The 57,671-nt window shown below is 40.3% G+C and carries 27 protein-coding genes and 1 pseudogene; 15 read left to right on the top strand and 13 right to left on the bottom strand.

Annotated elements, in window-relative coordinates; genetic code table 11:
- The first annotated feature begins 43 nt into the window (after positions 1-43).
- Positions 44-586: a peroxiredoxin gene (locus tag O9323_RS12600; RefSeq protein ID WP_288125220.1), complete on the top strand. Its 543-nt coding sequence runs from the start codon at positions 44-46 to the stop codon at positions 584-586.
- Positions 587-619: 33 nt separating this feature from the next.
- Here the strand turns inward: O9323_RS12600 and O9323_RS12595 are convergent, their stop codons facing one another.
- Positions 620-1,477: a glycosyltransferase family protein gene (locus O9323_RS12595; protein ID WP_288125219.1), complete on the bottom strand. Its 858-nt coding sequence runs from the start codon at positions 1,475-1,477 to the stop codon at positions 620-622.
- Positions 1,478-1,684: 207 nt separating this feature from the next.
- On the opposite strand from O9323_RS12595, the pseudogene O9323_RS22670 reads away from it, so the two are divergent.
- A pseudogene (locus tag O9323_RS22670) lies at positions 1,685-1,876 on the top strand (D-alanine--D-alanine ligase); the annotation flags it as partial.
- 389 nt (positions 1,877-2,265) lie between these two features.
- Positions 2,266-3,579: an AAA-like domain-containing protein gene (locus O9323_RS12590; protein ID WP_288125218.1), complete on the top strand. Its 1,314-nt coding sequence runs from the start codon at positions 2,266-2,268 to the stop codon at positions 3,577-3,579.
- A gap of 409 nt (positions 3,580-3,988) precedes the next feature.
- Here the strand turns inward: O9323_RS12590 and O9323_RS12585 are convergent, their stop codons facing one another.
- Entirely contained in the window at positions 3,989-5,083 is a 1,095-nt protein-coding gene (locus O9323_RS12585) for a WD40 repeat domain-containing protein (RefSeq protein WP_002750748.1), read from the bottom strand.
- A 419-nt stretch (positions 5,084-5,502) separates the two neighbouring features.
- Here O9323_RS12585 and O9323_RS12580 point away from each other — a divergent pair, with 419 nt between their 5' ends.
- Both O9323_RS12580 and O9323_RS12575 read left to right on the top strand, forming a co-directional pair.
- Positions 5,503-6,633 carry a glycosyltransferase family 4 protein gene (locus O9323_RS12580; protein ID WP_288125217.1) on the top strand — a complete coding sequence of 377 codons (1,131 nt, stop codon included), beginning with the start codon at positions 5,503-5,505 and terminating at the stop codon, positions 6,631-6,633.
- 146 nt (positions 6,634-6,779) lie between these two features.
- Complete coding sequence (locus O9323_RS12575; protein ID WP_002750752.1) at positions 6,780-7,850, top strand: glycosyltransferase family 4 protein; 1,071 nt, start codon at positions 6,780-6,782, stop codon at positions 7,848-7,850.
- A 119-nt stretch (positions 7,851-7,969) separates the two neighbouring features.
- Here the strand turns inward: O9323_RS12575 and O9323_RS12570 are convergent, their stop codons facing one another.
- Together O9323_RS12570 and O9323_RS12565 are read right to left on the bottom strand one after the other, a co-directional pair.
- Positions 7,970-8,923, bottom strand: a complete 954-nt coding sequence (locus tag O9323_RS12570; protein ID WP_002750755.1) for a DNA-methyltransferase — start codon at positions 8,921-8,923, stop codon at positions 7,970-7,972.
- Between the two features lie 307 nt (positions 8,924-9,230).
- Positions 9,231-10,013, bottom strand: a complete 783-nt coding sequence (locus tag O9323_RS12565; RefSeq protein WP_288125216.1) for an MBL fold metallo-hydrolase — start codon at positions 10,011-10,013, stop codon at positions 9,231-9,233.
- A gap of 415 nt (positions 10,014-10,428) precedes the next feature.
- Between O9323_RS12565 and gnd the strand changes: the two genes are divergently transcribed.
- Positions 10,429-11,856 carry a decarboxylating NADP(+)-dependent phosphogluconate dehydrogenase gene (gene gnd / locus O9323_RS12560; RefSeq protein ID WP_004268664.1) on the top strand — a complete coding sequence of 476 codons (1,428 nt, stop codon included), beginning with the start codon at positions 10,429-10,431 and terminating at the stop codon, positions 11,854-11,856.
- A 137-nt stretch (positions 11,857-11,993) separates the two neighbouring features.
- On the opposite strand, the gene O9323_RS12555 is transcribed toward gnd, so the two are convergent.
- The 5 genes from O9323_RS12555 to O9323_RS12535 form a co-directional block, all read right to left on the bottom strand.
- Entirely contained in the window at positions 11,994-13,655 is a 1,662-nt protein-coding gene (locus tag O9323_RS12555; protein WP_288125215.1) for a GUN4 domain-containing protein, read from the bottom strand.
- A gap of 111 nt (positions 13,656-13,766) precedes the next feature.
- Entirely contained in the window at positions 13,767-14,234 is a 468-nt protein-coding gene (locus tag O9323_RS12550) for a hypothetical protein (RefSeq protein WP_288125214.1), read from the bottom strand.
- A gap of 51 nt (positions 14,235-14,285) precedes the next feature.
- Entirely contained in the window at positions 14,286-16,292 is a 2,007-nt protein-coding gene (locus O9323_RS12545) for a phospholipase effector Tle1 domain-containing protein (RefSeq protein ID WP_288125213.1), read from the bottom strand.
- A 428-nt stretch (positions 16,293-16,720) separates the two neighbouring features.
- Positions 16,721-17,890 (bottom strand): DUF6014 family protein, encoded by a 1,170-nt coding sequence (locus tag O9323_RS12540; RefSeq protein WP_288125212.1) that lies wholly within the window; start codon positions 17,888-17,890, stop codon positions 16,721-16,723.
- A 61-nt stretch (positions 17,891-17,951) separates the two neighbouring features.
- Entirely contained in the window at positions 17,952-20,021 is a 2,070-nt protein-coding gene (locus O9323_RS12535) for an ABC transporter ATP-binding protein/permease (RefSeq protein WP_288125211.1), read from the bottom strand.
- A gap of 671 nt (positions 20,022-20,692) precedes the next feature.
- On the opposite strand from O9323_RS12535, the gene O9323_RS12530 reads away from it, so the two are divergent.
- The 6 genes from O9323_RS12530 to O9323_RS12505 all read left to right on the top strand — a co-directional run bounded on the left by O9323_RS12530 (position 20,693) and on the right by O9323_RS12505 (position 48,349).
- Positions 20,693-24,004: a non-ribosomal peptide synthetase gene (locus tag O9323_RS12530; protein WP_288125210.1), complete on the top strand. Its 3,312-nt coding sequence runs from the start codon at positions 20,693-20,695 to the stop codon at positions 24,002-24,004.
- A gap of 14 nt (positions 24,005-24,018) precedes the next feature.
- Positions 24,019-27,312 (top strand): non-ribosomal peptide synthetase, encoded by a 3,294-nt coding sequence (locus O9323_RS12525; RefSeq protein ID WP_288125209.1) that lies wholly within the window; start codon positions 24,019-24,021, stop codon positions 27,310-27,312.
- The gene (locus O9323_RS12520; protein WP_288125208.1) at positions 27,309-41,465 is read left to right on the top strand and encodes a non-ribosomal peptide synthetase; all 14,157 of its coding nucleotides are present in this window, start codon (positions 27,309-27,311) and stop codon (positions 41,463-41,465) included. The genes O9323_RS12525 and O9323_RS12520 overlap by 4 nt, the downstream gene beginning before the upstream one ends.
- Positions 41,462-43,339, top strand: coding sequence for a TubC N-terminal docking domain-related protein (locus tag O9323_RS12515; RefSeq protein ID WP_002777035.1), 1,878 nt, complete (start codon positions 41,462-41,464; stop codon positions 43,337-43,339). Before O9323_RS12520 ends, O9323_RS12515 begins: the two co-directional genes overlap by 4 nt.
- Entirely contained in the window at positions 43,336-47,592 is a 4,257-nt protein-coding gene (locus tag O9323_RS12510; protein ID WP_288125207.1) for a non-ribosomal peptide synthetase, read from the top strand. The genes O9323_RS12515 and O9323_RS12510 overlap by 4 nt, the downstream gene beginning before the upstream one ends.
- 277 nt (positions 47,593-47,869) lie before the next feature.
- Entirely contained in the window at positions 47,870-48,349 is a 480-nt protein-coding gene (locus O9323_RS12505) for a hypothetical protein (RefSeq protein ID WP_002750783.1), read from the top strand.
- Between the two features lie 164 nt (positions 48,350-48,513).
- Here O9323_RS12505 and O9323_RS12500 read toward each other — a convergent pair whose 3' ends face one another.
- A complete protein-coding gene (locus O9323_RS12500) occupies positions 48,514-48,672 on the bottom strand; it encodes a microviridin/marinostatin family tricyclic proteinase inhibitor (RefSeq protein WP_002750786.1) in 159 nt (52 codons plus the stop codon).
- A 501-nt stretch (positions 48,673-49,173) separates the two neighbouring features.
- Between O9323_RS12500 and O9323_RS12495 the strand changes: the two genes are divergently transcribed.
- Both O9323_RS12495 and O9323_RS12490 read left to right on the top strand, forming a co-directional pair.
- Positions 49,174-49,962, top strand: a complete 789-nt coding sequence (locus O9323_RS12495; RefSeq protein ID WP_002750788.1) for a class I SAM-dependent methyltransferase — start codon at positions 49,174-49,176, stop codon at positions 49,960-49,962.
- A gap of 157 nt (positions 49,963-50,119) precedes the next feature.
- Positions 50,120-50,854 (top strand): SDR family oxidoreductase, encoded by a 735-nt coding sequence (locus O9323_RS12490; protein ID WP_149107458.1) that lies wholly within the window; start codon positions 50,120-50,122, stop codon positions 50,852-50,854.
- A 773-nt stretch (positions 50,855-51,627) separates the two neighbouring features.
- Here O9323_RS12490 and O9323_RS12485 read toward each other — a convergent pair.
- A complete protein-coding gene (locus O9323_RS12485) occupies positions 51,628-52,410 on the bottom strand; it encodes an aldolase/citrate lyase family protein (protein WP_288125206.1) in 783 nt (260 codons plus the stop codon).
- A gap of 220 nt (positions 52,411-52,630) precedes the next feature.
- On the opposite strand from O9323_RS12485, the gene aspS reads away from it, so the two are divergent.
- Positions 52,631-54,418 (top strand): aspartate--tRNA ligase, encoded by a 1,788-nt coding sequence (gene aspS, locus O9323_RS12480; RefSeq protein ID WP_288125205.1) that lies wholly within the window; start codon positions 52,631-52,633, stop codon positions 54,416-54,418.
- A 66-nt stretch (positions 54,419-54,484) separates the two neighbouring features.
- On the opposite strand, the gene O9323_RS12475 is transcribed toward aspS, so the two are convergent.
- Positions 54,485-56,878 carry an SUMF1/EgtB/PvdO family nonheme iron enzyme gene (locus O9323_RS12475; protein WP_149107164.1) on the bottom strand — a complete coding sequence of 798 codons (2,394 nt, stop codon included), beginning with the start codon at positions 56,876-56,878 and terminating at the stop codon, positions 54,485-54,487.
- Positions 56,879-56,906: 28 nt separating this feature from the next.
- A complete protein-coding gene (locus O9323_RS12470; protein WP_288125204.1) occupies positions 56,907-57,545 on the bottom strand; it encodes a hypothetical protein in 639 nt (212 codons plus the stop codon).
- Between the last annotated feature and the right edge of the window lie 126 nt (positions 57,546-57,671).

Below are 57,671 nucleotides of genomic sequence, written 5' to 3'. Positions count from 1 at the left end.
AACTGATAACTGATAACTGATAACTGATAACTGATAACTGATTATGTCTCGTCGTCAACTGTTGAGTTTTTTAAGCGTAGTAATTCTGGCATTTTTTGCCCTTATTCCCGATGCTAACGCCTTAGGAGGCCCCCAACCCCCTTTAAATCAACCGGCACCCGATTTTACCCTACCGACTAACACGGGAGAAGGGAATATTTCCCTATCGGATTATCGGGGTAAGTGGGTAGTTTTATATTTTTATCCCAAGGATTTTACCCCGGGCTGTACCCTAGAAGCGCGGCGTTTTCAGCAGGATTTGCCGAAATATATGGCTAAAAATACGCAAGTTTTAGGGGTAAGTGCCGATGATGTCGATTCTCATGCGGAATTTTGCGACTCGGAGGGTTTAAAATTTCCCTTGCTGGCAGATACTACCGGAGATGTTAGTAAAGCTTATGGTTCTTGGATGGGTTATGTTTCCCTGCGTCATACCTATCTTATCGATCCGCAGGGGATTTTAAAAGAGATTTATTTAGGGGTAAATCCTGCCATTCACAGTGCCGAAGTTTTAGCACGTTTAGAGGAATTACAGGCGACTTCTTGATTTTGACAAGCAGGAATGATTTGGCATAATTTTTCATAAGCGCCATGTTAAATGTCTAAAAATAGCGAAACCGAGAAAACGGAATGAGTAGTTATTGCGGTGAAGTGTAGCCAGACGCAGATATTTACCCGCAAGTAATCTCCCAATGCCTTTAATTCTTGCTTGTAAACGTTCCCACCAAAAAGCCAGCCAAGGACTCTTTTTTCCTTGAGTATAAATTGGTAAAAAAGCTAAGGAACCATAAAGTACATCTGCTCTATGAGCTTTGCTTAAATTATTGCGGTAATGTTCCAGATTGGGCAAACCACCATGTTCTCCGTAACAGCGAAAGGGCAGATAATTTTTAAGCTTTTGCTCTCTTAATAGAGCATCAATAGTTGAATCCCAAGAAGAATAGGATTTCGGACCTGGATTTTGCCTAATTTTTTCTTCTAATGTTATGATAATTTTTGCTGCTTCTGGGGTAACGATATAGGCAACAGCAGAGGTAGAAAATCCAGTGGCAAAACCTTCGGGTGATACATAATAAACTTGAGGAGCGCAAGTATATAGCCAAGCAATACCCACATTTTTTTTATTAGGATTAAATGGTAAAGGAAGTTGACTGATGCCCACCACGGGAACAAAATCAGCTTCGATAATTAAAGTCGGTTTATTTTCCTGAATAATACGTTGCCATGCTTGGCAATGATTAAGAAGACAAAGGTAGCTATTGGAATAACCCTTATATTCTTCTAGGTGTTTTTGTCTAAGAACTTCGCAATTAAATCCCCCTTCCCGAAAACAGGATTCTAGTGCCTCTGTTGGCTCTTTATAGGCGATGATAAAAACCTGATCGATATAATCACTTAAGGTAGTAGATTGTTTTTCTTCTTGGGTGAGAGTAACCATAATTTTATCTAAGATACTTGACTTTACATTTTATATTCACTAATTTCGGACATCTAGGCTGCCAAAGCGAGAGGATTTTTGCACAAGCCGTTAATTTAACTAGACTTAACATCATTTTGAACTATTGTCAACCCCGCCCATAGTATATATGAAGGTCGAAAGCTGATCTAGTCTCTAGATTACTCCTGGTAAAAACAGGAGCTATCTATCAATTCGGCTCGATGGATTCTGCAAGCTTTTAATTTTCCCGAAAATCTTGACAAATATGCGGTTATACCCTTCTGTATCGATAAAAATGGCTGTTGACATTCAGAAGCCACCCCTAGACAAATTTTAACCTCTGGACAATCCCTGGCCATTGAGAGCAAGATAAAAGTCAATCTTTGGCAATTTCCTCCCATTGACTGGGTTTAAAAAAAATCCCGACCACGATTTTTTCATCGGTGGGGGATTAACAACCTTAACCGAGATAATCAGGACTAATTGCAATCATCGTCCTTATCACCCTTACAGTCACGGTTTTGTAAAATTAGCGGCCAAGAGGAACGGTCAAAATGGTTATCTTGACTATTAACCGCTAAAGTGTGAGGAATTGAACCTAACAGCAAGGAGACCACAACAAACAAGGTTAACGAGATTTTCATGGTTTTACTCCCTTAAACACCATCAGGTAATTGACCTATTTTTAGCATAGGGCTTTCCTTCTAGGATGTCAGTCCCATTGCCAAGAGGGAAAAAGGGGTTAACATGGAAAAAAAGGGAATATAAGTAGAATAAAGTAGAACGGGATGAAACCACAGGGATGGGACGAGTTTCTCAAACATCTAGCTAGAGAATACGGTGTTCAAGGCAAATTAAAGGAGATTTTTTTAGTTCGTTTTGCCTACGAAAATTGGCGCAAACCCGATGAGGAAATTTGGGAAATGGCCGAGGCCGCCAGCCATGAAACCTATAAAAAACAAATGACTAAAATCTATAGCTATTTCTCGGCAGATAAAGATAATGGCTGTCCGGAACTAGAATTAGGTAGTAAAGGGCCGGGTAAGTTCCAAATCCTCCGAGAATGGTTCAAAGATATCAAATATCCTCAATGGAGAAATCAACCCACCCCGATACTAGCAGAAAAATCGGTTATAGATAGTTATATTAGCCGCCCTCCCGTCGAAAGCGACTGTTATCAAGAAATTAATCGTCCGGGGTCACTTATTCGCATTAAAGCTCCCGAAAAAACCGGTAAAACTTCTCTCCTTAAACATCTGCTCGCTCAGGCAGATAGTTGGGGACATAGCACAGTTTATATTAATTGTCAAGTGGCAGAAAAGGCGATGTTTGCCAGTTTAGACCGATTTTGTCGCTGGTTTTCGGCAAATGTCAGCCGAGAATTGGGTTTAAAGCCTCAATTAGATGAATATTGGGATGAGGAACTATTTGGCAGTTTAATCAGTTGTCAAACCTATTTTCAGTCCTATCTTTTGGAACAGATTAACGGGCCTCTTGTTTTGGCCCTAGATAATTTAGACAGAATTTTCGAGTATCCGGACATCGCTAGGGATTTTCTGCCGCTTTTGCGCTGTTGGCACGAAGAAGCTAATAATTTGGAAATCTGGCAGAATTTGCGGTTAGCGATTGCTAATTCCACGGAAATCTATATTCAATTGGACGCTAATCAATCTCCCTTTAATGTCGGTCGTGCGATTAAATTACCCGGTTTTAACATTGAACAACTGGAAAACTTGGCCAGTAGCTACGGATTGCCTAAAAATGACGATAATCAGCGTTTTATCGGGGATTTAATCGCTCTAGTCGCTGGTCATCCCTATCTTAGCCGTTTGGCCCTGGAAGCGCGGGTGCGCGGGGAAAAAAATATTCTCCCTAATGCTGCTACCCAAGGGGGAATTTATGCGGCACACCTGCGTCATCACTGGGATAGTCTGCAAAAACAGCCGGAATTATTGACAGCGATGGGGGAAGTGGTTAATTCTTCCGATAAGGGAGTGCGATTAGAACCGATTACTGCCTATAAACTGGAAAGTATGGGTTTAATTCAGTTAAAAGGCGATCTAGCCCAGCCTAGCTGTCAATTATATCAGCTTTACTTCTGAGAGGAACAGACCAGCAGCGATCTCTAGTAGATAATTATACTAAATCCGTTGAGTACAGGCTACATATCAGGACAGGCACTCATGCAAAGGGGAATAAATAATCAGTTTTTAATAACCGGATTTAGTATCACATTTGCAGAAATATCGACAATCAGCAATTATCAGTGACTCTTAAATTATTACAAATATATCAGCAGCCGCGTGTAAGCATCCCACCGAAAAGCTCATGCGCAGGGGGTTCGGGGGAGGCGCTTCGTCCCCCGACGGGGGGTTTGGGGGGTAGAACCCCCCAAAAGCTTGGATTGAGTAATAAAATCGGAAGTAACGATCAATTTTGGCAGATAGTTTCCCTTTAAAAATTCCAACTTAGTAGATTTACAAAAATGAGATGCACCCGCTCAAAGATTGCTCAACTTGCTAAAGATTGTAGTTCGGAAGTGCCATAAACTCTCACGATTTTATCTTGGCAGGCCGTGGCGATATAATTACCATCGGGACTAAAACAAACGGAATAGATTTTCTGGGGATGGGGAATAGAAATAATCGCTTTTCCTGCTTTTAAATCCCATAATTTTAAGCTTTTATCATCACCACCACTGGCTAATAGTTGATTATTAGGACTAACACTAACTGAATTGATATGATCACTATGTTCGCTGAGAGTTTTTACCTCTGTACCTCTTTTAATATCCCAGATTTTAATAGTTTTGTCTTTGCTGCCACTGGCTAAAAATTTGTTATTACTGCCGAAATCTACCGATAAAATACCTCCAAACCAATCGGAATGACCTTTTAAGGTAATACTGCTCTTTTCTCCCAGATTCCAAATAATTACCGTTTTGTCATTTTCGCCGCCACCACTGGCTAAAAGTTGACCATTTTGACTAAATTTAACTGTTAGGACTTTATCGCTATGACCTTGTAAAGTGGCTAGAATTTCTCCAGTTTTTACTGACCATATTTTCACCGTTTTATCTTCACTACCACTAGCAATAATTTCCCCATCGGGATGAACAGCTACTGCTGTAACTTTGTCTTGGTGTCCTGTTAAGGTAGAGATTAATTTTTTAGTTTCCAGTGACCAAATTCTTAGGGTTTGATCATCTCCTCCACTGACCAAAAATCCTTGACAGGGACTAAAAGCAACAGAGTTGATTCTTTTATGTCTATGTCTTGGAAATATATCATCAATCTCCAAAACCTTTACTTGAGGTGGTTTTGAGAACATATCATTAATTTTAGGTATAGCGATTCCACCCTTATTTCCAAATATATTGCTAATCCCCTCCTCTAGATCTCCAAATATTTTATTGATATCATCTTCAAAAACTTCATCAATTTTTTTAGTTAAAGAAAACTTCTGATTTTTTCTCCATTCCCAGATTAGAATATTCCCATCATCTCCGGCACTAGCCAAAAGTTTACCATCTTGGGAAAAAGTTAGACATTTAACCTCACCTTCATGGCCTTCTAAGAATTTAAAAGATACTAAGCGATTAAACATAGTGAAAACATTAGTTAATCAAGATTTTTCGGCATTACCAGATATTAGTTTTTCTCTGGGGGACTACTTCATCCCTGAGATAACTTTTGAGAAATCTCCGATCACCACAAGTACGAGGAAGCCATTCTTCCATGATTATAACTAATTACAGTGTTTTTCGTCAAGGAGAGTCATAGCTGATAAGTACCCGTTGACAATCCTAGTCGTAGGGTGGGACAATAATCGAAAAAATTGCCCGATAAATTAAGTATTGACCGTAACCTAGCCCAAAAAGGCTGCTATTTAGGGGCGCTATAGGGTAAGATTAACTATTAGGGTGGAGTTTATTGCCGATTTTAATCTTGTCCTAAGCGAGCAAAATTGACAATTGAATCTGTAATTTTTAAAATATCTATCCCGTCAATCTCATCTAAACGCAAATGCTTAAAATTTTAGTTGATGGTACACCGATAAGACAAAATCCTAGTGGAATTGGATTATATGCTTATCACCTGATTGCCGAATTAGCTAAATTACAAAACCAAGAAAACTTTTCCCTGTCCCTCTGTTTTCAACCATCGGTAAAAAACTGGCTGCGGGGTAATCTTTCTATTCCCGAAAAACTGCAATCCTATCCAGAGGTTAAATGTTTACCAATTCCCGTCAGTCTTAGCAATATCTTAACCAGATTTCCTAATCCTCTAATTCCCTATCTAGAAAACTTTCTTGATTCTCCCGATATTCTCCACGGATTGGATCATGTGGTGTATCCTTGTCGTCAGAGTCGCAAAGTTATGACTATTCATGATGTTACTTTTATAAAATATCCTGAGTTTGTCACGGGGATTGTCAAAACCTACACCCAACGGATTAAACAATCTCTACAATGGACAGATTTAGTTATTGCTAACTCCGCAAGTACCAAACGAGATATTATTGAATATTTAGATGTGAACCCAGAGAAAATTTTTGTTACTCCCCTCGCAAGTCGTTATTCTTCCCTCCCCAATCCTCCCTCATTTCTAACTATCACTAAACCCTATTTACTCTTTGTTAGTACCCTAGAACCACGAAAAAATATTATTAATCTTATCGATGCTTTTAACTATCTTAAGGACAGGTATAAATTAGACCATAATCTGATTCTGATTGGCAAAAAAGGATGGAAGTATCAACCAATTTTCGATAAAATATCTCAGTCTCCCTTTCGAGATAGTATTCAACATCTTGATTATCTTGCTGATGACTTAGTTGCGGATTATTATCAAAAAGCTGATGTTTTTATCTATCCTTCCTTTTATGAAGGTTTTGGATTACCAGTTTTAGAAGCGATGACTTTAGGTTGTCCCGTGGTAACTGCTAATACTGCATCCTTACCCGAAGTCACCGGAGACTCGGCAATATTAATTAATCCCGATAATCCCCTAGAAATTGCCGCAGCAATCTATCAAGTTATTAGTGATACCTCTCTCCGTCAAGAATTAATCACTAAAGGAAAAAAACAAGCGGCAAAATTCTCTTGGCAAAAAACCGCACAAGCTACTATAAAAGCTTATCTTTCTCTTTTATAATAAGTAAGTAGTTATAATTAAATTGAAGATGGATCCCCCCTTAATCCCCCCTTGATAAGGGGGGTGCTGATCACCCCTTAATCTTCCCTTGATAAGGGTGGTGTCTGACAACTTTTAACACCTACCTGCTTAACTAGCTAATATCTATGAATAGGAATCATCAATTATTAATCAATCTCGCTTTTCTCGGTACTAAATATACTGGATTGACTACCTATACTAAAAATCTAATTCCCCAATTAGCTAACTTAAATCCTACCCTAATCACTTCTAATAGTTACCCAGATTTTAACACCTATCCTGTGTCGGCAAACCTCACCCAAGAGCAGGGAACTAAAGGCAATATTAGGCGCTTAATTTGGACAGAAACCCAACTCTATCAAACCTATCAACAATTGAAATCCTCTCTGCTATTTACCCCTATTCCCGAAGCACCTATTTATCGAAATTGCCGCTATATTGTCACAGTTCATGATTTAATTCCCCTGCGGTTCCCGAAATTTTCTCCTTTAACTTTTTATAATAAATACTATTTACCTCAAGTCCTGAAAAAAGCCACACATATTATCGCTGTTTCCCAAGCAACTGCCTCGGATATTAATAAGTTTTTTAACATACCTCTTGACAAAATAACCGTGATTCTTTCTGGATATGATTCTCATAATTTTCGTCCTCTAAATCTGGCGACTCGTCCCTATTTTCTCTATCTTGGTCGTTATGATCCTCATAAAAATCTCGCTCGTTTAATTACTGCTTTTTCCCAAATCGATCCCGAATATCAATTATTAATTGTCGGTCAATTTGACCCCCGTTTTACCCCAGCTCTACAGCAACAGGTAGAAGCATTATCAATCTCTCAACGGGTGCAATTTTTAAACTATGTTTCCTATGAAGAATTGCCGCAACTTTTAAACCAAGCAACTGCTTTAGTTTATCCTTCCCTTTGGGAAGGTTTCGGATTACCTGTACTAGAAGCGATCGCCTGTGGAACTCCTGTGATTACTTCTAATCTTTCCTCTCTCCCGGAAGTCACAGGAGATGCGGCAATTTTAATTAATCCCTATAGTATTGATGAGATGAGAGAGGCAATGCAGCAAATCGCTACTGATGAACAATTACGTCTTAAATTAAAATCCTTGAGTCGCCAACGCGCCGAACTTTTTAGTTGGGAAAAAACGGGACAAGAAACTGCAACAATTCTGGAAAGTTTTCTCTAAAAATGGTGACAAAAAAACTTATCAATCATTGTAGGATGGGTTAGACGGCACTAAGCATTAAAACCCAAGTATATGAGAGCAAAAACCTTTACTTTCTTGGGGAGATTCAGTTTTACTTCCTATATATTATTGTGCCATTCTTCGGGAATTTGAGCGACTTTTTCTTGGCCAGTAGGCTGATGAATAGGTTTTCCTAAAGGACGAATTTTGAGATTTCCTTGCAAATAAGCGGCGATTCTTTCCTTGGCAATTTTCACATATTCTGCTTCTTTTTCACTCCCCATCACTCGACGATTGTGCATAATACTAGCAATCAGAGAAGTTCCAACCCCGGCAAAAGGATCAAAAACCCAATCCCCCTCATTTGTCAAGGCTAAAACACATCTTTCTACTAATTCGATTGGATATTGACAAGGATGGATAGTTTTCTCTGGATGATTAGATTTAACGTTAGGAATATCCCACAGTAACTCATCCCATTCTTGTGCTAAAAACTCCCAAACATCGCTGGGATTTTTTCCTAAAGGATTACCAGAGGGTTTACCGATATTTTTACCTTTAAAATGGCGCTTACCAGGGTATTTAGCGGGGATTCTCACTGGATCAAGATTAAAGATATATTTATCGGTTTTTGTCAACCACAAAATAGTTTCATATCTGCCAGAAAATCTTTTAGAGGTATGTAATCCATGACCAAAATGCCAGACAATTCTATTTCTTAAAAAGAAACCCATTTGTTTAAATAGCTGATAATAAAAAATATCTAAAGGATAAACTTCTCCCTCTTGAACGAAATTTCCCACCTGCCAGCAAATACTGCCATTATCTTGCAAGATTCTAGGGAATTCTACCAGAATTTTGGTTTGGGTTTCCAGATAAGTATCCAAAGAGATTTTTTTTTCGTAGTCTTTTCCTAAATTGTAGGGAGGAGAAGTAATAATCAAGCTCACAGAATTATCTGGTATAGTCTTGATAAAATTATTGCTATCTCCTTGATAAAGAATTATTTCGGCATCAGGTTGATAAAAGTCTCGCACTGATTTTGACTGAGAAAATAAGGGCAACTGATTCATAGACAATTTAGCAGAGAAGAGCCACTTTTAATTATATAGTTTTCTGGACTAAAAATCCCAAAGATTTCGGGCTGTGTAAACTGGAAGTTTTACCATCTACCACCGCAGTTATTCAGCAAGCACCAAGTATTCTTACTCATAGTACAATGGGGATGCTCCCTATTTTACATCCAATATGCAAGAGAGCCAGTTTTTTAAAACAATTAATGTTATCTGTAGCCAGCAAAGATATAACAAAAATTCTACTTTTTTAGATAAAAATCGGGAAGAAAGTTTTGACTTTTTTCTATTCTTCCCTTAACTTAGATTAGCTCAAACCAGGAACGCACTCGCCCAATTCCACTGTAAAAGGTTGCCAAGGACGAGGATCAATTACCTTTGTCGGCAAGTCATGGGATGTTAATAATTCTTGAAAAGATTCGGGACTACCCCCAGCACTTAACACCGCCATTAATAATCCTTTAAACTCGATATCACCACCAGCAGCCGTAGAAATAATATATTGAGGCTGCAAGCGTTGACAGACTGCTAAGGCGCTTTCTTGTCCTTTGATTACCGGTCCGAGGAAAGGTATTTTTAAGTCAATCAAAGGGGTAATAATCACGGAGATTTTACCGAGAGAATCGAGGCTAGGAGAATGATAACCGTGGGGTTCGTAGTAGATACTCTGATTTGTCGCTAATTCCTTGATAACATAACCATTTTCCACCAGAGTCGGCCCGATTGGAGAACCGGGGACAGCAGTAATTTCGATCGCATTGTCAAAGATATAACTAGAGCCGTGGGTTAAAGAAATGCGATGGGTATAATTGAGTGCTCGAACGACTTTTTCGGCATTAGGAGAAGCCACCACGGGAATTTGGCGATCGAGTACCTGTAAAGTAGGAGGATGGGCGTGATCTTCCAAACCTTGGGAGAGAAGAATCAGATCGATATTTTGGGGAATGGCATGATTAGAGGTTTTTTTGCCCTCAAATAGCCAAGTTAAATTACCAAAAGTCAGGGAACCTACCAACCAAGGATCGAGAAGCAGGCGTTTTCCCCCGATTTCGATTAACCAAGAATTACTATCAAGCCAAGTTAACTGCATATAAGCCGAGGAATAATGGGGATTTTCTTAATTTAATTTAACATTAGCATTAACTTTTCTGCGCTTGGGGGTTTTTCAGTCATCAGTGAAAACACAGCACTGTTAATGCCATTTATAGCAGTTATCTTAATGGTGAGGTAGGAAGTCTCTGGTTTTAGGGAACGGGCAACAGTAGCCAGTCGTCAGGGGGTGATACCAAATTAGGTTACACTTCATCTTGAGGAGAAACGCTGTCACACTCCTCACTTAATGCCGGTCACTGAAAACCCAAATCTGATCACTGATTACTGATTACTGATTACTGATTACTGATCACTGATTAGTCAAGGCTTAAGAAATAGGGAAAGTTTAGCTATCTTAGGGAAAGTAGGCGCTAAAAGGGGAGGAAGAACGCATCAGCCGAGACTGAATTTCTATGACTAAACGTACCTTCGGTGTTATCGGACTAGCTGTCATGGGAGAAAATCTCGCTCTCAATGTGGAGAGTCGGGGTTTTCCCATCGCTGTTTACAATCGCACCGCCAGCAAAACTCAAGAATTTATGGAAACTCGCGCCGTCGGCAAAGATGTCAAGGCGGCCTATAGTTTAGAAGAATTCGTCCAAATTTTAGAGCGTCCCCGCAAAATTCTGGTCATGGTAAAAGCTGGCCCGCCGGTGGATGCCGTGATTGAACAATTAAAACCCCTTCTCGAAGAAGGAGATATGATTATCGATGGCGGTAACTCCCTCTATGAGGACACGGAAAGACGCACCCGCGACCTAGAATCGACCACTAAACTCGGTTTTGTCGGTATGGGGGTCAGTGGTGGCGAAGAAGGCGCTCTGCACGGTCCTTCCCTGATGCCGGGGGGTACAGAGTTCGCCTATCGGGAATTAGAGCCGATTTTAACCAAAATTGCCGCCCAAGTCGATGATGGTCCCTGTGTAACTTATGTGGGGGCCGGGGGTGCGGGCCATTATGTGAAAATGGTTCACAATGGCATCGAGTACGGCGATATGCAGTTAATTGCCGAAGCCTACGATGTGCTGAAAAATGGTCTAGGACTAAGCAATCAGCAGTTACAGGAAACTTTCGCCGAGTGGAACCGCACCGATGAGCTTAATTCTTATTTAATTGAAATTACCGCCGATATCTTTAAGTGTGTTGACCCAGAAACCGGTCATCATCTAGTAGATTTAATCTTGGATTCGGCGGGACAAAAGGGAACAGGACGCTGGACCGTGTTAAGTTCCTTGGAGTTGGGGGTGCCAATTCCGACCATTTATGCTGCGGTTAATGCTCGCGTGATGTCCGCTTATAAGGATGAACGGGTGGCCGCAGCCAAAGAGTTACCCGGACCAGGGGAAACCTATCCGGGGGATGCGGCACTATTTGTGGATAAGGTGCGTGATGCTCTTTACTGCTCGAAAATGTGTTCCTATGCCCAGGGTATGGCTTTAATCGCTAAAGCTTCTCAGGAGTTTAACTATAATATCAGTCTGCCGGAATCGGCCCGGATATGGAAGGGCGGCTGTATTATTCGGGCCAGTTTCTTGGATAAAATTCGCAAGGCTTTTGCGGAAAATCCGGGCCTGCCGAATTTGTTGTTAGCGCCGGAATTTAAGCAAAGTATCCTTGATCGCCAAGAAGCATGGCGTGAGGTGTTAGTCTTGGCTAATAAGTTGGGGATTCCCGTCCCGGCTTTTAGTTCTTCTTTGGACTATTTTGATAGTTATCGTCGGGCCAATTTACCGCAAAATCTCACCCAAGCACAACGGGATTATTTTGGCGCTCATACCTATGAACGTACCGATAAACCCAGAGGTGAGTTTTTCCATACGGAATGGATGGCTGGACTGTAAGGCTATCTAATATTTTCTCCCCTTTTTATTTACCGTAAAAAGGGGGTATTTTTTGGCGATATTTTTCTGATTAAGAGTTAACTATCGGTCAAGAAATTGGTAGGGATACCAAATCAGTTTTTAATGGGATAATGGCTTTAAAAGTCAGACAGAGGAATAATTCCACAGGCTTGAATTTTGCTGAAAACGAGGTGAAGTTGCCATAATAACCAATTGCCAACTCTCCAGAAAGCCACGGAGTTTTGATGATCAGAAACCTCGGCAGATGGATCACCAAGATTTTCCTCAAAAATCAACCAATGAACCGGTAAATGACCGAGGGGAGAATTCGGCTCTAATTGAAAGTTTAGTTGCTCATAATTGAGCCATTTACCTTCCTTCCGCCAACCTAGGCGATCGCCAAGTTTCTTTTGGGTTTCATAATCCACTAAACCACCGAGACTAGAGAAAATGGCCTGCTGAATACTAAACCCGAAATGACCATTACTATAATGCAGCCAAAGTTGATCAATTTTTTTCAGTTCCGAACAAGGTAATTGAGCAATATCTTGAGGATAAACCTCATTCCAGTAGGTTCTACCCAAAATTTTTAATAGTAGTTTGGTTGTTTGGCGATCAGCCGCTTGCCACTGTTGCTTTCTTAGCAAATCTTGTAATTGATTATAATCAAGATCGGCCGATTCTTGAGTTAAGATATTTGGGGAAGTCGGGGGATTTTTAGAACTAGAAGATTTGTCAAGATTGTTTTGAGTGAATTGAGAGACAACTATTGCTAGGGGAGTTTTTGGGATAGCGTCTTTTTGACAAGCCTCTTGTTCTGCTAAATGATCAGATAATTTATTGATGGTTTTTTCTAGGGAAATGAATTGTGCTGACCATTCACTTTCATTGAATAAGTAATCATTAAATTGATCAGAGGAAAAAGCCTCTTTTAACCTTGCTTCTTTCTCGTAACCAGTCGCTAGAAAATTTAGCAAAAACTCAGAACTTATGCTGGAATCTGACGTTTCTAAGAGATCAGGCTGAGGTTGAAAAATATTGTCTACCAAATACTTAATTTCTCCAACCGTTGCATAAAATTCTTCGTCCACCTTAATGACTTCTTCTATTAATAATTGAAAAGGAGCAAAATAGTCCTGTAAGTAGTTTTCAAAATTAATCGCATTTTGGGCAAGATCAGCAATTTCTTGGCGAACTCGTTGAGATTTGAGTTGATAATCATTTAATTCCTCATAAATTTTGAGTTCTTGAATAATTGCTTGTACAATTTTTTTCTGCTTTTGAGTATCCTCGGCTAATTTCTGAACTCCTTCCCCTAGTAATTTAGTTTTTCTCAACATCAAAAAAGATGTTTTTCCCAGTAGCAAAATTGCCCGAAAATTTTCCTGTTTTTCCAGCTTGAGTTGATTGAGAATATTTTGATTATTATTATTTTTAATCTCTAACTTTATTCTCTCGTAGTCTAAGATTTTTAATTCTTGATATTTTTGGGAAAATAAAATTTTGAGATTGTCACTGAGTTGGAGTAAAAAACGATAATATCCGTCTTGATAGATTTCTAGTCCGTTAATTAATAAATTATAGTCTTTAACTAATAACTTAGTCTCAATCAAGATTTCTTGTTGAGTAATTTTTTCTTTTCGTTTAATAATCTTACCAAAATAGTAATGGTAGCGAACTCCTTCTTGAATTAATTTCCGACGTTCCTTGATGATTTTCTGAAAATTTTTTAAGTATCTATTTTTAAAAACAGGAAGTTGATAGCTTTGCTCATAAATGGCAATTTTTTTATAGGTCATCAGATGTTGAGAGTTCCTATTTAGCATAGCTATCTTAGACCAAAAAATTCCTCGTTACTTAGCAATAATCATTAGCTGCTCCCAGCTATTGCAACAGGGAGCAATACCTAATTAAACATTTTCAACTTCAACAACAACCGGTTCATTTTCAATAATTGGTTCATTTTCAATAACCGGTTCATTTTCAATAACTGGTTCATTTTCAATAACAACTGTTTGAGGACTTTCAGGTGTTGGCTCAGTTACCGTTTCTTGCTGCTTTACTGTCTGTTCTTGATGGTCAGTCAAGTATTTTTTGGTTTTTAATTTCAGGTCATCAGTCAGAGGTAAAGCATCAATTTCAGCCAAAAGTGTTTCCAGGGATTCTTTTTTACTTCGCTCGGCGTAAAAAGCATTCAGAACCGCTTCAATTCCGTACTGAGCAATCGCATCTCCTAGGACAGTAACCAACCCCATCGCTCCAATACCCATAAAAACTACAAAGGGTTGTCCGAGGGTTAGAATTAGCACGATGACAGCAATAACAGCCGAAGCTAAATAAGCACCTGCCACTTTTTTGATAATGTTATCGAGTTCCATAAAAACCACCTCAAATTTCTAGCGAAGGATTAATTTAATTTTAAAGCAAGGTTAATCTGTCTGTTGATCGTCGTCAAGTAAAGCTTGAAGAAAAGGTTCAAGACTTTTGGGACGATAATCGGAAAAAGCCTTTAATCGTTTTACCACACTGTGATGAACAGTGACAACTTTTGTATTGAAATATCGCCATTGCTCACCTCCCAATAATCCCTTAACCGTATTATCGAACTTGATGGTCGGGTCTGGTTTAATTTGGAATTCCTCGGATTCAGAGGTGGTTGAGTCAAACTCTAATCCCAATTTTTTGGCTTGATTAATCATCCATTGTAAGGGGTAATCGGAAAGTCCTTGATATTCTTTTTTGCCACCACCTAGACAGGTATGTTCACCCACAAATAAAACTTCTTTGACAACTTGTTCGGGATTTTCTGGATTGGCTTTGATCGGAGTGGAAGGGAAGTTTTTACGTTTTTCATCAATGGCAACAGCATGAAAAGCATTCTGGATAATCGGACTTAATTTTGTATTACTAAATTCATATTTTTTATGATAAAACTTAGCCAGGGGAAACCAAGGAGTTAAATCAGGAATACCAAAACTACCAACTGTATCCCAACAACCTAACATCTTAACTGGAATACGATCTTGAAAATCTTCCTTTTCTGTCTCAATTTTTTTAGCATTAGCGGCACGGAATTGTTGAGCTTTGGCACTATCGGAACTAACGGTGTGGTCTCGATAGAGTTGATAAGCTAGGGGAATTTCTTTAATCTTAGAGCGTTTTAGGATTCCACATTTATCGATAAAACTAGCCAAACAACGAACGATATATGCGCCTCGACTAAAACCTAACAAATAAATTTCATCCTCGGTTGTGGGATTGTAGTTAAGGACAAGAAAACGATAGGCATCTTGAATCATTCGATCAAGGCCCCAGCCAAAAGTTTCATTCCCTAAACTTTTAATAAATTCGTTATCTTCGGGGGTGCCAGAACCTGACAAAAAGACGATTTGGGGGGTTTGATCCTCGGCAATATACTTAATAGATTCGGCGAATTTAACCACATTGGTGGGATAGGCACTGGTGGAGTCTTCCCAAGAACCATCACAACAAATAATTAACCGTTTTTTCTGGCTTGAATAAGTGAGGATATCCGGTTGAGAAATTGCTGTTTCACTAATCTCCTCAATTTCATTGCTGGCAAGAGCAGCTTCTGCGGCAATTATAATTGATTCTGAATTATCTTCCGGGGAAGGTTCTTGATTTTCTGCTGGAGCATCCTGTTCAACCACTTCTTCTTCTTCAAGGGAGTTAAAAATTTCGTTGACCATTGTTATCCTTTTCGCACTCCTTCTAGCTTTACTGCTAGTCTGAGTTTTTGATTTAGGGATCGAGGTCGGTTTGGAGGGAAGACTATCTAGTTGCCAGGTTGTCCCATAAAGAATACCATGATTGCTATAACTTGTTTGATCCTCGGCACTGCCATTGAGTGATAAATAAGTAACTAAGCCAAGGTCATCAACCCGGGGAGATTGATACATCGCGTTTTGGATTTCTTCTTGGCTAAGCGCTTGATTCCAAACAGAAAGTTCTGCAAGACAACCTTGCCAATAATGAGAGAGATTAACAGAGGCTCCCAAGATGATTTTTTCAATCCCAGTTAAGGCACGGTTATGACCGTTGCCACGATGCCAAATGATCCCATTGCGATAGATCAACATTCGGCCTGTGGTCGCATTTTTGACAAAGGCCCAGTGAGTCCAATCACTATAATCCTTAAGCTTGACTTTTTTTTCAATTCGATCGAAACCTTCTTCATTACCCGCATCCCAAAAAATCGCAGGTTTCACGGGATCGCCCCAAGGCAGGGTAATATGTAGAACCCGGTTATTTTCCCGATTAACAGCTTCTAAAAGAGTCGTTTCTGTAGCTAAATTATTTTCCCCTTTTGCCCAAAATGTAATGGTAATACTCTGATCGATGTCAAGAAATCCGTGGGATAGATCAATATGATCATCGATGCCATTAAATTTTAGTACAGAGCGTTGTTCAGCCATTGGTTTTGTCATCGACCGGGGGAGAAAGGGGTAATCAGGGGTTCAGGGACTCTGACTAATAAGAGATTGATTTATCTGTCATGATTTCCCAGAATGCTACCGCCTAGCTTAACACATTTTAGTTATCTAGCGATATATATATAAATAAATGTGTAAGTAGATGGGCGTAAAAAACTCTAAGATCCCCCCGCCTGTCGGCACCCCCCTTATTAAGGGGGGCAGGGGGGATCGAGTGCAAAACCTATCTTCTATTTAATTGCAAACAGCTACTTAGGAGTCAACGACTAATATTCCCAGGCCGGCACTTGCTGTGGCCAGAAACTCAGAGGAGTTGACCCCAATCCCTATCGCCATCAATAGGCTTTGGTGGGATGCAGATGGCTGACTGACATCCCTCCCCGGGCCGATTATCAGCAAACCCTAGGTACTTATTGTAACTCTGACCAAATTCCGCGGCATCGCTCTACAATTAGTCCTTGAAAAATTAATTGGGTTGCGGGATGAATATCCACTTTATACAGAGCAAAAAGACCTGTTAAACTATTTAGATTCAACTCCCTTCGCGTTAGAGATAAAGCTTTTGTTCGGTGCATTTCCACCGCTTTTAGTAAGCCTGGATAACTGACATTACGCAGGGCCAATTGACCATTTTTTGTGAGATAAATAGCATCATTCTGCAAGAGATATTCCAAACTGATCAAACTAGCGTGGACATCCACATCTTTTTCTAAACCCCCTAAACGGTGAGCATCTAAACCAAAGCGAATGCAGAAATTAACAGCGACTAATTTTCCCGCTTCTTCGGCAGGTAAAGCACAATCGGCAAATTCAAACCCTAAACTATCTGAGCGCCACTCCTCGACTCCAGCATAAGTATAGTTTTGAAACAGTTTATTTTTGAGTTTTAAGTCAAATCCTAACCCACTAGCATGACCCGCTTCATGGAATTGGGTATCGAGATGACGATAGCGTTCACCATTAATTTTATCCTCTAGGGGTCCTAATAGCAAATCGGCCGTTTCTGGCTCAAAAATTTTTCGGATACATTCGTAGCTAGAACCGGAAAAGCGTCTTTTTTGCTCACTGGCATTATTTAAAGCTGGTCCCTGAACACTATTGGGAAAAGTCCACCTATGAGGAACGATAAAAGCCTCCCCCTTTTCTCCGCTAACTGTACCACAACTAGCAATTTCAGTAAAGGACAAATTTCTGGGAATCGGTTGTCCTAAACTGCCAAATTTTTCACGAATTAACCTTTCTAGTTGTTCAATAGAAGGTTCACTATTTTTATGAATTTTTCCGTAAATCGCACTCAAAGTGACTTGTTGCTTCCCCTGACGATTGATGCTATAGGGAGCAATCATCAGAAAATAACCATTTTTATCGATAAAATTCAGATTAATGAAATCTTCTGATAAAATGCTCCAGTCATCGGTTTCTAAAGCCTCTGCTGTTTTCCACAGCCACTGAGCCGGAATTTCACAGCCATCTGCTTCCTGTTGACGCAGTTTTTTCGCCGCAATTGCAATTTTATTTTGCTCGATATCTTGGACGATTTCTTGGAAGAACTGTTGTTGATTAACCAGGGTTTGATTCATTTTTTGGGTAGCTAAGTTGGTGTAATGGTTTAACGTTGTTTTTTGACCGGTCTCTCATCGGCTAAACTCTTAGCCATTTTAAGATTTTAGGGTCTTTGTCATAGCGATAGGTCAGTCCATCTTTCCCCGTAATTGATTTTCCCTGACTGGCTTTGCTTCTAATGCTACTGAGGGAATAGTCGCTTAATTCCTTCATTTGTGCATGGGAAAGTCCTTCTAGGGGTTCTGGTAAGATTGTTGTTGTTGGCGATTCGGGGGGGGGTTCCCCGGCAGAATTGATTTTAGGATTGACCTCGGTTTCCTGATTCGGTAAATCTTCGAGCCTAGCTTGAGAATTATCGACAGAAATATTAATAATTTCTTTCACTTTTTGTCGGCGATATTCCTCCACTGTAAGCAGTTGCCAATGGGAATTACTAGAGAGTTCTAAAACCCATTGATGATAGTTAAAGAGACTTTCCCGATGTCCGACACTAATAAAAGTTGTGTGAGTTTTCTGCAATTGCCGATATAAATTTTCCTCATTGTTTAAGTCCAAAGCACTTGTGGCTTCATCGAGGATAGTAAAACTGGGACGGGTAATTAATACCCTAGCAAAAGCCAAACGTTGTTGTTCTCCCAGGGACAAAATGTTTTCCCAAGGCTCTTCTGTATCAAAGCTATTGACTCGATTTAGTAAATTTTGGAGATTGACTTCTTGCAAAACTTCCCTCAATCTTATCTCATTGGTTTCTTGATTACGATTGGGATAGAGTAACTGTTCTCGCAAGGTTCCTAAAATTATATAGGGACGTTGGGGCAGAAACAATACTTCTTCTAGGGGGGGACGCACTAATCGGCCTGTGCCTGCATTCCATAAACCGGCGATAGCGCGTAGCAAGGAACTTTTACCCCGACCACTCGGACCGACAATTAATAAACCTTGTCCTGGCTGAACAGAAAGGGAGAGGTTTTCGACAATTACCTGTTCATAATCGGGAGTTTGCAAGGTGACATCTTCAAAGGAAAATTGGTTTTCTTCGATGGTTTTAATCGTGCTTAAATTTTCGGGTTGTTTAATGACTTCTTCTAAGGCTTGGGAAAATTGCGATAGACGTTCAACATAACTGCTAAATTGTGCCGAAGTGCCAAATTCACTAATTAATTCCGCCAGCGCCGTAGCAAACAAATTAGCCGCTAAACAGGCTTGCCCGACCTGTCCGAAACTAATGCCCTCACTATTGATATACAAAGGACCCAAAATGACAAAAGTAAATACTTGAATTGCCGCCTGATAGCCCCGACTAAAAATTTCTGTGCCTCTCTCCCAATCAATTTTACGTTTAGCGCTGTCTAAGAGTTTATTAAATCGCCGCTGAATAATATTTAATTCCTGATTTTCTCCCTCAAAGAAAGCGATTGACTCCGCATGATTACGAATGTGGGTTAGAGCATAATTGTAGTTAGCCTTAAGTTCTAATTCTTCTTGAGTAATTTTATTTAAAGCTTGGTTAAAATAGATAGCAATGACGTTACCGAGAATTGTCCAAACGACTAAAATAATGGCGACAGAGGAAGAAATTGACCAGAGAATCACTAAAAAAGTAATCATATCTAGGACATTTTCCAGGGCAACTGCAAAAAAGGAGAGAGCTTTACTGGTAATCGGCTCAATTTCCTGGGATAAACGCTGATCTGGGTTGTCGATATCGGATTTAAAATTAATTCTGTAATAGGCGCGATTATGCAAATATTTGTTGAGAATCCAGTCGTTGAGCCAAGCATACCAATCCAAGGCGATTCTTTTTCTGAGAAATTTAAGCAAGCCAACTAAAAGGGTGACAAAGAGCAGTCCAACCGCAAAAACTACCAAAGTTTTGACAAATTTATCAAAATCACTTTTTTCAAGAATGACATCAACTAAGTAATTACTAACAAAGCTATTGAAGGCATTTAATCCCACAACTCCTAGGATTACCCCGATTAGTAGGAGGAGCATTGCCCAAGCTTGGATCACATCGGAAAAAGTCCTTCCCCCCGATTCAGTAGGATACCAATAGGGAGCAGCGATCAGCTTGACACTGTGCCAAAATTTGCTGACATCGGAGATAATATTAGTCGTCGATCGATCTTGAGGGACTTTGGCGGACATATAGCATTTATATCTGAGTTGTGGACATTTTGCTGGAATAATTTTAGATTTTGGCTGGATTGGCGGAGTAGAAGGCAATTGGCGAAAATATAAAGCTCCCCGACAATTTTAAGGTTATTGTGTTTGAGTTGTGCTAACATACTCCCGTCGCTTTATCTGTCAGTGTAAAGAGATGGCTTTCTCAGCCACCCTTGCTACTGCTTCTTTAACCCTCGTTATCTTACTACAAGTAACCATTGTTTTGATAGCTAAAGCTAGTGAGCGCTTCTCAGACTAAGCTAAACGGCTTTTACTTCGGATCACCGATATAGACTCCAAAAGGGTTATAGCTGTTGGATCATGCAGGTTAAGCGCCGTTTAGCTTACCACATATTACCGAATTTCGTTGACCATGACAAATTTTTTTTTCTATGATAGGATTTCATGGTACAGTTTTCAAAGCAATGAGGTGCGCCGATTTTCTTCCCTGTTCCCTGTTCCCTGTTCCCTCAAAGCGATAACAGACCTTGCGACATCATGGTGAAAAATGTTCGATATATGTTACATTTTGTACTCGGCTTCCTTGCGCCCCTATAGCGGGGCAAATTCGGTTTCTGTAGGGGCATAAAGCATACGCCTTCCCCTAGATAACATTTTTTTATCACAAATGCGGGAGAGTCATGAGTAGAAATATGAAAACAATTTACCCAAGTTCATCTGGACTTTCACGTGGTCAAGAAGCAATGTGGTTAATCTACCAGATTGCTTCAGAAAGCGTTGCTTATAATATATTTATTACTGCAAAAATTTATTCTTATTTAAAGATTCCTGTTGTCAATCGTGTATGGCAAAAAATTATTGAAAAGCACCCGATTCTGAGAACCACATATACCAGTCATGAGGGCAAACCGGTACAGCAGGTTAACCAGCAAGAGAATTTTCAGGTTGAGGTAATAGATGCCAGCGACTGGAGGGAAGAGCAATTAGTAGAAAAAATCTATGCTATTGCTGACCACCCTTTTAACTTAGAAAAAGATTCAGTTTTGCGGGTGAATTTATTTACTCGTTCAGCAGAAGAACACATTCTCTTGCTGACAATGCACCACATTGCTGGCGATATGTGGTCCTATGATTTACTGCTGAGTGAATTTCAAGCTTTATATCCAGAGGAAGTGGAGCAATTTAGTCAACAGCAGACAGAAACAGCCCCAGATTCTTGGAATGAAAATAAAACCTATGCAAATTTTGTCCAATGGCAAGCAGCAATGCTATCGGGTAATAGGGGAGAAAAACTGTGGCAATATTGGCAAAAACAATTAGCTGGCGAATTGCCAATTTTGAATTTGCTCCCAGACAAACCCCGCCCCCCAGTCAAGACTTATGAGGGAGCCTCATACATTGTCAAGCTAGATGAACAGTTAATTGAAAAACTCAAGCATCTAGCTTTAGCATCTGGAACCAGCCTTTATCGGATTCTGCTTACAGCATTTTACGTCCAACTTTACCGCTACACCAATCAAACAGATATCCTCTTATGCAGCCCGATGAGAGGACGGCCGGGTAAAGAGTTTAAAGAGATTGTCGGCTACTTTTCTAACCTGACCGTTTTAAGAGTTTCTGTCCAGGAGAATGCCACATTTACAGAACTTCTTGCTCAAGTCAGCAAAATAGTTAGCCAAGCTCAAAATCATCAAGATTACCCATTTTCTCTGTTAGCAGAAAAACTCCAGCCACAACGCGATCCCAGCCGTTCGCCTTTCTCTCAAGTTAGTTTTGCTTGGCAAGCACAAACTTGGTGTGAACCAAAAAATAATTCCTTGCATCTGCAAAAATCAGTGTTGCCAATGGAGCCACACTTGTTCGGACAACAGGGCGGACACTTGGATTTGAGTTTAATGGTGAGAGAAGCGAAAGGAGTGATTAAGCTATGTTGGCAATACAACACTGACTTATTTGACGCTGCTACTATTGAGCGCATGGCCAAGCATTTTGAAAGACTGCTCAACTCTATTGTGCTTAACCCACAGCAGCGTATTTCCCAATTACCAATGCTCACAGAAGTTGAGCAACAGCAGTTACTTTTTGAGTGGAACAATACTCAGGCTGAGTACCCATTAGATAAGTGTATTCATCAGTTGTTGGAGAAACAAGTTGAACGGACACCTCATGCTGTTGCAGTAGTATTTGAAGGTCAACAATTAACCTATAATGAGTTAAATTGTCGAGCTAATCAGTTAGCACATTATTTGCAATCTTTGGGGGTAAAACCTGATACTTTAGTAGGGATTTGTGTAGAACGTTCTTTAGAGATGATTGTGGGATTATTAGGCATTCTTAAAGCGAGTGGGGCTTATGTCCCTCTTGACCCTGATTATCCGATTGAACGGATTATTTTTATGTTAGAAGATGCTGCTGTTAAAGTGTTACTAACTCAACAGAAATTGATTAATAAATTACCTGAACATCAAGCACAACTTATTTGTTTAGATGCTGACTGGGAGTTAATTTCTCAGTTCAGTCAGGATAATCCAATTACTGATGTACAAGCAACTAATTTAGCTTATGTTATTTATACATCAGGTTCTACTGGTCAACCGAAGGGGGTAATGCTTTCCCACAGTAACCTGTCCAATCATATGTTCTGGATGCAAGAAACATTCCCCCTAACTAAAACGGATAGAGTTCTGCAAAAAACTCCCTTTAGTTTTGATGCGTCAGTTTGGGAATTTTACGCTCCTTTATTAGTAGGTGGACAGTTGTTAATAGCTCAACCAGGGGGTCATACCGACAGCGATTACCTCTTAAAAACAATTGCCCAACAGCAAGTAACTACTGTTCAACTTGTGCCATCCTTACTGCAAATGCTTTTAGAACAGGGAGGAATCGAAAATTGTCAGTTACTCAAACGAGTCTTCTGTGGTGGTGAAATCTTGCCAGTGGCTTTGCAAGAGAAATTATTGAGCCAACTAAATGTAAATTTGTGCAATCTCTATGGACCGACAGAATGTTGTATTGATGTAACTTTTTGGAATTGTCAGAGAGAAATGTATGGACAACGTATCCCCATTGGTCGTCCAATTTCTAATACACAAATCTACATTTTAGACTCCAATCTTCAATCATTACCTGTAGGTATTCCAGGAGAATTACATATAGGTGGAGCAGGATTAGCAAGAGGTTATCTTAACCGTCCAGAATTAACACAAGAAAAATTTATTCCTAATCCTTTTAGTAATTACCCAGATTCTCGTCTCTATAAAACAGGAGACTTAGCGCGTTATTTACCTGACGGTAATATTGAGTATTTAGGACGGATTGATAATCAAGTAAAAATACGAGGATTCCGTATTGAATTAGGGGAAATTGAAACAGTATTAAAACAACATTCTCAAGTACAATCATCGGTTATTATTGACCAGGAAGATACATCAGGAAATAAACGTTTAGTTGCCTACATTGTCCCTCAAAAAGAGACAACACCAACCCCCAATGAATTACGACAATTCTTAAAAGAAAAGCTACCAGATTATATGATTCCCAGTGCTTTCGTAATCATGGAATCATTACCCCTAACACCTAATGGTAAAATTGACCGTCGCGCTTTACCTGAAACCAACTTGTGTGGAGAGATAGAATTGAATTTTGTTGCTCCTCGTAACCTAGAAGAAGAAATATTAGCTAAAATCTGGTCACAAGTTTTGCGAGTAGAGCCAGTAGGTATCTATGATAACTTCTTTGAACTGGGGGGCGATTCCATCCTGACTATTCAAATCATTACTAGAGCGAGAAAAGCAGGATTAGAGTTAACCCCCAAACAATTATTTACCCATCAAAATATCGCCGAATTAGCCACAGTAGCAACAAGAGTCACCGAGTCAAAAATAGAACCAGAAATAGTGAATCCTCCGCCGACTGAAGCGGATACTGGAGATTACACCGCCCAAGATTTCCCCTTATTAGAAATCGACCAAATAGAACTAGAACAAATATTAGCTCAACTGTAACGATGAACTCCCAGATGAATAGCACAAATAGACAAAATGTAGCCGATATTTATCCCCTATCGCCGATGCAACAGGGGATGTTGTTTCATAGCTTGTATGAGCCAGATGCAGATGTATATTTCGTCCAATTCAGTTGTAATTTAAAGGGCAATGTCGATACAACAATATTTGAGCAAGCTTGGCAAAGGTTAGTAGAAAAGTATGTCGTTTTCCGTACAGCTTTTATTTGGGAAGCATTGAGCCAACCTGTACAAGTAGTCTATCGACAAGTAACTGTGAGAGTCGCTACTTATGATTGGCAACATTTAACCGCACAACAGCAAGAACAGGAATTAGCAGTTTTTTTGGAGAGTGATCAGCAAAAATCCCTAGAATTGTCTGAAGCTCCATTAATGCGCCTAAATCTGATCAAGTTGGATAAAAATACCTATCAATTTGTTTGGAGTAGTCATCATTTATTACTTGATGGTTGGTCTTTATCTTTAGTGATTAAAGATTTTTTAAAGATTTATCAAGAAATTTCTCAAAATCAGATTAGCACTGATCAACCTGTTGTCAGCTATCGCCAATATATTGCTTGGCTACAGCAACAGGAACAAAAACCAGCCGAGGAATTTTGGCAACAAAAACTGCAAGGTTTTACTGCTCCTACTCCTTTGGTAATAGAAAGATCATCAAATTCTAAAAATAGCAACGTCTATAAAAAACAGCAAATTCAGTTCCCCGCTTCAACCACAGCCGCCTGCCAGTCTTTTGTTAGGAAAAATCGCTTGACACTGAATAATTTAGTGCAAGCAACTTGGGGATTATTGCTATCGCGCTATAGCCAAGAAACAGACATAGTATTTGGTGCGACTGTATCTGGTCGTGAGACATCTATTGCTGGTATTGAAGCAATGGTGGGATTATTTATTAATACCTTGCCCATGCGAATCCAAGTTAAACCGGACACCTCAGCACTGACTTTATTGAAAGATTTACAAGCTCAGTTAGTTGAGTCTAATCAATACTCATATAGTTCATTAGCAGAGATTCAAACTTGGAGTGAAATCCCTAGAAGTGCATCTTTATTTGACAGTATAGTTGTTTTTGAAAATTATCCAGTTGACGCTACTGCGGTCTTAGGTAATGATAGTTTTTATCTGGAAAATATTCAGGTTTCTCAACAAACTAATTATCCTCTAACATTAATTGCGCTCCCTGGGGAGCAATTACAGGTGCGAATTAGCTATGATACTAACCGATTTGATGATGGGACAATTACTCGCCTATTGGGGCATTTTCAAACCTTACTGGAGGGAATTGTCGCCAATCCAGAGGCGCGAGTTTCTCAATTACCTCTGCTGACAGAATTTGAGAAAAATCAATTATTAATAGACGGTCATAATCCGCAGGTTGATTACCCAGTTACTAAGTGTCTTCATCAGTTATTTGAAGAGCAGGTAAAACGCACACCCGAAGCGGTAGCAGTTGTATATTCAGATCAACAATTAACCTACAATGAATTAAATAATCGAGCTAATCATTTAGCACATTATTTACAGTCTTTGGGAGTAAAACCTGATCAATTAGTGGGGATTTGTCTTGAACGTTCTTTAGAGATGATTGTGGGTTTATTGGGGATATTAAAAGCGGGTGGTGCTTATGTTCCTCTTGACCCTGAATATCCGATTGAACGGTTAAGCTTCATGTTAGAAGATGCTCAATTATCAGTGCTGTTAACGCAACAAAAGCTAGGAGAAACTCTACCTCAACATCAAGCGCAGATTATTTATTTAGATACCGACTGGGAAAAAATTGCCGAAAACAGCCATTCAAATCTAGAAAACACCGTCACCCCAGATAACTTAGCTTATGTTATCTACACTTCCGGTTCCACAGGTAAACCGAAAGGGGTGTTAGTCAATCACTCCAATGTCGTGCGATTATTTGCCGCTACAGATGCTTGGTATAATTTTAATAGTCAAGATGTCTGGAGTCTATTTCATTCCTACGCTTTTGACTTTTCGGTGTGGGAAATGTGGGGAGCTTTGTTATATGGTGGACGCTTGGTAGTTGTACCCTACTTAATAACTCGTTCCCCCGAAGCATTTTATCAGCTATTATGTCAAGAAAAAGTAACAATTCTCAATCAAACTCCTACCGCTTTCCGTCAGTTAATTCAAGCTGAAGAATCCTTAAAAGGAAGTTTTCCCTTATCAAGGGGGGATCGTTCATCGACAACAGATAACGATTTAAGCTTACGTTTAGTTATTTTTGGAGGAGAAGCTTTAGAAATTAACAGCTTACAACCTTGGTTTCAGCGCCATGGCGACCAATGCCCCCAATTAGTTAATATGTACGGAATTACAGAAACTACCGTTCATGTGACCTATCGACCATTAAGTATGACCGACTTGGATAGTACAGCTAGTGTGATTGGTCGTCCCATTCCCGACTTACAAGTATATTTACTAGACCAATATTTACAACTTGTACCGGTTGGTGTACCCGGTGAGATGTATGTGGGGGGTGCAGGAGTAACAAAAGGTTATCTCAATCGTCCTGAATTAACAACAGAAAGGTTTATTTCTAGTCCTTTTGATCCCCCCCTCCCCCCCCTTAATAAGGGGGGCAATGAGCCGTCAAAATTATATAAAACGGGAGATTTAGCCCGTTATTTACCTAAGGGAGAGTTAGAATATTTAGGGCGCATTGACAATCAAGTTAAGATTCGGGGTTTTCGGATTGAGTTGGGGGAAATCGAAGCATTATTAGCATCTCATCCCCAGATTTGGGAAACAGTAGTAATAGTGAGGGATGATACAACAGGAGATAAACGTCTTGTGGCATACATTGTGCCACAATCGGAAAAAACGATTACCATTAACGAAATACGGCAATTTCTGAAAGCTAAATTACCCAGTTACATGGTTCCTAATGCTTTCGTTATTTTAGATGCCTTACCCCTTACTGCTAATGGTAAAATAGACCGTCGTGCTTTACCCCCATCAGAATCTAGTAGTGAACCATCAGAAAAATATGTTGCGCCGCGTAACCCGATTGAGGATATATTAGTAAATGTTTGGTCAGAAATTCTAAAAGTAGAGAAAGTGGGCATCAATGATAACTTCTTTGAACTGGGAGGACATTCCCTACTAGCCACTAAATTAGTAGCACAGATCCGTGATCGCTTGAAAGTTGAACTTCCCCTACGTCAGTTATTCAACTCGGCCACACTAGCAGAATTAGCCCAAGAGATTGAACAGTTAAAACAGCAAAAATCCGATACCATCGTTCCAGCAATTTTACCAAGAAAAAGAAAATGAATTTTGAAGAATTACCCCTATCTTATGCTCAACAGCGTTTATGGTTCTTAGATCAATTAGAACCAAACAGTCCCTTTTATAATATTTCCCTGGCCTTGCATTTAGCAGGAAATCTCCAAGTAGATGTCCTCGAAAAAAGCCTACAAGAAATTATTCAGCGCCATGAGTCCCTCCGCACAAATTTCGCCACTATTGAGGGAAATCCTGTACAAGTAATTAAACCAGAAAGTAATTGGCAATTAACGCTTGTCAATGGGAAAGACAGCCCAAAATATCGAGAAGAGCAGGAAATAAAAAAATGGCTAGAAATTCACAGTCATCAACCTTTTGATTTAGCCAATGACTCCCTGATTAGGGCCACCCTACTTAAGTTATCAGACACAGAACATTTTTTGCTGATTTGTCTGCACCATATTGTCTCTGATGGTTGGTCAATGGGGGTATTTATTGAGGAATTGACAACCCTTTATAATGCCTATACTAAAGGTTTAGAACCTCTTTTACAAGAGTTGCCAATCCAGTACGCAGATTTTGCAATTTGGCAAAGGGAATATTTACAGGGAGAAATCCGAGAAAATCAGTTAAATTACTGGCAAAAACAGTTAGCAGCAGCACCCGCTTTATTACATCTACCTACGGATTATCCCCGTCCTCTACAACAAAGTTTTCAGGGAGATCGGATAAAATGTATCCTTTCTCCAGAACTTAGTCAAGGGTTAAATAAGCTGAGTCGGGAAAAAGGTGTCACCTTATTTATGACCCTGTTAACCGCATTTCAGACCTTACTCTATCGTTACACAGGACAAACAGACATTTTAGTCGGTACTCCCATCGCTAACCGTACTCGTAGTGAATTAGCTGGGTTAATCGGCTTTTTTGTCAATACCTTAGTCTTAAGAACAGATTTAGCCAGAAATCCCAGTTTTAGCGAGTTATTAAAACAGGTACGAGAAACAGCAACGGATGCTTACGACCATCAAGATTTACCTTTTGAGATGTTAGTAGAGTCCCTACAACCTGAAAGAAATATGAGTTATACTCCTTTATTTCAGGTGATGTTTGGTTTAGATAATGAAATTGTAGATGGTATAGATTTAGAAGGAATAAAAGCCACTCGTCAGCCTTTAGAATTTAAGACATCTAAGTTCGATTTAAGTTTATCTATACAGGTAAAAGAAGCCGGATTAACTGCGATTTGGGAATATAATACAGATCTGTTTGACAAAAGTATAATTGAGCGATTATCAGGGCATTTTGTTAACCTATTAACTGGGATCATTGCTAATCCAGAACAAGTAATTGGTCAATTACCTTTACTAACAAAAAGCGAGACTAATCAGTTATTATTTGATTGGAATCAGACTGAAACTGACTACAAAAATGATTTATGTCTGCATCAGTTGTTTGAACAACAAGTAAAACAGAATCCACAGGTGATCGCAGTTAAATTAGAAGATGAATTTTTAACCTACGAGGAGTTAAACTGTAAGGCTAATCAGTTAGCCCATTACCTACAATCTTTGGGAGTAAAATCCGATAGTTTAGTCGGGATTTTTGTTGAACGTTCCCTAGACATGATTATCGGAATCCTGGGAATACTTAAAGCAGGGGGAGCTTACGTTCCTTTAGATATTAATTATCCAAAAGAGCGAATTACCTATATTCTTGAAGATACTCAACTTAGTATTCTCCTGACTCAATCACAACTTCTGGAACAATTACCAGCATTTCAAGGAATAACCATCTGTTTAGACCAAGACTGGTCAACAATTGCCAAACAGAGTACAGTTAGCCCTTTGGTAGCAGTTGAGCAGCACAATTTAGCCTATATTATCTACACCTCCGGCTCCACAGGTCAACCCAAAGGGGTAATGATTGAACATCGCTCAGTAGTCAACTATATACTGACTACTATTCGAGAGTATGGTATTACCTCAGAGGATCAAATTCTGCAATTTTCTTCTATCTGCTTTGATGCTTCCGTTCAAGAAATCTTTGTTAGTTTGTTATCGGGTGCGACCTTGGTATTGCGAACAGAAGAGATGTTGCGCTCTAGTGAGTATTTTTGGCAATGTTGTCAAAAATGGCAATTAACAGTTTTGGGTATTCCTACTGCTTATTGGCATCAATTAGCCTCTGAATTAACCCCTGATACCCTGCCAATTCTCTCAAAGATTAAACTAATTGTCATTGGTGGGGAAGCCATTCAACCGGCAAAAGTACAGCAATGGCAAACAGTTACAGGCCAATATTCCCCTCTTCCTCGACTATTAAATGCTTACGGACCAACGGAAGCAACCATTGTGGCGACTTTCTCCGAATTTACTTCACCAACTATAACCAATATTCCCATTGGGCGACCCATCAGTAATACTCAGGTTTATATTCTCGATGCTTGCTTACAACCTGTTCCTGTGGGGGTAGCTGGAGAATTACATATTGGTGGTATGGGATTAGCGCGGGGTTATCTCAATCGTCCCGAATTAACCCAAGAAAAATTTATCCCTAATCCTTTTGAGAAGGATGAAGTGATCCCCCCAACCCCCATTAATAAGGGGGGCAATGAGCCGTCAAAATTATATAAAACGGGAGATTTATGTCGGTATTTACCCGATGGTAAAATCGAATATTTAGGACGGATTGACAATCAAGTAAAAATTCGCGGTTTCCGTATTGAATTGGGAGAAATTGAAACCGTTCTTAGTCAGCACAATGCAGTAAAAACGGCTGTTATTATTGCCCAAGAAGATGAGACAAATCAGAAACGTTTAGTCACCTACATTGTTGCAAAAAAAGAGCAAGATTCCCTTAATATTACTCAACTGCGGCAATTCCTGAAAGCCAAGTTACCAGAGTATATGATTCCTAGTGCCTTTGTCATTTTGGAATCCCTACCCTTAACGCCTAATGGTAAAATCGATCATCGTGCTTTACCGGCTCCCGAATTCCAAAGCCAAGAGCAGTATATCGCGCCGCGTAACCCCATTGAGGAGATATTATCCTCGATTTGGGCAAAAGTGTTAAAAGTTGCACAGGTGGGGATTCACGACAACTTCTTTGAGTTAGGTGGACATTCATTATTAGCAACGCAACTAATTTCGCGCATCCGTGAGGCTTTTCAGGTAGAAATGCCCTTACGGGAGTTATTTGTTGCACCGACAATCGCCGAATTAGCCCAGGAAATAAAACGGATTTCCGAAGGAGAACAACTCACTGAATTGCCGATTTTACCCAGGGACAAAACAGCAGAACTACCCTTATCTTTTGCTCAGACTCGTCTCTGGTTTTTGGCTGAATTTGAGTCGAATAGTTCTTTTTATAATATACCACTAGCCTTGCGTTTAGAGGGAAACCTGAACTCAGAAATCTTAATTCAGAGTTTAGAAGAAATTTGCGATCGCCATGAAGCTTTACGCACCAACTTTATTACCGTTGATGGTATCCCTACCCAAGTTATACAGACACGAACCTGGACAGTTACGGTTGTTGATTTACAGCATTTATCTGGTAGTGAAAAAGTAATTGCGTCTCAAGAGTTAGCACAAAATCAAGCGATTCAACCCTTTGACTTAGCTGGTGAACCCTTAATCAGAATCACTTTATTGGTGTTATCTGAAACGGAACATCTCTTATTAGTCTGTATGCACCATATTGTCAGTGATGGCTGGTCAATGGAGGTATTTCTTCAGGAACTAACCTCCCTCTATAATGCCTATATTCAGGGTTTATCTTCGCCTCTAAATCCCCTATCTATCCAGTATGGAGATTTTACCCTTTGGCAAAGACAATGGCTGCAGGGAGAGGTATTGCAACAGCAACTAGACTACTGGCAAAAACAGTTAGCCGGCGCACCGGCCCTCCTATCTTTACCAACAGATAGACCTCGACCCAATCAACAAAGTTTTGCTGGGGGACATTTACCCTTTAGCCTTTCTTGGGAATTAACCGAAAAACTGACCCAATTAACCCAGGAACAGGGTGTCACCTTATTTATGACCCTGTTAACAGCTTATGCTGTCTTACTTTACCGTTATACAGAACAGGAAGACATCTTAATTGGTACTCCCATTGCTAACCGTAATCCCAGGGAAATTGAAGGTTTAATCGGCTTTTTTGTCAATACTTTAGTCCTGCGAATTGACTTGTCAGGTAAACCCAATTTTAATCAGTTATTGGGTCGAGTGCGGGAAATGGCAATGGATGCCTATGCTCATCAGGATTTGCCTTTTGAAATGTTAGTAGAAGTCCTACAACCTGAACGAGATTTAAGTCACGCGCCTTTATTTCAAGTGGATTTTCTGTTGCAAAATAGTCCCCCGTCTCCCTTAGAACTAACAGGATTAACTGCCACTCCCCTCACCACAGAAAATGACACCGCCAAATTTGATCTAACCCTGGCTATGGAGAATACCGGTGCAGGATTACAAGGGGTATGGGAATATAATACCGATTTATTTGATCGCAGTACCATTGAGCGATTAACAGGAAATTTCATCACCTTATTAGAAGCATTAGTTGTTAACCCGCAACAGCCAATTTTCCAACTACCCTTGTTAACAGAGGTAGAGTCACAACAATTATTAAAAGATTGGAATGCGACGGAAAAAGATTATCCTTTCCATCAATGTGTTCATCATTTATTTGAAGAACGAGCAGCACGAACACCGGCTGCAGTAGCAGTAGTCTTTGAGGGTCAAGAATTAACCTATCAAGAATTAAATATTCAGGCGAATCAATTAGCCCATTATTTACAATCTTTGGGGGTAAATTCAGAAGTTTTAGTCGGCATTTATCTAGAGCGATCGCTGTTAGTTATTGTCGGATTATTGGCAGTTCTCAAAGCTGGGGGAGCCTATATACCTTTAGACCCAGATTATCCTCAGCAACGGTTGACTTATATGGCAGAAGATGCCCAAATTTCTCTACTGCTAACTCAAGAAAGTTTACTCGATTCTTTGCCAGTAGAAGATGTGGGGGTAATTGTCTTAGATAAATTAGCCGAGATTTTGACAGTTCAAAGTCCAGAAAATCCCTTCAGTGAAGTAGCACCAGAAAATCTATTATGCCTATTATATACATCTGGTTCAACCGGTAAACCTAAAGGAGTGATGTTAACCCACGCGGCCTTAGTTAATCATAGTTGGGGCATTAGTGAAGTATTCGGTTTAACAGAATCTGATCGCGTTTTACAGTTTGCTTCCTTTGGCTTTGATGTCGCTGCGGAAGAAATTTTCCCCACCTGGTTAAAAGGTGGCACAGTGGTCTTAAGACCAGGGCAAATGTTCCCAACTTTGACTGATTTTGCCGATTTTATCGAACAAGAAAGCCTCACCGTTTTAAATATTACCCCTGCCTATTGGCATGAATGGGCGCTCGCCGTTTCCCAATCATTAGCTACTGTACCATCCAGTCTGCGGGTTGTCGCTGTGGGAGGGGATGCAGTGTTACCAGAAACCGTCAATATTTGGCGACAAATGGTCGGGAAACGGGTTCAATGTATCAACGTCTATGGACCCACAGAAGCGTCTGTAACCGCCATAGTTCATGACTTGCTAGATTATCAGTCAGAGAAAATCAATTCGGTGCTGATTGGTCGTCCCATTGCTAACACAAAAGCCTATGTTCTGGATCAAAATCTGCAACCTGTACCCATTGGAGTTAAGGGAGAATTGCATTTATGCGGTGTTCGTTTAGCGCGGGGTTATCTGAATCGTCCCGAATTAACTGCTGAAAAATTTATTAACAATCCCTTTGCTAATGCAGCTTTCAATCGTTTGTATAAAACGGGAGATTTAGCGCGTTATTTACCCGATGGTAATATTGAATGTTTTGGACGGATTGACAATCAGGTTAAAATTCGCGGATTCCGTATTGAGTTAGGAGAAATTGAAGCGGTACTTAACCAAAATATTGATGTACAAACATCTTGTGTGATTATTCGGGAAGATACCCCGGGGGATAAATATTTAGTCGCCTACATAGTAGCTCATTACGAACGCATACCGATGATTAGTGAACTGCGTCAGTTTCTGTCCAGTAAATTGCCTTTGTATATGGTTCCTCAAGCTTTTGTTTTTCTGGAATCTTTACCCCTTACTACTAATCGTAAGGTAGATCGTCGCGCTTTACCCGCACCAGATAAAATAGGAAATCGCCGGGATCAATATGTAGCACCACGCAATGGAATTGAAGAGATGTTGGTGCAAATTTGGACAGAAATACTCAAAATAGAGCAAGTGGGAATTTATGATAATTTCTTTGAAATTGGCGGCCATTCTCTCCTCGCAACTCAATTAGTTTCTCGGATTCGGAGTTTATTTAAAATAGAACTACCTTTGCGGAGTTTATTTGGTGCAGCTACGGTAGCCGAATTAGCGCATCTTATTGGACAATTACAGCAGCAAAATCTGACGCTAACAGTACCCCCGATTTTACCGAGAACTAAGGATACAGAATTACCTCTATCTTTTGCTCAACAGCGTTTATGGTTTTTAGATCAATTGCAACCAAATAGCGCTTTATACAATATACCGATGGTGTTGCATTTCCGAGGCAACCTCAATCAAAAGGCCTTAGAACAAAGTTTACTAGAAATCTGTGATCGCCATGAAGTATTACGGACTAATTTTGTCACGATTGATGGACAACCGACTCAGATTATTCAAACAACAAGGGAGACAATATCGGTCGTTGATTTACAAGATTTACCCATCCATGAACAAGAAGAAAAAACACAGCAATTAAAGCAAAAACAAGCCACTCAACCCTTTGATTTAGCCAAAGAATCCTTAATCAGAATCACTTTAGTGGTGCTATCCGAGACGGAACATCTCTTATTAGTGTGTATGCACCACATTATTAGTGATGGTTGGTCAATAGAAGTATTTATTCACGAACTGACCAGCTTATATAATGCTTACACTCAAAATCATCCCGCAAATTTAGCTCCCTTACCGATTCAGTATGCAGATTTTGCAGTTTGGCAAAAACAATGGTTACAAGGGGATGTCCTGCAAACTCAATTAAATTACTGGCAAAATCAACTAACAGCTGCACCCCCTTTATTATCTCTTCCCACAGACCACCCTCGACCTGCGGTGCAAAGCTTTGTCGGTACTCAGCAAGAATTTTCCCTTTCCCCCAAACTTAGCCAAGCTTTGAATGAATTGAGTCGCCAACAAGGGGTGACATTATTTATGACGCTGTTGGCTGCTTTTGATGCTTTACTGTATCGTTATACAGGGTCAAGTGATATTTTGGTAGGAACTCCCATCGCTAATCGTAATCGCGGCGAAATTGAGGGTTTAATCGGCTTCTTTGTTAATACTTTAGTGATGCGGACGGATTTATCAGATAATCCGAGTTTTAGTCAGTTATTAACCCGTGTTCGGGAAGTGACAATGGATGCTTACGCGCACCAAGACTTACCCTTTGAAATGTTAGTCGAAGCGTTGCAACCAGAACGGGATTTGAGCCATACTCCCCTATTTCAAGTCGCTTTTGTCCTGCAAAATACACCCAAGTCTGAGATAGAAATGACAGGCTTAAAGGTGACAGATTTGCCCTTAGAAAATACAACCGCTAAGTTTGATTTAACCTTAGCAATGGTTCACACTGATAACGCATTAAACGGTGTCTGGGAATATAATACTGATTTGTTTGAGAGTAGCACAATTGAACGATTATCAGGGCATTTTCTCAACTTATTAGGGGGAATTGCAGCCAATCCTCAAGCGCGGATTTCCCAATTACCCTTACTGACAGAAAGTGAGACTAATCAGTTATTAATTGAGTGGAACAATACTCAAGTTGACTATCCTGAGTATAAGTGTATTCATCAATTATTTGAGGAACAGGTAAAACGCACACCCGACGCGGTAGCGGTGGTTTGTTCCCAGCAACAATTAACCTACAATGAGTTAAATTGTCGTGCTAATCAATTAGCTCATTATCTGCAAAAATTAGGAGTAAAACCAGATGAATTAGTGGGGATTTGTCTAGAACGTTCCTTAGACATGATTGTGGGATTATTGGGGATATTAAAAGCGGGTGGTGCTTATGTACCTCTCGACCCAGATTATCCCAGTGAACGGCTACAATTTGCCATCGCTGATGCCCAACTGTCATTATTGCTAACTCAAGAGGGATTAATCGATAAATTACCTGAACATCAAGCGCCGCTAATCTTGTTAGACAGATTCACAGAAGAAATTAACCAAAACAGCCAAGATAACCTAACAGGAGTAGTAACAGCCAATAATTTAGCTAATCTCATTTATACCTCTGGTTCTACAGGAAAACCTAAAGGGGTAATGGTGGAACATCGGGGACTATTTAACCTAGCTCAAGCGCAAATTAAAACGTTTAACTTACAGTCAAACTATCGCATTCTCCAGTTTGCTTCCCTCAATTTTGATGCTTCCATTTGGGAAATTATCATGGCAATGGGAGCAGGTGCAACCCTTTATTTAGACACCAAAGACGCTTTAATGCCTGGGTTGCCATTAATGGGGCGATTAAAAGATTATGGTATTACTCATGTTACTTTACCACCCTCAGCCTTAGCGGCTTTGCCCCTAGAAGAAATCCCAGAGTTACAAACAATTATTGTGGCAGGAGAAGCTTGTTCAGAAGAATTGATCAAACAATGGGCTACGGGTAGAAATTTCTTTAATGCTTATGGACCGACAGAAACCAGCGTTTGTGCCACGGTAGAAAAATGGACAGATGCGACGGAAAAAATCACTATTGGTCGTCCCATTGCTAACACCCAAATTTATATCTTAGACTCCCATTTACAACCTGTCCCGATTGGTGTTCCGGGAGAATTACATATTGGTGGTATGGGATTAGCGCGGGGTTATCTCAATCGTCCCGAATTAACCCAAGAAAAATTTATTCCTAATCCTTTTGAGAAGGATGAAGTGATCCCCCCAACCCCCCTTAATAAGGGGGGCAATGAGCCGTCAAAATTATATAAAACGGGAGACTTAGGGCGTTATTTACCCGATGGTAAAATCGAATATTTAGGACGCATTGACAATCAAGTAAAACTTCGCGGCTTCCGTATTGAATTAGGAGAAATTGAGGCCTTACTCAACCAAAATGAGGCGGTACAGTCTTCTTGTGTGATTGTTCGTGAAGATAATCTAGGGGATAAACGCTTAGTTGCTTACGTTGTACCGCAACCCGAAATCAACCTGACAATTAACGAAATACGGCAATTTTTGCGAGCAAAATTACCTGATTATATGGTTCCAACTGCGTTTGTCCTTCTTGATACTTTCCCCTTAACTCCCAATGGCAAAATAGACCGCCGTGCTTTACCTGTTCCCGATTTACAGAGCCAAGGTGAATATATAGCTCCCCGTAACCCCATTGAAGAAAAAATGGCGCAGATTTGGGCTGAGGTACTGAAATTAAAACGAGTCAGTATTGAGGATAATTTCTTTGAATTAGGGGGACATTCTCTGTTAGCAACTCAAGTTATTTCTCGATTACAGGAAACCTTTGAGATTGTTGTTCCCTTGCGTTATCTGTTTGAATCCCCAACCATTGCTCAGTTAAGTGCGGTAATTTTAAAAGAACTGCAAACAGGTTTAGGGTTAAAGCTACCATCAATTGTCCCCGTTAATCGAGAGGATGATATTCCCCTATCCTGGGCCCAGGAACGTCTCTGGTTTGTGAATCAATTAGAAGGAGAAAGTGGGGCTTATACTATTGATTTAACGATGCGTTTGCGCGGAAATCTCAATGTTAAAGCCTTAGAAAAAGCTTTCCAGGCAATTATTCAACGCCATGAACCCCTACGGACTCAATTTAAACTCAAAGATAACAAACCAATACAAGCGATCGATCCTAATGTAACTTTCACCTTACCAGTTGTCAATCTGCAAAACCTCAGTCATTCTGAGCAACAGGTAAAAAACCTGTTATTAGCAGCAGCATCCGAACCCTTTGATCTCGAATCAGGTTCAGTATTACGAGTCAAATTATGGCAAGTCAAGACAGAGGAATATGTACTATTATTAGCCATTCACCATATTGCGGCAGATGGTTGGTCATTAGGTGTTTTAGTTGACGAATTATCGGTCTATTATCGAAGTTTCTGCACCGGGACAAAAGCAGATTTATCTGATTTATCAATACAGTATGCTGACTTTGCCGTGTGGCAGCGTCAATGGTTAACTAATGAAGTATTAGACCGTCAATTAAGCTACTGGAAGCAACAATTAACCGGGGTTCCCCTACTACACCAACTTCCCACAGACCGTCCCCGGCCAGCAATCCAAAGTTTTCGCGGTGGGACGGAGCGACTGCAACTAGATAGTCAACTAACGCAACAATTGAAAAAACTCAGTCAAGAGTCCGGTAGCACTCTTTTTATGACATTACTAGCGGGTTTTGCTGTGTTACTATCTCGTTATAGTCAACAAACAGATGTGGTAATTGGTTCACCAATTGCTAATCGTAACCGCACCGAAATTGAAGGGTTAATCGGCTTTTTTGTCAATACTTTAGTGTTAAGATTTGATTTATCTCAAGACCCGACCTTTGAGGATTTTCTCGCACAAGTCAGACAAACTACTCAAGACGCTTACGACCATCAAGATTTACCCTTCGAGATGTTAGTCGAAAAATTACAAATTGAGCGTCATTTAGATCGTAATCCTTTAACACAGATAGTTTTTGCCCTTCAGAATGCTCCTAGTTCTCCCTGGGATTTACCCGGAGTAAACATTGAGGAGATACCATCGGGACTTGATTCAGTCAGGGTTGACCTAGAAGTTTACCTGTGGGATGCACCGGAAGGATTGGGCGGTTTTTGCTCTTATAACAGGGATTTATTTGCTGCTGAAACTATTGTCCGTATGATGACTCATTTTACGACTTTGTTGGCGGCAATTGTGGAAAATCCCTGGCAACCAGTGGCCTTGTTTCCCTTATTAACTCCAGAGGAAAATTATCAACTATTAGAAGGGTGGAATGAGACAAAAGCTGATTACTCCTATAACAAGTGTATTCATCAATTGATCGAGGAACAAGCAGCGCGTACCCCTGATGCAGTAGCAGTAGTTTTTGAAAGTCAACAGTTGACTTATAAACAATTAAATAGTCGGGCTAATCAACTAGCTCACTATTTACGCTCTTTAGGCGTAGAAACCGAGGTAATAGTCGGTTTATGTGTAGAACGCTCTTTAGACATGATTGTGGCATTAATAGGCATCCTTAAAGCCGGTGCTGCCTATCTCCCCCTTGACCCAGAATATCCTCAAGAACGCCTACAATTTATGTTAGAGGATAGTCAAGTACCTTTATTACTAACCCAAAGTTCACTGATTGATAAACTCCCAAATCATCAAGCTAAAACTGTATTTTTAGCTGAAATTTGGCAAGAAATTAAACCAATGAACTGGGATAATTTGACGGGGAAGGTAACAGCTTCTAATTTAGCTAATGTGATTTATACTTCTGGTTCTACGGGTAAACCTAAAGGGGTGATGGTTGAACATCAAGGGTTATGTAACTTAGCTTTGGCTCAAATTCAGACTTTTGCTGTGTCTTCTCAGAGTCGAGTGCTTCAATTTGCTTCTTTTAGTTTTGATGCCTGTATTTCAGAAGTTTTGATGGCTTTGGGAGCAGGCGCTACACTTTATTTGGCAAGTAAAGAAAATTTAATGCCCGGCCTACCCTTAATCAAGCAATTACGAGATAATAAGATTACTCATATTACTCTACCGCCATCAGCTTTAGCGGTACTACCGTGGGAAAATCTTCCCTCTCTGCAAACTATTATTGTTGCCGGGGAAGCTTGTTCTCCTGAATTGGTGAAAAAATGGTTACAGGGACGAAACTTTTTCAACGCTTATGGACCCACTGAAGGAAGTGTTTGTGCAACGATAGCTAAATGTACGCCGGTTGATGAAAAAATAACTATTGGTCGTCCGATTCCCAATGTGCAGGTTTATATTTTAGATTCTCATTTACAACCGGTTCCTATTGGTGTACCGGGGGAATTACATATCGGAGGAGCAGGGGTAGCCAGAGGTTATTTGAATCGCCCAGAATTGACACAAGATAAATTTATTCCTAGTCCTTTTGAGGAGCAGGGTCTAATCCCCCCATCCCCCCTTAATAAGGGGGGCAATCAATGGTCAAAATTATACAAAACAGGAGATTTAGCTCGTTATTTACCTGATGGAAGAATTGAATATCTGGGACGAATTGACAATCAGGTTAAAGTAAGGGGTTTCCGTCTCGAATTAGGGGAAATTGAAGCAGTTTTGAGCCAACATCCCTTAGTACAAGAAGCGGTGGTGATAGCTCGCGCTGATCAGGCAAGTGATCATGATCATGACCAGCTTAATACTAATTTAGTAGCCTACTTAGTTCCGGCTCTCAAGGGTCAAGTATTGCCTGAACAGCTTGCTCAATGGCAGAGTGAATATGTTAGTGATTGGCAAAAAATTTACGAAGAATCCTACAGTAAACCCCAACCTAAAATTGAAGACCCCACTTTTAATATTAGTGGTTGGAATAGTAGTTATACGGGACAAGCTATTCCTGCAGCAGAAATGCGGGAATGGGTTGATCAGACGGTGAGCCGAATTTTAGGAAATCAACCACCGCAACGAGTGTTAGAAATTGGTTGTGGAAGTGGATTATTGCTATTCCGTGTGGCGAAACATTGTCAGGAATATTGGGGAGCCGATTATTCCGCTGCTACTATTAATAATTTAGAACATTTATGTGGCACAATTGAAGGTTTAGAGGGCAAAGTAAAATTATTACACCGAACAGCCGATGATTTTACCGGTATTCCCCAAGCTACTTTCGATCGAATAGTGATTAACTCTGTGGTTCAGTATTTCCCTAGTGTCGATTATCTATTACAAGTTATCGCAGGAGCAGTCAAGACGATTGCGGATCAGGGTCAAATTTTCTTAGGTGATATCCGTAGTTTGCCCTTACTAGAGTCTTACCACGCCGCGGTACAGTTAGCTCGCGCTGAAGCTAATAAACCCCTTGAACAATGGCAAAAACAGGTGAATCAAAGTGTAGCTACCGAAGAAGAATTGTTAATTGAACCTCAGTTCTTTATCGCTCTTAAACAACGTTTTCCGCGAATTTCTTGGGTAGAAATTGCACCGAAACGGGGTCAGGCTCAAAATGAGTTAACCCAATTCCGCTATGATGTTACTTTACATCTGGATACTGATGTTCAAAAAACGACAATTTCTTGGCTAAATTGGCAACGAGATGGGTTTTCTTTAGCGCAACTACAAGATAAACTGAAACTGGAACAACCAGAATATTTAGGTATCAGGGATGTACCCAATCAACGATTACAAAAGGCACTACAAATTTTAGACTGTTTAGAAAATCCTCCTGGGGTAACAACGGTGGGAGAATTGCGGCAATTGTTAGCAAAAAATACCGGAATAGGGATTAATCCTGAGCAAATGTGGCAACTGGGAGAACAGTTAGGTTACACTGTTCATCTCAGTTGGTGGGAAGGTAGTCAAGATGGTTCTTTCGATGTAGTTTTCTGTCGCCAGAATGCCATCTTAGAACCGATAATAAGTAAAGTTGATCAACAACCATACCCCAATTTTTGGGATGATGGGACGATTATTCCCAAATCCTGGACTGATTATACGAATAATCCCCTATACGGTAAATTAGTCCAGAAGTTGGTGCCACAGGTGCGGGAATTTGTCCAACAAAAGCTACCTAGTTATATGGTTCCCCAGGCTTTTGTTTTGCTTAATACCCTACCTTTGACTCCTAATGGTAAAGTAGATCGGCTGGCTTTGCCTACACCCGATACAGCTACACGCAATTTGGCTACGGGATTTCTAGCACCTCGTACCGCGATTGAAACTCAAATGTCTCAAATTTGGAGTGAAGTTTTGGGAGTCGAACGTATTGGAATTAAGGATAATTTCTTTGAATTGGGAGGACATTCTTTGTTAGCAACTCAGGTTATCTCCCGTTCCCGCGATCTTTTCTCGGTGGAATTGTCTTTACAAAATCTGCTGGAATACCCAACTATCGCTAATTTAGCCGAAATCATTGAAGTTCTTACCGTTGCACCGGGAGAAACATCTATGACTGAAACCTTAGAAGATTATGAGGAAGGAGAACTATGAAAACAGTTGAATTTTTAGCTTATCTCAACAGTTTACAAATTAATCTATGGGTTGAAAATGATAAACTACGCTATCGTTCACCCCAAGGAGTAATGACCCCAGAATTATTGGGAAAGTTAAAAGAGCGGAAAGAGCAATTAATTGCTTTATTGCGCCAAAAAGCTGAGGATTTAAGTGAAGCAGAAGTTTATGATGTCGTCATTTGTGGCGGTGGATTAGCTGGTTTAACCTTAGCAAGACAGTTAAAACTGCAAAAGCCGAATATTTCTGTCATTGTTCTCGATAAAATAGCTCGTCCTTTACCAGAAGCCAGTTTTAAAGTGGGAGAGTCAACAGTTGAAGTGGGTGCTTTCTATTTAGCCAATACGCTTCAATTAACAGATTACCTTGAAAAGCAACATTTAGTTAAACTAGGATTGCGATATTTCTTTAACAATAGTGCTACTCATTTTCAAGATAGACCCGAACTAGGTTTATCAGAGTTTCATCTTCCTAATTCCTATCAAATTGATCGGGGTAAATTAGAGAATGATTTACGCGCCTTTAATCTCGAAGCAGGAGTAGAATTACGCGAAAATTGTTCAGTTAATGAGATTGAACTCGCCGTTGGGTTACAGCAACATCATAAAGTTGTTTATACTCAAGAAAAAGGAAATCATAAAAAAACTAAACTCATTCAAGCTAGATGGGTGGTTGATGCAATGAGTCGCCGTCGTTTTCTGCAAAAAAAATTAGGCTTAGATAAACCTAATAATGCTCAATTTGGTGCTGTTTGGTTTCGGATTGAGGGTCGCTTTGATATCAGCGATTTTGTCCCTAGTAGTGAAGAAAAATGGCATAATCGTGTTCCCAATAAAAACCGTTACTATTCTACCAATCATTTATGCGGTGAAGGTTACTGGGTTTGGACAATTCCTCTATCCACAGGTCATACCAGTATTGGTATTGTCGCTCGCCAAGATATTCATCCTTTAAAGAATTATTATAACTACGAACTGGCTTACCAATGGTTACAGAAAAATGAGCCGACTTTGGCTTTTCACTTAGCCGATAAAAAACCGGAAGACTTTAGGAAAATGCCCAAATATAGCTACTCATCTAAACAAGTATTTTCCTACAATCGTTGGGCTTGTGTCGGTGAAGCAGGGACATTTCCCGATCCTTTTTATTCTCCAGGTACCGATAATATTGGCTTTGGTAATTCCTTAACAACTCAGTTGATTACCCTTGATCTAGAAGGTAAACTGACGCAGGAAAAAGTCAAAGATGCAAATTGCTTTTATCTAAGCTATAGCGATGGAGTAACCTTGAATATTCAAAACGCCTACAATTGTCTGGGTAATGGCATGGTGATGGCAACAAAATTTATCTGGGATACGTTGTCAGGCTGGACATTTAGTGGTTTGATGATGTTTAATTCTATCTACCTTGACCAAGAATTTAGAACGAAAGTTCAACAGATCAATAGCAAATTTTTCCCCCTTTCCTATCGAATGCAGCAGTTATTTAAGGATTGGGCGAATCAATCTTTACATCGGGTTAATTTTGAATTTATTGACTATTTAGCAATTCCTTTTGTCGAGGAACTGCGATCACGAAATTTAAGATACAACCAAACCGAGTCAGAAATCATTGAAAACTATCTCAGTAGCTTAAAATTGTTAGAGGAGGTAGCTCAAGTTATGTTTCACCTAGCTCTAGAAGATACTATGCCAGAAATGTTACCAAAAGTTAGCTCTAATTCTTGGTTAAATGCCTGGGCAATTAGTCTAAATGCTAGTAAATGGGAATCTGATGGACTTTTTGCTCCTAAGAGTGAACCTCGTAATTTAGACCTAATTAAACAACAACTTTGGGAGGCAATTGGTAAGTGAAAGTAGGAGAATTTTTAGCCTATTTAAAGGGTTTAGACATTAAACTATGGCTGGAAGGCGAAAAACTTCGTTTTCAGGCTCCCAAAGGGGTTATGACCCCAGAAATTAAAGAAGAAATCGCTGCCCAAAAAACTGAAATTTTGGACTTTTTAAAGGCGGCAAAAATCCCAACTAATACTGTTGATTTAGAGATTATTCCCGTGTCACGGGATCAGGATTTACCCCTCTCTTTTGCTCAACAACGACTCTGGTTTCTGCAGCAACTTTCCCCGGATAGTCATTCCTATAATCTGTTGGAAGCTTTGCGGTTAGAAGGCTCCCTCAATCTGTTGGCTTTAGAACAAAGTCTCAGTGAACTGATTCGCCGTCACGAAATTTTAAGAACTACTTTTCCCATGGTAGAAGGGCAACCAATTCAGCGAATTGCTCCCCCTTCACCCGTCAGTTTACCCCTTCAAGATTTACAAAATTTATCAAAGAATGAACAAACAGAACATCTGCAAGAAATAGCGATTGCTTTCTCCTTAAAACCCTTTGATTTAGCCAAGGAATCATTAGTCCAATTTAAGTTACTTAAACTGGGTTCTCAAGAGTATGTATTGCTGTTGAAGATGCACCATATTATTTACGATGGTTGGTCTTTGAGCATCTTCTTTGATGAATTATCTCAACTTTATGCGGCCTTTGTCCGGGGGTTGCCTTCCCCTCTCCCTGAATTATCGATTCAATACGCCGATTTTGCCGTATGGCAACGTCAATGGCTCACCGGTGAAGTCCTGGAACGTCAACTTAATTACTGGCGAAAACAGTTACAAGATGCGCCTACTATTTTAGAATTGCCGACGGATTATCCCCGTCCTCCAATTCCTAGTTTCCGGGGTGATGGACAGGTTTTTCGCCTGACTCTTGACTTAACCCAACGCCTCAAACGGTTAAGTCAAGAGTCAGGAGCAACGCTATTTATGACTTTACTGGCAGCCTTTTTTGTCCTAATTTCTCGTTATAGTGGTCAATTAGATGTTTTGGTGGGTTCTCCCATAGCTAATCGTAATAGTTCGGCAATTGAGAAATTGATGGGATTTTTTGCCAATACTTTGGCTTTAAGGGTTGATTTAGGGGGAAATCCCAGTTTTCTGGAGTTATTAGAACGAGTAAAGCAAACGACTTTATCAGCTTATGCTCATCAAGATTTGCCTTTTGAAATGTTAGTAGAAAAATTACAATTAGATCGGGATTTAAGTCATAATCCTTTGATACAGGTAATGTTCTCACTGCAAAATACTCCCCAATCTGAGGCCAGTTTATCTGGCTTAAAGATGGAGAATTTGCCTTTATCTGTTGAGCTTAAAGCGCGATTTGATTTAGAGGTAAATTTTTGGGAAGTTTCTGATCGTTTAGAAGCGGTTTGGTGTTATAGTACCGATTTGTTTGCCAACCGTACTATTAACCAAATGGGGCAACATTTTCAGAATCTCTTAACTGCGATCGCATCTAATCCCAATATGGGAATTTTTGAGTTATCGATGTTAAGTGATGAAGAACGTTATCAATTGTTATCATTGTGGAACGAAACTCACACAGATTATCCCTCTGATAAATGTATTCATCAATTATTTGAAGAACAGGTAAAACGCACACCCGACGGGGTAGCAGTGGTATGTTCAGAGCAACAATTAACCTACAATGAATTAAATAATCGAGCTAATCAATTAGCCCATTACCTGCAAAAATTAGGAGTAAAACCTAAGGAATTAGTGGGGATTTGTCTAGAGCGTTCCTTAGACCTGATTGTGGGATTATTGGCTATTCTTAAAGTCGGTGGAGCTTATGTTCCTATTGACCCAGATTATCCCCAAGAACGCATTAGCTTCATGCTCCAAGATACCCAGGTTAAAATAATATTAACCTGCGAATCTTTACAGAATTCCTTGCCAAATCATCAGGCTATTGTTGTCTGTTTAGATAAAGATTGGCCACAAATTAATCAGACAAGTCAGGAGAATCTGAACAGCGCGGTTTCTGCGGATAATTTAGCCTACGTTATTTATACTTCTGGTTCTACAGGTAAACCTAAAGGTGTTGAGGTTATTCATCGTAGCGTTAACCGTCTTTTGTTTGGCGTAAATTACGCACATCTGGATGCAACACAAAGATTTTTACAAATGGCTCCCATTGCTTTTGACGCTTCTACCTTTGAGATTTGGGGTGCTTTATTACATGGTGCGAGATGTGTGATTTTTACGGAAGATATTCCTACCGCTACAAGTTTAAGAAATGCAATAGACAAACATGGCATTACTATTTTATGGCTAACGGCTGCTTTGTTCAATAAGATTATTGACGATAATTCCCAAGCTTTATCAGGAATTAAACAGCTACTAATTGGTGGAGAAGCACTTTCAGTTGCTCATGTTCATAAAGCACTGGAAACTTTGCCATTGACGCAAATTATTAATGGATATGGACCAACAGAAAGTACAACTTTTACCTGTTGCTATCCTATTCCTAAACAACTAGAGGCAACAATAAAGTCAATTCCCATTGGTTGTCCAATCTCCAACACACAGGTTTACATTTTAGATAACTATCTCCAACCTGTCCCGATTGGTGTAGTAGGAGAATTACATATTGCTGGTGTAGGATTAGCCAAAGGTTATCTTAACCGTCCCGAATTAACCCAAGAAAAATTTATTCCTAATCCTTTTGAGAAGGATGAAGTGATCCCCCCAACCCCCCTTAATAAGGGGGGCAATGAGCCGTCAAAATTATATAAAACGGGAGATTTAGCCCGTTATTTGCCTGATGGTAATATTGAATATATTGGGCGGATTGACAATCAGGTGAAAATTCGCGGCTTCCGTATTGAATTGGGAGAAATTGAGGCTGTACTTAGTCAAAATCAGGCGGTACAGTCTTCTTGTGTGATTGTTCGTGAAGACAATCCGGGGGAAAAACAATTAGTTGCCTATATTGTGCCTAAGCTAGGAGTAAACCTAACAAGTGGCGATTTGCGTCAATTTCTTAGCCATAAATTGCCCGGTTACATGGTTCCGAGTGCCTTTGTGCTGCTGGAGTTTTTGCCTTTAACAGCTAACGGAAAAATTGATCGTCGTGCGTTAAAAGCTCCTAGTAATACCAGTGATTCAGACAGATTTATTGAAGCGCGTAATCAGTTAGAATTAAACCTCGTGCAAATCTGGTCAAAAGTGCTAAAGATTGACAAAATTAGCGTGCATGATAACTTTTTTGACCTCGGTGGTCATTCCCTTTTAGCTCCTTATTTAATCACCCAAATTAAAGAACAGTTAGGCAAAGAAATTGCCGTAACTACAATATTTCAAAACCCAACTATTGAACAGTTAGCGACCATTATCCAAACCGATGCAGATTCCTCTAACCAGTCTTGTTTGGTTCCCATTCAACCCCAGGGTTCAAAGCCTCCTTTCTTCTGTGTTCCAGGCGCCGGGGGACGACCATTTTATTTTTACCATTTAGGACGTTGTTTAGGAAAAGATCAACCTTTCTACAGTTTTGAAAATGATCTCTATCAACAGTTTGGAGAAATCACTCGTATTGAGGATATAGCCAGTATTTATCTTCAAGCAATGCAGGATTTACAACCCCAAGGCCCCTACTTTTTGGGAGGACATTCCTACGGTGGTAATGTGGCTTTTGAAATGGCTCAACAGTTGGTTAATCAGGGTCAACAAGTGGCATTACTAGCAATAATTGATTCTTCAGCACCAACTTATAAAGATAAGCAAATTTTGCTAGATTATATTGATTGGGATCATGCGCGGTGGTTAGCTGAAGTCAGCAAAGGTATCGAAGTTTATTTAGATAAAACCATCGATATTTCCTATGAAACTCTTCAACTCTTAACAGTGGAGGAACAATTAAAATACGCCTTAAACTTTTTTAAACTGGCTAATATGCTTCCTCCCAATGCGGAAACTAGGCAGCTTGAAAAAATTGTCCAAGCCTATAAAACTAGCTGTTTATGTCTGATTGATTATCTCCCTAAACAGATTTATCCTGGTAAAATTACGATTATACGGGCCAGGGAGGAATTAGCTGATGATCCAAATAAAGATTTAATAGCTGGAGATTGCGAGGATTCCTCTTTAGGCTGGAGTGAATTTTCTACAGAGCCAGTTGAGATTCATTTCGTACTAGGAAATCATGTCTCGATTATGGTGGAACCCCATGTCCAGATTTTAGCCGAAGAGTTAAAAGTTTGCCTTGAGATTTGATACCAAACCCGTTTTTAAGACTATGGTTAACTGCCAATTCAACTTGAAAAACTCAGTTATCAATTGTTTCTCCCCAATCTCCTGTATCTTTTAAACAGGATTTAATCTAAGAACTGACGATTTTCTACAAGTTGTGTGAATGGTAAGACTAATGTAAAATGCTGCAAGGCATCTGATTGCTAGACAGCCAATTTGTATTCTTTTGCCTTACCATGGATTTTATATGACTGAAATCCCGACCAACCAATCCAACTTAGTGATTTTAGGAGTCTCATCAATGACGGAAACTACTGAAACGGCCATTCCCAATGATTTTCTCGGAATTAATCCCACAGAAATCAACAAAAAACTTGTCTCCTGGGGAATTTCTCTGGATGAAGTTGTTCAAAAACTTGCTTCTCTGGGACTCCCCGGCATTATTTTCATTATTGCTGTTGCCGCATCCGGTGGTACTGCCTATCCGATGATTTACGCACTTTTTGGGTTAGGCGGTCCGCTGGGACTAATTGGTGGACTTGGGGTCTTAGGCCTCTCTACCATTATTGGCGACATTGTGACGGGTTATGGCATTGAGGCACTGCTTAAAACGGTCTATCTCAAACGTCGTGAAACAGAAACTCAAGAATATCTCATCAATGAGGTGGAAGGTTTGCCAATTTCTCAAGTTCTAAAACTTAACCTGAAAAAGGCTATTGAAGTAGAAATTGCTGCCGAAGAACCCATTGCTCCCAAAGAAGTCGAAATTGCTGAAGAGTAGTTGTGACTTGACTAAGCACTTTCTCCCCCCGCTGCCCTCACCGGCAAATTGACTTTTTCAGCAAACCCTAAATACAACAAAAAACCGCCATAAATCTTACTCCTGCTTGACTTATGGCGGTGGTTGTTTTCTGTGTGAATTACTGAAAGCAATCTTTAAATTAATTAACTATCTTCCCAGTCAGAAGGCCATTTCCAAGTCCAAACGGGAGCGGGTTCAGAATCGGGGGGGGAATCAGGAGTCGGAGCCTCGTCTTGGTCCGCAGATAAAAAACGAGCAAAGAAGGGGATTGCTTTACTTTGTTCGCTATTAGGATAATTCATGGTCGTTCCTAGTTTTGAGTAGCAGCTTTTTCAATATAGCTGCGATTACCCTGTGATAGTAACATATATTGCCGTCTTACTCAAGTCAAATCCTCACCTTACTCGCACTCCCATCGGTGACACTTATAGCGGTATTCAGAGTCATCAGGTACGCCAGTTTCCTTCCCTGTTCTCCGCTCCCCATTCCTAATTCAAAAGCGATAACTTCTGTCCCTGACCAGATATGATAATATAGATTGATGGTTATAGGTTAATTGATAAAAACTTTTTTTACCATTAAATTGGGCTGTTAGTTGAACCTCTCAGGGAAATTTATCGGTATCTAAGGTAAAAGGTGCGGCTCCTTTTTTTTCTATCGCCTCAGCCACGCGGTCAATATCTAGCACCTTAACAGCAGTTGGGCAAGCATTGCTATAACCCACTTCCCACTGACCGCTCTACTAAGCCCAATCGTGTTAGACTAATGTAGTTTTTTGTCGAGAGATTTAAGTGAGTTTAACAATGGATAAAAATGAATGGATTAGTAGATTCGATGATTTAATTTGTAGTCCTTCGATTCGAGAGTTTTATGGTGAAAGAGAGTTTTTTAATGTCGGTTATTGGCTCTCCCATACCCAAGATCAACAGGAAGCATCCTCTACTCTGATGGAGAAACTTTTAGAATTTATTCCCAACAAACAGGGAACAATTCTTGACGTTGGCTGCGGTTTAGGAGCAACTACCCATTATCTTCTCAAATATTATCCATTGACAGCAATTGTAGGGATTAACATTTCTCCGACACAAATTGCCAGAAGTCTCTTGAATTTTCCCGAGGGTAAATTTCTGTTAATGGACGCGGTAGAGATGGATTTTGCTGATCATTCTTTTGAGCAAATTATTTGTGTAGAAGCGGCTTTTTATTTTAATACTAGACAGCAATTCCTCCGAGAAGCTTGGCGAGTATTAAAGCCGGGGGGAACCTTAATTCTCTCAGATCTGAGTTTTGCCACAACGGAACTTTTAGGGGATTGGACAGTTCCCCAAGCAAACACGGTCAAAGATAGGGCAGAGTATCAAAATCTTTATCAACAGGCAGGGTTTAAAGATGTTCAATTTGTCGAGGTGACGGAGGAGTGCTGGTTCAGACATTTTCGCCATCTTAAGTCTTGGTTAACAGAGGAATTGCAATCAGGAAAATTAGACGAAGAGACCTATAATTTAAACATTAAGCCTCTGGATAATTTGCTAAGTTCCTCGGTCATAACTTATTGGTTAGTTGCTGCTCAAAAACCAGTCAATATGCTGTAATAAGTAGGTAGATGTTAAAAATTGTCAGACACCCCTTTATTAAGGTAGCAGGGGGGATCGGCATCCCCCTTACCAACGGGGGATTAAGGGGAGATCGAACCCAACATCTATCTTCAATTTAGTTGTCAGTTTTTCTTGAATTTTTGGAGACAAAAAAATGTTTGATTCCTTATCGGGTAAAAAAGTCGTTATTATTGGTGCAAGCTCCGGGATTGACCTAGCGATTGCTCAAAAATTGCTCTCCCTAGGGGCAAAAGTGGTGCTTTCCCATGCTTCTCAAGAGAAATTAGCTGCCGCCGTTGCCCTAATTTCCGGGGAGATTGAAGCCAAAACTGTTAATTTTTTACAAGAAGATTCTGTTAATACCTTTTTTGCAGAAATTGGCAACTTTGACCATTTAGTAGTCACCTCTCTGGGAGACAGAAATATGCCGCGAGCCTTATTAACTGAAATGACCACAGAAACGGCCCGGGGAGGTATGGAGAAATTCTGGGCAACCTTTTTAGCCGTGCGTGGCTCCCTGAAAACTTTGGCCAAGGACGGTTCTATTACCCTGACATCCAGCGTCACTATCTTCAAATATTCCAAAATGGGCGGAATTTCCGTCATAGCCGCCGCTAATAGTGCTGTAGCCGTATTTGGACGCGCCCTCGCCCTAGAAATCGCTCCTATTCGCGTTAACGTTGTTGCCCCCGGATTAATAGAAGATACAACTATCTGGAGCAGTCAAGGTGATTCAGAACGCTCGGACTTGAGCAAATGGGCGGTTTCTGCCCTACCTGTCGAACATTTAGGGCAACCCGAAGAAGTCGCCCTAGCAGTATTGAGTTTGATTATCAACCCCTATATGACAGGTGTGGTTTTACCTGTGGACGGTGGAGTTACTCTTTAAAAGAAATGGTGAAAAAAGACCGAGAAATCCTCGAGAACAAAAAATCTGGTGTCAGAGCAGAAGAGCGAAAATAACAAAGTGAGCAGAAAAATGCAGGAAAATTAATAAGTACCCTATCCTTTATAGGGATCTTTCTTAACAATTTTGTCAGTAAGTATTCTAACCCTTATCCTGACTTGATTTCAGTTTTTTCTTTGTCAGTAAGGGTGTCAACCAGGAATATTATAGATTGTTAATCGAGTTTTGAAAGCCCTGTGCTACAAAGGGTTAAAATGTTAAGAAAGATGTGACTAATGGATAGGACCGTATTCATAGTGATAGAGAGAGAAACGGTATATTAGAGAGATAATTTTTAATTTTTTCACTACTACCGAATCACCACCTTAAAATAATTAAGTAGGTAGGTGTTAAAAGTTGTCAGACACCCCCCTTATCAAGGGGTGCAGGGGGGATCCCCCCGCCTATCGGCACCCCCCTTATCAAGGGGTGCAGGGGGGATCAGAGGCAAAATCTATCTTCAATTTAATTATAACTACTTACTTAACAGAAGTTATTCATAATAAGTGGCTTTCTTGGCTCTTCTAGTTTCTGTGTGGAAACGAGGTCTATACTGATGGTTTCTTCGGCAAAACAGCCATAAAAGTCTTGCCCGATAAGCATTTCACAATTCCATAAGCAAAAATTATTACACAAAGTCGAGAAGAGCCAATGAATCCACATCCGTATAACTTTGCTGCCTAGGTTTTGAGCGGTTGATCGAAGGACGAATATCTTTAACCAAAAAGTAAATCATGGAGGATTGCTAAACGCTGGTCATCTTCACGAACAATAGCACCATAATAATTTTTTTTATTCTCTAGCCAGAGTAATTCAAACTCGATCGCTTTTGGCAAAGCTAAACTGAAATTATCCAAAGCTTGGGGACAATCAAAGATAACTTTGCGCGTCTCGAAGCGGTCAAAATGTCCTTGGCAGAACATTTTGAAAAACGGTAAAGAATCTAGTGATACTCCACCCCCAATAGCAACAGTCAAACCGGCAGCCTTAGCTTTTTTTGCCAAAGGTAAAGCCATATCCAAAACTTGCTCGCTATTCACATCCCGGCGAGTTAATCCCAAAGAACAGGCTAAATCCATCCGTCCGATGACGATACCATGGAGAGATTTTATCTCTGGAATCGCCAACATTTCCTGAAAATTATCACAGGCAGTAATCGTTTCGATATTAACCAATAACTCCACATCTTCCACCCCTTGATCAGCTAAAACCCTCCTAGCTGCCCGCAGATATTTTTGTAAAGCGTAGGCTGTTTCTACCATGGGAGCAATCAAGCGATCAACTCCTAAATTAACCCCATCAAAGATATCTCTGATCGCTTCGCAACCAGCGATTTTCAGATTAAAATCTACCCCCGCTTTCAGACTAATTTCTTTCAACCGCATCGCTTCCGTCAGTCGGGTTCCTTCCGTCTCGAATTCTGCTTTTACCCCTGAAACATGGTGATCTTCCCTGAGTTCTCTTAACAGTTGCACCATTTTTTTTTCTAAGCAATTCATGTTTTTAATCGTTCAAAATTGGTAACTGCTAGAGGAGCCTTGTTGATTATAGCCCATCTGCGAAAAGCCGATAGCTGAGGACTAGAAGACCATAAAAATACCCTAAACAAGAGGACAAAAGCGACAAAATACTGGCATAATAAGCAAGGCCGTCTGATTTTTTTCTGGCCACATCCTTTCTATACTACATTCGTAATATAAGTAATTCTCTAGTTAGACTATGCGAACTCACTACTGTGGCGACCTTAGCGCGATCGAAATTGAAAAAAGTGTCACCCTCTTCGGTTGGGTCGATCGCCGTCGCGATCACGGTGGCGTTATTTTTATTGATCTACGGGATCGCAGTGGTATTGTCCAGATCGTCAGTGATCCCCAACGAACCCCCGCTTCCTACCCCATCGCTGAAACCGTCAGAAACGAGTATGTCATCAAGGTGACGGGAACAGTCAGTCAAAGGCCTACCGAATCCCTTAACCCGCGCATTGCCACCGGAGAAATCGAAATTTACGCCACTAGCATCGAGATTCTCAACGGGGTTACTAAACAACTGCCTTTTGTCGTCTCTAGTTCCGAAAGTGAATCGGTCCGGGAAGATGTGCGCTTGCGATACCGCTATCTAGACCTACGCCGGGAGCGTATGAGTCAGAATTTACAACTACGTCACCAAGTTGTCAAAGAAATGCGCCGTTTTCTCGAAGATGAACAGCATTTTATCGAAGTGGAAACGCCAATTTTAACTCGATCGACTCCCGAAGGAGCGCGGGATTATCTGGTTCCTTCCCGTGTCAACCCCGGCCAATGGTACGCTTTACCCCAATCACCGCAGCTATTTAAGCAATTATTAATGGTGTCGGGAATGGATCGCTACTATCAAATCGCTCGCTGTTTCCGCGATGAAGATCTACGCGCTGATCGTCAACCGGAATTTACTCAGTTGGATATGGAGATGAGTTTTCTCTCCTTAAGCGAGATTTTAGCCCTGAATGAGGCTTTAATCGCTCATATCTTCAAAAAAGTCAAAAATATTGATATAAGCCTGCCCCTGCCCCGTTTAACCTATGCTGAGGCTATGGATCGCTATGGGATCGATCGCCCTGATACCCGTTTTGGCTTAGAATTGGTCAATGTGGCGGAGATTTTTGCCGATTCGGGATTTAAGGTGTTTTCAGGTGCGATCGCTAGTGGGGGGACGGTGAAAGTTTTACCGATTCCCAACGGTAACGAGGCGATTTCTAACGTCAGAATCAAACCGGGTGGGGATTTATTCAAAGAAGCCACCGATGCGGGGGCGAAGGGAATTGCCTATATCCGCGTGCGCGAAGACTACGATTTTGATACCATCGGTGCGATTAAAGATAACCTGACAGAGGCACAAAAACAGGCTTTAATCGAGAAGACTGGTGCAAAACCGGGGCATCTGCTTTTATTTGGGGCAGGAGATACCGATACAGTCAATAAATCCCTATCCCGCCTACGCTTAGTTTTAGGGGAACAATTGGGATTAATTGATCCGGAGAAAATCAACCTCCTCTGGGTGACGGATTTCCCGATGTTTGAATACAACGCCGAGGAAAAACGCCTAGAAGCATTGCATCACCCTTTTACTGCCCCTAATCCCGAAGATTTAGACGATCTAGCCCAGGCTCGCGCCCTAGCCTACGATATGATTTTTAATGGTATTGAAATCGGTGGCGGCAGTTTGCGGATCTATCAACGGGAAGTACAGGAAAAAGTCTTCGCCACCATCGGTCTATCCCCAGAGGAAGCCTATAATAAATTCGGCTTTTTGTTAGAAGCTTTTGAATACGGAACCCCTCCCCACGGTGGCATCGCCTACGGTTTAGATCGCTTGGTGATGTTGTTAGCAGGAGAAGAATCGATTCGCGATGTGATTGCTTTCCCGAAAACCCAGCAAGCTAGTTGTTTACTCACTTCTGCACCTTCAACAGTGGCAGCGAAGCAATTAAAGGAATTATCCGTTGCTTCTACCTACAAACCGCCATCCTAAGATTAGGGTGGGCAATGCCCACCTAATTTTTGCAAGTCTGTTGACACTAAGTTAAATTCTTTTCTGCTACAAAGTCCTCCCAGCACCGCACACCACCCGAAAACCGTTGTTGCGGTTGAGGGCGACGTGGCGGCTGTAGTAGTCGCGGTAAGCGGAACGGCAGAAATCTGGATAGTAGAACCAAGAACCGCCCCGCAATGGAGAACGATTATCATCACCATTTTTTATCCAGACACTGCCATCCCTCGGCGCATCCTTATAGTTATCGTGCCAGGTATCGGCGCACCATTCCCAAACATTGCCGTGCATATCGTACAGTCCAAAAGCGTTTGGGGGAAATTTACCAACAGGGGTGGTTTCTTGACGATAAACACCTTTGTGTCCCTGAGCATAAATAGAATTGCCGTTGTAGTTGGCTAAATCCGGGGTGATGGTTTCCCCGAAATAGAAGGGAGTGGTGGTTCCTGCACGACAGGCATATTCCCACTGCGCTTCCGAGGGGAGGCGATAGTCTCGTCCCGTCGCTTTCGAGAGTCGCATACAGAATTCCACTGCAGCGTACCAAGAGACTTGTTCAACGGGGCGATTATTGCCAGAGAACTTAGAAGGATTTAAGCTAAGGTCACGTTCAATTTTTGGCAGGGAGGCCACTGCTTTCCACTGGGCCTGAGTGATGGGATATTTGCCCATAAAGAAGGCAGGAACAGTCACTAGATGTTGGGGACGTTCGTTATCATTTCCTTGTCCATCGGGTGAACCCATCTTGAATTGTCCTGCTGGAATAGCGACCATTTCCAGGGTGACACCATTGCCTAAGTTTTCTGTAAAATACCGCGCTGGTTTCTTTTCCCGTTTGACTTCCTTGCCTCGACTATCGACGGTGACAGCTTGAAAATCAAAAAATTGAGCATTACTAGGTAATTGACGACGGAGTTGGTTAAGTTGAGAATGATTGGGATAACGTTCCAACGCAGCATTAAGGTTCGATAAAGCTTCTTGCAATTGACCTGAATTCAGCAATTTAATGCTACGTTGGTAAAAAGATTCAGCACTCAATTGTTCTGACAATAAACCTTTAACTTGAGTAGCAAGCTGACGACTTTCTAGTTCTGCCAAACAGTGATGTAATTTATTAAAATACACTTCATCTGCTACGGTAACAACAGATTTCATCGCTTTAATCGCTTGCTCTAAATTATTAGGAGGATTTATCCCCCGCAATCGCAACCAAGACTTAACGGAATAATCTAGCTGTTCTCTTGCCCAATTTTTATCAGGCAAAGCAGTTAAACTATCAGCTAAATCTAATGCTAATTCAGGCATCCAAGCGGGGCGTTCATTTTCTAAAGCCTCATAAACCTGACGATAGCCAGAAACGATAGTCTTTAATAACTTAGGATCATCAATACCTCGCATTAAATCGGGTATAAGCTTAGGCAAAATGGGCGGGACATTGTGATGAATTAGGTAGTGAATATCGGCAATCCAACCGCCTACCAGTGATTGACATTTGACTAAAAACTGACAGAGATATTCAAAATCCTTAGCCGTAACTTTATACGGTTGAGTCGCTAAATCACTGCTATCGATTCCCGCACTCTTGAGAGCTTCTTCGTCTTGTAAAATTTTCAAATTAAAGGCATTATCACTCCCATATTGCCGATCAATTTCCTCCAAAGATTTATTTAATTGTTTTGCCAGTTGCTCTCTTTTTTCTCGCCATTGTCTTGCTCTAATTTTAATAGATTCATAGACAACTTCTCGATAGGGAAGATTAGAAATAATCGATTGATAAAAATATTTTTGCTGTCCTTCTCCCCAATAGCCCACATTAAGATGAAGATAATCCCCATCAATTTGGGACTCTAAAATTAACATGGGTTCAGATTTTAATAAGGCAAAAAGACCTATAATAGCCGCACCACCATGATAGCGTTTACTATCCCATCCACCATCAATTAGTTCGATCGGTCTTTCGGTACTTTGAAAAGAATAATGTTGATTAAAAAATTCCCGTAATCCTTGCGCTAAACCAGTTTCAATATTAGGAAAACTTTTGTTGTTGCCACCAAATTGATCAAAATCGATAACAGGAGGTGCGGGAATTATTCTCAGAGAAAGTAAATTCTCATCATGATTAGCATTCAAAATTTGATCGGGAACAATTCTCAAAGGCCAGTTTTGAAATAATTTCTGATCTTGAACAACTTGACGAGCAGTATTTCGTTGTTCTAGGGCTACTTTTAACTGAGTTTGACGGTTATCTTCAGCAAGTTCTTTCTGCAATTGCTTCTGTTTTTCAAATTGCTCTCGCTGAAATTCCTGATTATTTAATTGTTGCCATTTTTGAAATTCCTGTCGCTTATCTTCCAGTTTTTCCGTTGCTTGTCTCGCCAATTGACTATTAATTAAATTGATAACCCCATTAACAACATAAAATCCCATTATTTCAGCAGTCATAAGATTTCCTCTCCCAGATCAACTTTGCTCAAGTAGTTTTAAACGGCCAAGCTTCCGCCGGTTTATCGGTAATTAAAACCTCCCCGGTCAACTGCTCATTTGCTTGTTCAATTTGCGAACAAGACCAAAACTTTTCCTCATAGGGAAAATTAGAATCAATCCCCCGATAACCAATAACGTCACCATCGAGATTTCGGCTAACATCGGTTAAAGTAATCGCGTGCCAAGATTGAGAATCGGGATAGGAAATCGGGTCTAAATCGTGGGCATCTCCGACAAAAACCACGGGACGATTCTCATCTAAAGCATTAGCCAATTCCTGATGGTCAAAACTTGCCCAATGGGAGGGGATATCATAAGAACTCAAAATTTCTTGATAATCTTCAGGATTTAAAGCACCTCCTCGACCGGGATAGTCTATTTGCAGTTGGTCTGAGAAATTATTCGTAATGTCGGGATGAAAACACTGGACAATATTTTCAATGGTTTCGTAACCACAGGTTGGCCCCGTTTGTAAATCTGCCAACAAATGCACATTTCCTAACCCCGTAAACCCTAATTCTTGATGGGGAATATCATTAATTAAAGCTTCTGGCGATTCATAATGAAAATCCTGATGGCAGTGGGATACATCTTGCCAAGACTCATCAGGTTGATAAGTAGTCATGCAAAATTAATTACCCAAATAAAAAATTAAGAAGTATAATACATAAAAAAACGAAGCAGCAGGAAAATACAATGAGATTGATTAGAGACCTAAACCCCGAGAGCCAGAAAATGCTAGAGAGAATTT

Origin of the sequence: Microcystis sp. LE19-131.1A (genome assembly GCF_027532015.1) — a bacterium.
GTDB classification, from domain to species: domain Bacteria; phylum Cyanobacteriota; class Cyanobacteriia; order Cyanobacteriales; family Microcystaceae; genus Microcystis; species Microcystis ichthyoblabe_A.
The sequence above is the reverse complement of the archived record's forward strand: the minus strand, read 5'-3'. Positions and strand labels throughout refer to the sequence as shown.

Bases quoted from the DNA above. Each gene is read 5' to 3' on its own strand.
- O9323_RS12600 (WP_288125220.1), top strand. From the start codon at position 44: ATGTCTCGTCGTCAACTGTTGAGTTTTTTAAGCGTAGTAATTCTGGCA.
- O9323_RS12595 (WP_288125219.1), bottom strand. From the start codon at position 1,477: ATGGTTACTCTCACCCAAGAAGAAAAACAATCTACTACCTTAAGTGAT.
- O9323_RS12590 (WP_288125218.1), top strand. From the start codon at position 2,266: ATGAAACCACAGGGATGGGACGAGTTTCTCAAACATCTAGCTAGAGAA.
- O9323_RS12585 (WP_002750748.1), bottom strand. From the start codon at position 5,083: ATGTTTAATCGCTTAGTATCTTTTAAATTCTTAGAAGGCCATGAAGGT.
- O9323_RS12580 (WP_288125217.1), top strand. From the start codon at position 5,503: ATGCTTAAAATTTTAGTTGATGGTACACCGATAAGACAAAATCCTAGT.
- O9323_RS12575 (WP_002750752.1), top strand. From the start codon at position 6,780: ATGAATAGGAATCATCAATTATTAATCAATCTCGCTTTTCTCGGTACT.
- O9323_RS12570 (WP_002750755.1), bottom strand. From the start codon at position 8,923: ATGAATCAGTTGCCCTTATTTTCTCAGTCAAAATCAGTGCGAGACTTT.
- O9323_RS12565 (WP_288125216.1), bottom strand. From the start codon at position 10,013: ATGCAGTTAACTTGGCTTGATAGTAATTCTTGGTTAATCGAAATCGGG.
- gnd (WP_004268664.1), top strand. From the start codon at position 10,429: ATGACTAAACGTACCTTCGGTGTTATCGGACTAGCTGTCATGGGAGAA.
- O9323_RS12555 (WP_288125215.1), bottom strand. From the start codon at position 13,655: ATGACCTATAAAAAAATTGCCATTTATGAGCAAAGCTATCAACTTCCT.
- O9323_RS12550 (WP_288125214.1), bottom strand. From the start codon at position 14,234: ATGGAACTCGATAACATTATCAAAAAAGTGGCAGGTGCTTATTTAGCT.
- O9323_RS12545 (WP_288125213.1), bottom strand. From the start codon at position 16,292: ATGGCTGAACAACGCTCTGTACTAAAATTTAATGGCATCGATGATCAT.
- O9323_RS12540 (WP_288125212.1), bottom strand. From the start codon at position 17,890: ATGAATCAAACCCTGGTTAATCAACAACAGTTCTTCCAAGAAATCGTC.
- O9323_RS12535 (WP_288125211.1), bottom strand. From the start codon at position 20,021: ATGTCCGCCAAAGTCCCTCAAGATCGATCGACGACTAATATTATCTCC.
- O9323_RS12530 (WP_288125210.1), top strand. From the start codon at position 20,693: ATGAAAACAATTTACCCAAGTTCATCTGGACTTTCACGTGGTCAAGAA.
- O9323_RS12525 (WP_288125209.1), top strand. From the start codon at position 24,019: ATGAATAGCACAAATAGACAAAATGTAGCCGATATTTATCCCCTATCG.
- O9323_RS12520 (WP_288125208.1), top strand. From the start codon at position 27,309: ATGAATTTTGAAGAATTACCCCTATCTTATGCTCAACAGCGTTTATGG.
- O9323_RS12515 (WP_002777035.1), top strand. From the start codon at position 41,462: ATGAAAACAGTTGAATTTTTAGCTTATCTCAACAGTTTACAAATTAAT.
- O9323_RS12505 (WP_002750783.1), top strand. From the start codon at position 47,870: ATGACGGAAACTACTGAAACGGCCATTCCCAATGATTTTCTCGGAATT.
- O9323_RS12500 (WP_002750786.1), bottom strand. From the start codon at position 48,672: ATGAATTATCCTAATAGCGAACAAAGTAAAGCAATCCCCTTCTTTGCT.
- O9323_RS12495 (WP_002750788.1), top strand. From the start codon at position 49,174: ATGGATAAAAATGAATGGATTAGTAGATTCGATGATTTAATTTGTAGT.
- O9323_RS12490 (WP_149107458.1), top strand. From the start codon at position 50,120: ATGTTTGATTCCTTATCGGGTAAAAAAGTCGTTATTATTGGTGCAAGC.
- O9323_RS12485 (WP_288125206.1), bottom strand. From the start codon at position 52,410: ATGAATTGCTTAGAAAAAAAAATGGTGCAACTGTTAAGAGAACTCAGG.
- aspS (WP_288125205.1), top strand. From the start codon at position 52,631: ATGCGAACTCACTACTGTGGCGACCTTAGCGCGATCGAAATTGAAAAA.
- O9323_RS12475 (WP_149107164.1), bottom strand. From the start codon at position 56,878: ATGACTGCTGAAATAATGGGATTTTATGTTGTTAATGGGGTTATCAAT.
- O9323_RS12470 (WP_288125204.1), bottom strand. From the start codon at position 57,545: ATGACTACTTATCAACCTGATGAGTCTTGGCAAGATGTATCCCACTGC.